The organism is Xanthomonas sp. NCPPB 1128 (genome assembly GCF_001043115.1).
In the GTDB taxonomy this organism is placed as follows: Bacteria; Pseudomonadota; Gammaproteobacteria; order Xanthomonadales; family Xanthomonadaceae; genus Xanthomonas_A.
On sequence record NZ_LFME01000018.1, the window covers coordinates 55,655 to 96,168 of the forward strand.

Annotated in this window: 38 protein-coding genes and 1 pseudogene (1 of these 39 cut by a window edge); 11 read left to right on the forward strand and 28 right to left on the reverse strand. The window is 69.2% G+C overall.

Features of this window, described 5'->3' with window-relative positions:
* The 20 genes and pseudogenes from ACP93_RS12390 to ACP93_RS12485 form a co-directional block, all read right to left on the reverse strand.
* On the reverse strand, window positions 1–167 hold the beginning of the coding sequence (locus ACP93_RS12390) for a DUF1295 domain-containing protein (protein ID WP_048490990.1). The gene continues 616 nt to the left of window position 1, outside the view; 167 of the gene's 783 nt are visible here — the first part of the coding sequence; its start codon is at window positions 165–167; its stop codon lies beyond the left edge, outside the window.
* Window positions 164–709 (reverse strand): DUF2878 domain-containing protein, encoded by a 546-nt coding sequence (locus tag ACP93_RS12395; protein ID WP_048490991.1) that lies wholly within the window; start codon window positions 707–709, stop codon window positions 164–166. Before ACP93_RS12395 ends, ACP93_RS12390 begins: the two co-directional genes overlap by 4 nt.
* On the reverse strand, window positions 706–2,019 hold the full coding sequence (locus tag ACP93_RS12400) for an SAM-dependent methyltransferase (protein WP_048490992.1): 1,314 nt from the start codon (window positions 2,017–2,019) through the stop codon (window positions 706–708). The genes ACP93_RS12395 and ACP93_RS12400 overlap by 4 nt, the downstream gene beginning before the upstream one ends.
* Window positions 2,016–2,795 (reverse strand): annotated as a pseudogene (locus tag ACP93_RS12405) (DUF1365 domain-containing protein); the annotation flags it as partial. The gene ACP93_RS12400 and the pseudogene ACP93_RS12405, both read right to left, overlap by 4 nt.
* A gap of 86 nt (window positions 2,796–2,881) precedes the next feature.
* A complete protein-coding gene (locus ACP93_RS12410; RefSeq protein ID WP_048490994.1) occupies window positions 2,882–4,135 on the reverse strand; it encodes an NAD(P)/FAD-dependent oxidoreductase in 1,254 nt (417 codons plus the stop codon).
* Entirely contained in the window at window positions 4,132–5,073 is a 942-nt protein-coding gene (locus tag ACP93_RS12415) for an acyl-CoA desaturase (protein WP_048490995.1), read from the reverse strand. The genes ACP93_RS12410 and ACP93_RS12415 overlap by 4 nt, the downstream gene beginning before the upstream one ends.
* Window positions 5,074–5,557: 484 nt before the next feature.
* A complete protein-coding gene (locus tag ACP93_RS12420) occupies window positions 5,558–6,346 on the reverse strand; it encodes an anti-sigma factor (protein ID WP_048490996.1) in 789 nt (262 codons plus the stop codon).
* Window positions 6,343–6,900 carry a sigma-70 family RNA polymerase sigma factor gene (locus tag ACP93_RS12425; protein ID WP_048490997.1) on the reverse strand — a complete coding sequence of 186 codons (558 nt, stop codon included), beginning with the start codon at window positions 6,898–6,900 and terminating at the stop codon, window positions 6,343–6,345. Before ACP93_RS12425 ends, ACP93_RS12420 begins: the two co-directional genes overlap by 4 nt.
* Window positions 6,901–6,958: 58 nt before the next feature.
* Window positions 6,959–7,330 (reverse strand): hypothetical protein, encoded by a 372-nt coding sequence (locus ACP93_RS12430; RefSeq protein ID WP_048490998.1) that lies wholly within the window; start codon window positions 7,328–7,330, stop codon window positions 6,959–6,961.
* A gap of 88 nt (window positions 7,331–7,418) precedes the next feature.
* Window positions 7,419–8,207 carry a hypothetical protein gene (locus ACP93_RS12435; protein ID WP_048490999.1) on the reverse strand — a complete coding sequence of 263 codons (789 nt, stop codon included), beginning with the start codon at window positions 8,205–8,207 and terminating at the stop codon, window positions 7,419–7,421.
* 90 nt (window positions 8,208–8,297) lie between these two features.
* The gene (rnfB, locus tag ACP93_RS12440; protein WP_082143449.1) at window positions 8,298–8,708 is read right to left on the reverse strand and encodes an Rnf electron transport complex subunit RnfB; all 411 of its coding nucleotides are present in this window, start codon (window positions 8,706–8,708) and stop codon (window positions 8,298–8,300) included.
* A 107-nt stretch (window positions 8,709–8,815) separates the two neighbouring features.
* Complete coding sequence (locus ACP93_RS12445) at window positions 8,816–9,109, reverse strand: HlyD family secretion protein (protein ID WP_131721623.1); 294 nt, start codon at window positions 9,107–9,109, stop codon at window positions 8,816–8,818.
* On the reverse strand, window positions 9,106–9,414 hold the full coding sequence (locus ACP93_RS12450; RefSeq protein WP_048491001.1) for a hypothetical protein: 309 nt from the start codon (window positions 9,412–9,414) through the stop codon (window positions 9,106–9,108). The genes ACP93_RS12445 and ACP93_RS12450 overlap by 4 nt, the downstream gene beginning before the upstream one ends.
* Before the next feature lie 4 nt (window positions 9,415–9,418).
* Window positions 9,419–10,009, reverse strand: coding sequence for an HAD family hydrolase (locus ACP93_RS12455; RefSeq protein WP_048491002.1), 591 nt, complete (start codon window positions 10,007–10,009; stop codon window positions 9,419–9,421).
* Between the two features lie 95 nt (window positions 10,010–10,104).
* On the reverse strand, window positions 10,105–12,171 hold the full coding sequence (gene metG, locus ACP93_RS12460; RefSeq protein WP_048491003.1) for a methionine--tRNA ligase: 2,067 nt from the start codon (window positions 12,169–12,171) through the stop codon (window positions 10,105–10,107).
* Window positions 12,172–12,376: 205 nt separating this feature from the next.
* Complete coding sequence (locus tag ACP93_RS12465; protein WP_017910211.1) at window positions 12,377–12,829, reverse strand: DUF2147 domain-containing protein; 453 nt, start codon at window positions 12,827–12,829, stop codon at window positions 12,377–12,379.
* Between the two features lie 151 nt (window positions 12,830–12,980).
* Window positions 12,981–16,583, reverse strand: coding sequence for a M1 family aminopeptidase (locus ACP93_RS12470; protein WP_048491004.1), 3,603 nt, complete (start codon window positions 16,581–16,583; stop codon window positions 12,981–12,983).
* Window positions 16,584–16,596: 13 nt separating this feature from the next.
* Window positions 16,597–17,490, reverse strand: a complete 894-nt coding sequence (locus ACP93_RS12475) for an ABC transporter ATP-binding protein (protein ID WP_048491005.1) — start codon at window positions 17,488–17,490, stop codon at window positions 16,597–16,599.
* Window positions 17,491–17,619: 129 nt separating this feature from the next.
* Entirely contained in the window at window positions 17,620–18,015 is a 396-nt protein-coding gene (locus tag ACP93_RS12480; RefSeq protein WP_048491006.1) for an SMU1112c/YaeR family gloxylase I-like metalloprotein, read from the reverse strand.
* Window positions 18,012–18,377 carry a VOC family protein gene (locus ACP93_RS12485; protein WP_048491007.1) on the reverse strand — a complete coding sequence of 122 codons (366 nt, stop codon included), beginning with the start codon at window positions 18,375–18,377 and terminating at the stop codon, window positions 18,012–18,014. Before ACP93_RS12485 ends, ACP93_RS12480 begins: the two co-directional genes overlap by 4 nt.
* Window positions 18,378–18,498: 121 nt before the next feature.
* On the opposite strand from ACP93_RS12485, the gene mmuM reads away from it, so the two are divergent.
* Window positions 18,499–19,437: a homocysteine S-methyltransferase gene (mmuM, locus tag ACP93_RS12490; protein WP_048491008.1), complete on the forward strand. Its 939-nt coding sequence runs from the start codon at window positions 18,499–18,501 to the stop codon at window positions 19,435–19,437.
* A 323-nt stretch (window positions 19,438–19,760) separates the two neighbouring features.
* On the opposite strand, the gene ACP93_RS12495 is transcribed toward mmuM, so the two are convergent.
* From ACP93_RS12495 to trxA, 5 genes are all read right to left on the reverse strand, one after another.
* Window positions 19,761–21,635, reverse strand: a complete 1,875-nt coding sequence (locus ACP93_RS12495; protein WP_048491009.1) for a DUF885 domain-containing protein — start codon at window positions 21,633–21,635, stop codon at window positions 19,761–19,763.
* A 199-nt stretch (window positions 21,636–21,834) separates the two neighbouring features.
* Window positions 21,835–22,617, reverse strand: coding sequence for a queuosine precursor transporter (locus ACP93_RS12500; RefSeq protein WP_204243685.1), 783 nt, complete (start codon window positions 22,615–22,617; stop codon window positions 21,835–21,837).
* A complete protein-coding gene (locus tag ACP93_RS12505) occupies window positions 22,614–23,291 on the reverse strand; it encodes a DUF502 domain-containing protein (RefSeq protein ID WP_048491010.1) in 678 nt (225 codons plus the stop codon). Before ACP93_RS12505 ends, ACP93_RS12500 begins: the two co-directional genes overlap by 4 nt.
* 213 nt (window positions 23,292–23,504) lie before the next feature.
* The gene (locus ACP93_RS12510; protein ID WP_048491011.1) at window positions 23,505–23,954 is read right to left on the reverse strand and encodes a DUF4442 domain-containing protein; all 450 of its coding nucleotides are present in this window, start codon (window positions 23,952–23,954) and stop codon (window positions 23,505–23,507) included.
* Window positions 23,955–24,178: 224 nt separating this feature from the next.
* Window positions 24,179–25,039, reverse strand: a complete 861-nt coding sequence (gene trxA, locus ACP93_RS12515; RefSeq protein WP_048491012.1) for a thioredoxin — start codon at window positions 25,037–25,039, stop codon at window positions 24,179–24,181.
* A gap of 154 nt (window positions 25,040–25,193) precedes the next feature.
* Here trxA and ACP93_RS12520 point away from each other — a divergent pair, with 154 nt between their 5' ends.
* The 8 genes from ACP93_RS12520 to rlmH all read left to right on the forward strand — a co-directional run bounded on the left by ACP93_RS12520 (window position 25,194) and on the right by rlmH (window position 33,443).
* A complete protein-coding gene (locus tag ACP93_RS12520) occupies window positions 25,194–25,817 on the forward strand; it encodes a DUF998 domain-containing protein (RefSeq protein ID WP_048491013.1) in 624 nt (207 codons plus the stop codon).
* A 222-nt stretch (window positions 25,818–26,039) separates the two neighbouring features.
* Complete coding sequence (gene leuS, locus ACP93_RS12525) at window positions 26,040–28,682, forward strand: leucine--tRNA ligase (RefSeq protein WP_048491014.1); 2,643 nt, start codon at window positions 26,040–26,042, stop codon at window positions 28,680–28,682.
* A 124-nt stretch (window positions 28,683–28,806) separates the two neighbouring features.
* Window positions 28,807–29,421, forward strand: a complete 615-nt coding sequence (gene lptE, locus ACP93_RS12530) for an LPS-assembly lipoprotein LptE (RefSeq protein ID WP_048491015.1) — start codon at window positions 28,807–28,809, stop codon at window positions 29,419–29,421.
* A gap of 101 nt (window positions 29,422–29,522) precedes the next feature.
* Window positions 29,523–30,557, forward strand: coding sequence for a DNA polymerase III subunit delta (gene holA, locus ACP93_RS12535; RefSeq protein WP_048491016.1), 1,035 nt, complete (start codon window positions 29,523–29,525; stop codon window positions 30,555–30,557).
* A complete protein-coding gene (gene nadD, locus ACP93_RS12540) occupies window positions 30,554–31,324 on the forward strand; it encodes a nicotinate-nucleotide adenylyltransferase (protein ID WP_228136027.1) in 771 nt (256 codons plus the stop codon). The genes holA and nadD overlap by 4 nt, the downstream gene beginning before the upstream one ends.
* A gap of 56 nt (window positions 31,325–31,380) precedes the next feature.
* On the forward strand, window positions 31,381–31,800 hold the full coding sequence (gene rsfS / locus ACP93_RS12545) for a ribosome silencing factor (RefSeq protein ID WP_048491017.1): 420 nt from the start codon (window positions 31,381–31,383) through the stop codon (window positions 31,798–31,800).
* A complete protein-coding gene (locus tag ACP93_RS12550; RefSeq protein ID WP_048491018.1) occupies window positions 31,793–32,950 on the forward strand; it encodes a J domain-containing protein in 1,158 nt (385 codons plus the stop codon). Before rsfS ends, ACP93_RS12550 begins: the two co-directional genes overlap by 8 nt.
* Before the next feature lie 22 nt (window positions 32,951–32,972).
* A complete protein-coding gene (gene rlmH, locus ACP93_RS12555; protein ID WP_048491019.1) occupies window positions 32,973–33,443 on the forward strand; it encodes a 23S rRNA (pseudouridine(1915)-N(3))-methyltransferase RlmH in 471 nt (156 codons plus the stop codon).
* 128 nt (window positions 33,444–33,571) lie between these two features.
* Here rlmH and ACP93_RS12560 read toward each other — a convergent pair whose 3' ends face one another.
* The 3 genes from ACP93_RS12560 to ACP93_RS12570 form a co-directional block, all read right to left on the reverse strand.
* Entirely contained in the window at window positions 33,572–36,337 is a 2,766-nt protein-coding gene (locus tag ACP93_RS12560) for a TonB-dependent receptor (protein ID WP_048491020.1), read from the reverse strand.
* 163 nt (window positions 36,338–36,500) lie between these two features.
* The gene (locus ACP93_RS12565) at window positions 36,501–37,172 is read right to left on the reverse strand and encodes an energy transducer TonB (RefSeq protein WP_048491021.1); all 672 of its coding nucleotides are present in this window, start codon (window positions 37,170–37,172) and stop codon (window positions 36,501–36,503) included.
* 262 nt (window positions 37,173–37,434) lie between these two features.
* Entirely contained in the window at window positions 37,435–38,175 is a 741-nt protein-coding gene (locus tag ACP93_RS12570; protein WP_048491022.1) for an SIMPL domain-containing protein, read from the reverse strand.
* 133 nt (window positions 38,176–38,308) lie between these two features.
* On the opposite strand from ACP93_RS12570, the gene ACP93_RS12575 reads away from it, so the two are divergent.
* Both ACP93_RS12575 and rng read left to right on the forward strand, forming a co-directional pair.
* Entirely contained in the window at window positions 38,309–38,875 is a 567-nt protein-coding gene (locus ACP93_RS12575) for a Maf family nucleotide pyrophosphatase (protein ID WP_048491023.1), read from the forward strand.
* Window positions 38,875–40,365, forward strand: coding sequence for a ribonuclease G (gene rng / locus ACP93_RS12580; RefSeq protein WP_048491024.1), 1,491 nt, complete (start codon window positions 38,875–38,877; stop codon window positions 40,363–40,365). The genes ACP93_RS12575 and rng overlap by 1 nt, the downstream gene beginning before the upstream one ends.
* Window positions 40,366–40,514 lie beyond the last annotated feature (149 nt).

Below are 40,514 nucleotides of genomic sequence, written 5' to 3' on the forward strand. Positions count from 1 at the left end.
AGCGCGCCGTCGGCGCGCCAGGCGCAGTACACCGCGGTCAGCGCCATGCACGCCGACCACAGCACATCGACCACGCCGGCATTGCGGGTCTGCCGCTGCCAGGCCCAGCCGGCGAGCATGACCAGCACGGTGAACACGCCCACGTGCAGCAGCGGCCAGGCGTTCATCGCGCTGCTCCGGTTGCGGGCAGTGCCGGCGTGGCGGCGATCACGCGGCGCGTCGCCAGGCTCAGCAGGGTCAGCGCCGCGGCCCAGCCGACGGCCAGCGCCAGCAGCGCCTGCGGCAAGGGCTGCGTCAGCGTCACCGCCTGCCAGCCGCGCGCGGCCAGCACATAGCCCAGCGGGCCGGCGGTGGCACCGAACAGCGCCGCACGCCAGGGATGGCGCATCACCCAGGCCAGCGAATGCTGGAAGGTCAGGGCGAAGCCGGCCCACAGCGCCAGGATCCACAACGGCGGCCACGGCGCCGGCGGCGCGGCGGCGTAGCGCACCCAGTCGCCGGCGCGCATGGCGGCATCCACGCCGGCGCCCAGTGGCAACGCCAGGGCGATCAGTGCGGCGTCGCCGCGGGCGCGGCGGCGCGGCCACAACTGGTACAGCGCGAACAGCGCCAGCGCCGCCGGGCCGGCCCAGGCCAGCCCGTGCGCGGCGCCGACCACCGCGGCCAGCCACAGCCCCTGCAGGGCCAGGTAGTTGATCAGGTTGCTCATGCGTCACCTGCCAGCGCCGGCGCGAACTGCGCCGGCCGTGCGCGCGGCTTGCTCAGCCACAGGTGCACGTCGCCGATCGAGCGCTCCAGGAAGCCGCCTTCGCAGTAGGCCAGGTAGAACTCCCACATGCGGATGAAGCGTTCGTCGTAGCCGAGCGCGCGCACCTGCGGCAGTTTGGCCATGAAGCGCTCGCGCCAGGCGCGCAGGGTCAGCGCGTAGCTGGGGCCGATGTCCTCCAGATTGAACAGGCGCAGGTCGCTGGCGCGGGCGATCGCCCCGGTCATCGCCGCCACCGAGGGGATGAAGCTGCCCGGGAAGATGTGGCGCTTGATGAAGTCCACCGACGTGAGCGCCTGCGCGTAGCGGTGATCCTCGATGGTGATGGCCTGGATCAGCGCCTGGCCGTCGTCCTTGAGCAGGCTGCCGACCTTGCCGAAGTAGGTATCCAGGTACTGGTGGCCGATCGCCTCGATCATCTCGATCGACACCAGGCGGTCGTAGCGGCCGTCGAGATCGCGGTAGTCGCGCAGCAGCACCTCGACCCGGTCCGACAGCCCGGCGGCGGCGATGCGCTGCCGCGCCAGTTCGTACTGCTCGCGCGAGATGGTGGTGGTGGTGACGCGGCAGCCGTGGTGCTTGGCGGCATACAGTGCGAAGCCGCCCCAGCCGGTGCCGATCTCGACCAGGTGATGGTGCGGCTGCAGGTCGAGCTTGGCGCAGATGCGCTGCAGCTTGCGTTCGGCGGCGCGTTCCAGCGCGGCCTCGCCCAACGCGGCGTCGGCATCGCGGAAGATCGCCGAGGAGTACATCAGGTTGCGATCCAGGAACAGTTCGAACAACTGGTTGCCCAGGTCGTAGTGCGCGGCGATGTTGCGGCGGCTGCCGGCGCGGGTATTGCGCGCGAACGCGTGCAGGCCGCGCATCGCCAGGCCGCCGAATCGGGCCAGGCCGGTCTCCATCGCGTCCAGGCGGTCGCGGTTGCGCACCAGCAGGCGCACCAGCGCGACCAGGTCGTCGCAGTCCCACAGCCCGTCCATGTACGCCTCGCCGACGCCGACGCTGCCGTTGAGCGCGGCCTGGCGATAGAAGCGCGGGTCGTGGATGCGCAGATGCGCCTGCAGCGTGTCGGCGCCAGCAGCGGCATCGCCCAGCGTGGTCAGCGTGCCGGCCTCCTCGATGCGCAACTGGCCCTCGCGCAGGCCGTCCAGCGTGGCGAGCAGGCGTTGCCGCAGCAGGCGGTCGAGCCCGCGCAGCGGCGGTGCGGCAGGGGTCAGCGCGGCGGCGGAAGAGGGCGCGTGCGGAGCGTTCATCGGCGTTCTCGCGGAAGGGAATGGTCGGGGTGGTCGTGCACCGGGTTGCCGCGCAGCCACAGCCGCAGGGCCTGCCAGTGGATCTTGGCCATGACCTGCAGGGTCATCGCCGGATAGCGCAGCAACGCCTGCGCCAGGCTGGCGCCGTCGAGGGCGCTGCGCTGCAGCACCAGGGTGGCGTCGAAGCGCCTCCGCGTGGCTGCGGGCGCGGGATCGAGCACGTCCATGTGCACGCGCAGGTGCGCGCCGGGTTCGCTGAAGCGCCAGGCGTAGGTGTGCGCCATCGCCATGAACGGCGACACATGGAAGCGCTTGGCGAAGCGCCATGCATGCGTGATGCCGTGGCTGCGCGCCTCCGCCATCGGCAGCACGTAGGCGTGGCGCTGCCGCCACGGCGTGTTGGTGATCTCGGCGACGATGCTGTGCAGGCGCTGCTGCGCGTCGTGGCAGTAGTAGAACGTGACCGGATTGAAGCAGTGGCCGAAGTAGCGCAGGTGGGTGAGCATGCGCACCGGGCCGAGCGGGCGCTCGCCGGTGTGCTGCTGCACGCGGTCGCGCACTGCCTCGTCCAGTGGTTGCGTAGGGTCGCCCAGGTAATCGCTGCGGCGGAACTCGGCCACGTTGCGCCGGTTCACCGACCACAGCCAGCGCCGCGCGAACACCTGCTCCAGCTCGCCCAGGTCCAGGTACAGCAGGAACAGCGGATAGCGGAACGCCAGCGCCTTGGGCGCGTAGCGGCGATGCCGCACCCAGCCGGTGTACATGGCGCTGTGCAGGCCATGCAAGGTCGTGCCCGCCGCCGCCGACGTTGTCGAGACGGCGCCAGCCGGCGGGGCGGGCACGGCAGCACGGTGCATCGAGGTCATGACCAGGGTACCCCCAGCGCGGCGGCCACGTCGACCGCGCTGCGCAGGCCGTCTTCGTGGAAGCCGAAGCCCCAGCCGGCACCGGCGAACCAGGTGTTGCGCTGGCCCTGGATCTCGTCCTTGCGCGCCTGTGCCGCCACCGACGCCTGGGTCTGCAGCGGATGCCGGTAGCGCATGCGCCGCAGCACCTTGGCCGGATCGATCGCATCGCTGCGGTTGAGGCTGACGATGAACGGCTGCGGCGCCTGCAGCGACTGCAGTGCGTTCATCCAGTAGCTGACCGTGCACGGCGCGTCCGGATCGGCCGGCACGTGCGCGTTCCACGCGGCCCAGGCGCGGCGGTCGCGCGGCAGCACGCGCGCGTCGGTGTGCAGTACGGTCTCGTTGTCCTGGTAGCCGATCGCGCCGAGGATCGCGGTTTCGGCGTCGCTGGGATCGGTCAGCAGGCGCAGCGCGTCATCGGCGTGGCAGGCCAGCACCGCATGGTCGTATTGCTGGGTGTCGGCATCGCAGGCGATCGCGACGCTGCCGTGCGCGGTGCGCTGCACCGCGCGCACCGGCGTGCCCAGCCGCTCGCGCACGCGCCAGCGGCTGCGCAGCGCGCGCACGTAGCTGTTGGAGCCGCCGCGCACCACCTGCCACTGCGGGCGGCCGCTGACCTGCAGCATGTGGTGGTTGGCCATGAAGCCGATCAACTGGCGCATCGGGAAGTCGAGGATCTGCCGCGAGGGCGAGGACCACAGCGCCGAGGCCATCGGCACCAGGTGCGCGTCGCGGAATACCTGGGAGTAGCGGTGGCGCTGCAGGAATTCGCCGAGGGTCAGTTGCGCCAGGGTGGCGTCGTGCAGCGCCTGTGGCGCCTCCCGGTAGAACCGCCGCAGGTCGCGCAGCATGCGCCAGAAGCGCGGTGACAGCAGGTTGCGGCGCTGGCAGAACAGGCCGTCTAGGGTGCCGGCGTTGTACTCCAGCCCGGTGCGTTCCTCATGCACCGAGAAGCTCATCGTGGTCGGCTGCGACTCGACCCCGAGCCGCGCGAACAACGCGCTCAGCAGCGGGTAGTGCTGCGGATTGAACACGATGAAGCCGCTGTCCACCGCGTATTCCACGCCCTCCAGTTCGATCGCATGGGTATGGGTATGGCCGCCGAGATAGTCGGCCGCTTCGTACAGCGTCACCTCGTGACGCTGCGACAGCAGCCACGCCGCGCCGAGGCCGGCGATCCCCGAGCCAACCACCGCGATCCGGCTCATCGGGCACGCGCCTGTGCACGTACCAGCCCGGCCGGCACCGGCTTGAGCTCACGGATCATGCGGGTCCACGACAGCGCCTTCAGTCCATACCAGGTCAGGTCCAGTTCCCACCAGCGGAAGCCCTGGCGCGCGGCGCCGGGGAAGAAATGGTGGTTGTTGTGCCAGCCTTCGCCGAAGGTCAGCAGCGCCAGCCACAGGTTGTTGCGGCTGTCGTCGCGGGTGTCGAAGCGGCGGCTGCCGAAGCGGTGCGCCAGCGAGTTGATGGTGAAGGTGGCATGGAACAGCGCCACGGTGGAGACGAAGAAACCCCACACCAGCAACTGCGGGCCATCGGTGCCGAGCTGCGGCACGTGCTGCTGCAGCCACTCGCCGAGCAGGAACAGCGCCAGCGCCAGCAGCACCGGCAGCAGCAGGTCGAAACGATCGAGGAAGCGCAGTTCGGGAAAGCGGCGCAGATCCGGGATCGCCTCCCAATCGGTGCGGAAGCCGCGCGGAGTCAGGAACCAGCCGCTATGGCTCCACCAGAAACCGTGCTGGCGCGGCGAATGCGGATCGGCCGGGGTGTCGGTGTGGCGATGATGGTTGCGGTGGTGCGCGGCCCACCACAGCGGCCCGCGCTGCACGCAGGTGGCGCCGATCGCGGCGAACAGGAACTGCACCGGGCGCGAGGTCTTGAATGCGCGGTGGGCGAAATAGCGGTGGTAGAAGCCGGTGAGCGCGAACATGCGCACCGCGTACATCGCCACGGCCATGCCAACGGCGAACCACGATACACCGACCCAGAACACGCCCAGGCAGGCCAGGTGCAGGCCGATGTAGGGCGCGGCGCGCAGCCAGTCGATGCGGTCGGCGCGTGCCGGATCGAGTTCGATCTCGGCGCTTGTGTCGAACCAGCGCCGCAGGGTGCGCAGGATGCGGCTGCGCTGCGCAGGCGGCATTGTGGAATGGGAGCGTTCCGGAACGGGACTCGGCACAAGCGCGTCTCATTGGGGGACTTGGGGAGCGATACGGGCGAAACCGGAAGACGGATGCACCCGCGTCGCATTTCCCCTGCACGGCTGCGGGCGCGGCATGGCGGCCACGACGGCGCAGCGCAGGCGTCGCACGAATCGGAAGATCTGGCTGTCGTGCGGATGCGCGATGGCGGCGGCGATGTTGCCTGCGCACGAGTGGTGGGCGGGTGAATGCGCGCCGGGTTCTTGCAGATGAGAGCGGCACAGCCTGCGTGCGGCACGTGCAAGGCACCTGGAGCGCCAGGCGTTATCGCCCCTCTCCCATCGGGAGAGGGGTTGGGGTGAGGGTACGGCGCGAAGCGCCTCGCGGAATCAGGTCCACGAGGCTTCGCCCGTACCCTCATCCGCCCCTGCGGGGCACCTTCCCCCGAAAAGGGGGCCATGGTCCGCATGGGAGAAGGGGAATTGTCTACGGCGCCAGTTGCAGCGTGCTGATGCCGCCCTTGGCCACGACCGGGCCGGTGGCGACGCCGCCGGGCGCGCCGCCGGGCGGTTCCATGGTCACCGCCAGCACCGCGCCGTCGCTGAGCAAGGGCATCAGCGCATCGGGGATGCGCGACACGCGCGCCTTGGCCTCGTCGAACACGCCCATCGAGCGCGCCTTGCCGTCGGCCGGGATTAGCCACAGTTCGGGCACGCGCGCGCTATCGCGATTGTCGCCCAGCGGGGTGAGGGTGATGCTGCGCTTGTCGGCATCCATCAGCGCCACGTAGCCGGGCTTGCCGTCGTCCTGCATCAGCGTGGAGGTCATCGCGATGCCGCTGGGCTTGGGCGTGGTGGTGGCCACCGGCGGCGGCTGCGCGGCCGGCGGCGGCACCGGCGCACGCGCCAGCAGCAGTGCCAGCAGGCAGGCGGTGGCGGTGGCGAAGCCGCCGGCGCTGAGCCAGCGCCAGGTCCGCACGCTGTCCCAGAATCCGGGCGCGGCGGGCCGCGCGCGCGGCGCCGGCGCATCCAGGCCCAGCGAGGCGCGGATGCGCACCCACACGCGCTCGGGCACCGCCACCGGGGCGATCTCGTCGGCCAGCGGCATCAGGTGCTGCTGCCACTGCAGCACCGCTGCGGCGAACTCGTGGTCGCTGTCGATGCGCGCCTCGGCAGCGCGGCGCTCCTGCGCGTCGAGCACGCCGAGCACGTATTCGCCGGCCAGCACGTCGCGCGGCGGCGGGGTTTCCTGCGGATCGGGCACGGAGGCGTTCATCGTTCCAGGCACGCTTTCAGTTTGGCCAGACCGCGGCGGATCCAGCTCTTGACCGTGCCCAGCGGCGTGCCGCTGCGGTGCGCCAGTTCCTCATAGGTGATGCCTTCGAAGAACGCGGTGCGGATCAGCTCGCCGCGCGGCGGCTCCAGTTCGCCCATGCACACGTCCAGGCGCCGGCCGGCCACCCGCCACTCGGTGTCGGCGAGCGGATCGCGGCCTTCGTCCTGCAGCTCGCCGGCGTCGTCCAGCGCCACCGATTGCCGCGCCGGGGCGCGTGCGCGCAGATGATCGATGGCCTTGTTGCGCGCGATCATGGTCAGCCAGGTCAGGCCGCGCGCGCGCTGCGGGTCGAACTGCCCGGCCTTGCGCCAGACCGACGAGAACACGTCCTGCAGCACGTCCTCGGCCTCGCCACGCTGCGGCACGATGCGCAGGCACACGCCGAACAGGCGCGAGGCGGTGGCGCGGTACAGGCGTTCGAACGCGGCGCTGTCGCCGGCGGCGGTGGCGACCAGCAATTGTCCTGCTTCGTCGTGATCGGGCGACTCGGTCATGCCGGGAGACGGTGGCGAAGGTCGGCGCGATGCTACAGGCTTTCGCCGCGGCCGTCGCTCAGGCGCGCTGGCGCCGCCACAGCACGAGGGCGATGAGCAGCAGGACGATCTCGAACGCGGCCAGGCCGCTCGTGCTCGGGCCCACCGGCCACAGCCGCAGCAGGCTGGCGCTGCGGTAGAGCACGATGGGCACGTAGAACGCCAGCGCCAGGAGCAGGCCGGTGCGCAGTTGCCCGGTGCGGGCGAAGTAGCCGAACAGGAAGGCCATGCCCAACTGCAGGCCGCCGTAGATGACCAGGTATTCGGACTGGCCGGAGCGGTCCAGGCCGACATAGCCCACCGCTGCGGCGGTCTGCGCCGGCAGCAGCGTGCACCAGACGGCCAGGAGCGCGTACAGCGCGGCGTTGAACCACAGGTAGGCCTTGGCCATGAGGTGTCCTCGTCGATGCGCGAGCGGTGCGCAGGCATGGTTGTAGCGGGTGCGGCGCAGGCCGGCGTGAATGCGCTGGCGGCGTGGCTCAGCGCGCGCTGCATTGCGCGACCAGCGGTTGCTGCAACGCCTGTTGCCAGGCGCCATCGTCGGCCTGGCCGCGCAAGCGTTCGGGAAACTCGATGCGCACGTTCGGGTAGCGGCCGCGCGCATCGCGGATATTGCCGACGCCGCGGAATTCGAGCAGACGCCGGTCCTTGCGTGCGTAGGCGACGCTGAGGTCGGGCAGCAGCGTGCCGTACCAGGCGGCCAGGCTCAGGGTGTAGCGCTGCACCTCGGCAGCGGCCGGGCCAGGGGTGATGCGAAAGTCGAGCGTGCGCAGTTCGCTGGGCAGTACGAAGGCGATCTGCTGCGGTGCGCCGTTGCCCAGGCTGTCCCAGCGCTGGCGCAGGTAGGCGTCGAAGCCGGCGTCGATCACCTGTGCCTCGGCGCTCTTCGGCAGCGGCGCGCGGCGTTCGGCCTGGCCCCTGGCCTGGCTGAACATCTCGCGCCCGCTGCCGTTGCGGCGCACGCCTTCGCGGTAGCCGCTGCGCGCATCGACCAGTTCGAAGGCCGGCGCGGCGCTGCCGTCGTCCACGCGCTTGCGCGCGAACGCGGCGCCATCGGCGCACTGGTACAGCACCAAGCGTGCGCCATCCTCGCGCACCCAGTGGCTTTCGCGGTACAGCACTTGCTTACTATCGGCGGCATAGGCGATGCCCTCGTAGTGCAGCATCGCCTTGGCCGGCGCGGCGGCGACGAGCGCGGCGGCGCCCAGAGCCAGGGCCAGCGGCAGGGACGGTCGGGTGAGCGGGAAGGCGGCGGTCGACGTCGGCATGCACGGCGCTCCGGTGGGATGACACCAGGACATACGCGGCCGGCGCCGATCCGGATGCGCCCGCGGTGGCGGCCGCGCTGCGCGGGCGTCTCAGCGCAGCACGATGCAGTCCACCGGGCAGGCCGGCAGGCACAGCGCGCAGCCGGTGCACAAGGGCGCCAGCACCGTGTGCATGTGCTTGGCGCCGCCGACGATGGCATCCACCGGGCAGGCCTGGATGCACTTGGTGCAGCCGATGCAGTCGGCCTCGACCACCCACGCCACCTGCGGTGGCGCGTGCGTGCCGCGGCTGCGGTCATAGGGCAGGACGGGGACCCCGAGTACCCGCGCCAGCGCGCGCGCACCGGCGTCGCCGCCGGGCGGGCAGCGATCCACCTGCGCGGTTCCTTGCGCCATCGCCTCGGCATAGGGGCGACAGCCGTCGAACCCGCATTGGCCGCACTGGGTCTGCGGCAGCAGGCGATCGAGGCGTTCGAGCAGGGTGTCGTGGGCGGGCGTCATGGCGGAGGCGGCGCGCGGCAGCGCGCGCGGTGCAACAGAGGCGGAGAAGCGGAAAGGCCGGTGTGGCCGGCCCGCACAGTGTAGCGTGGCCGCACCGTGGCCCGTCGCTAGCGCGCGCTGCGGGTGTCGATCTCGACCAGGACTGCGGTGCCCGGCACCAGTGTGATGGGTGCGGCCTGCGCACGGTCCAGCACGATCCGCACCGGCTGGCGCTGCACGCGCTGGACATGGTTGCCGGCCTGGGCGGTCGTGTCGCGCGTCGCCCCCGCCTCCTGCGCGGCGGCGCCGATCGCCTGCACGTGGCCGACCCAACCGATTCCCGCACCGCCGGCCACGCGCACCTGCGCGGCCTGGCCGACCCGGATCGCTGGCAGCGCGTCCTCGCGGAACCGGGCGATCACCACCGTCGCTCGTCCGTGGACGCATGCGTGGAGACGGCGGCCGGCGTGCCGGGCATGGCGCCACCGGGGCGCGAGGACGTCGGCGCCACCCAGGCGTCGTCGCTGCGCGCCGGGCCGTGGATGCTCCATCCCCATACGCTGATGGCGAATGCGATGCCGAGCGGGATCGCCAGCGCCACGATCGACAAGGCGATGACCGCGCTGCGGTCGCGCGGTGGCCGCGTCTCGGCGTCGCTGCGTGCCGCCGAGGCGGCCACGCGCTGCGCAGTGGACGGCAGCGGCGGCGGTGTCTGGCGCAGCGTCATCGGCTCAGGAGATCCGGCGCCCGCGGTACCAGCGCTCGTGCGCCAGCGCCAGCATCGGCCGATCCTCGCGGCTGTCGCCGTAGGCGTAGATGCGCTGATAGGCGCTCAGGTCGTACTGCATGCGGATCAGCGCGGCCTTGCGCGGCCCGCAGTCGCCGTGGCGATAGCGGCCGGTCAGGCGCCCGTCCTGCACTTCCAGGCGGTTGCAGATCATGCGCAGCCCATGCTGCGTGCACCAGGGCCGCAGATACAGGTCCAGCGAGCCGGAGACCAGCACCACGGTGTGGCCTTGCGCCTGGTGCCAGGCGATCCGCTGCATCATGTCCGGCCGCAGCAGCGGGGGCAGCGCGTCCTGCGCATAGTGTTCGGCCTGGCGGGCGATGTCGTCTGCATCGCGTCCGGCGAATACCAGCCGGGTGACCCGCGTGCGCAACGCCGCCGCCGACACCATGCCCAGCCGATAGCCGGCCAGCCAGGGCCCGACCGCCCAGCGCGCCCGCGCCTGCTGCGCCGGCGTGGCCACACGGCGCAGGAACCCCGAGTAGGTATCGGCGGTGGTGACCGTGTGGTCGAAGTCGAAGAGTGCCAAGTCCATGGGAATGGGGAATGGGGAAACGGGAATCGTAAAAGCGGGTCTGGCGGCGGGCTGCAGCTCTGCGATTCCCGATTCCCTATTCTCCTTTCCCGGCCTTACCGCACCGGCATGCCCGGCTGCGCGCCGCTGTCGGCGTCGAGCAGGGCCAGGGCGCCGCCGTCGAAGCCGGCCGACAGGATCATGCCCTCGCTGAGGCCGAAGCGCATCTTGCGCGGGGCGAGGTTGGCGATGAACACCACGTTGCGGCCGACCAGCTTGTCCGGCTCGCCATAGCTGCCGCGGATGCCGGAGAAGATCTGCCGCTTGCCCAGCTCGCCGGCATCCAGTTCGAAGCGCAGCAGCTTGTCCGAGCCTTCGACGAACTCGCAGACGAGCACCTTGCCGATGCGCAGGTCGAGCTTGGCGAAGTCGTCGATGCCGATGACGCTGGGAGTGGGGAGTGGGGATTCGGGATTCGCAGCGACCTTCGTTTCGGTCTTGGCCGGTGCCGGCTTGGTTGCGGCCGGGGCGGGGGCGAGGGTGTCCTTGGAGGCGTCGGTCATGGCGTCGAGCAGCTTGGGGTCGATACGGGTGAACAGGGGGGTGTAGGGCTGGATCACGTGCGCCAGCAGCGGGGCGTCGAGGTCTTCCCAGGCGGTGAGCGGTGCAGACAGGAACGCCTCGGCTTCGGCGCAGGTGCGCGGCAGCACCGGCTTCAGCGCGGCGGCCAGCACCCGGAACAGGTTCAGACCCTGCGTGCACACCGCCTGCAGTTGCGCCTCGGCGCCGTCCTGCTTGGCCAGCACCCACGGCTTGTGTTCGTCGATGTACTTGTTGGCCTCGTCGGCCAGAGCCATTGTCTGGCGGATCGCGCTGGCCGGGTCGTTGCGCTCGTAGGCCTCGCGGATCGGCGCCAGGGCGGCGACGAAACGCGCGTACTGCGCCGGGTGCGGCAGCGCGTCGGCGAGCGTGCCGCCGAAGCGCTTGTCGATGAAGCCGGCACAGCGGCTGGCCAGGTTGACGAACTTGCCGACCAGGTCCGCATTGACCCGCGCCACGAAGTCGCCCAGGTTCAGGTCGAGATCGTCGACGCCGCCGGAGGACTTGGCCGCGAAGTAGTAACGCAGCGCTTCCGGCTCCAGGCCCACGTCCAGGTAGGTGCGGGCCATGACGAAGGTGCCGCGCGACTTGGACATCTTGGCGCCGTCCACGGTCAGGTAGCCGTTGACGTGCAGCCGGGTCGGCGCGCGATGGCCGGTGCCGTGCAGCACCGCCGGCCAGAACAGGCCGTGGAAGTTGACGATGTCCTTGCCGATGAAGTGGTGCAGTTCGGTGGATGTGCCGGCGGCCAGGTGCGGCTCGAATGCTTCGCCCAGGCTCGCGCACAGGGTCTGGAAGCTGCTCAGGTAGCCGATCGGTGCGTCCAGCCACACGTAGAAATACTTGCCCGGCTGGCCGGGAATCTGGAAGCCGAAGTACGGCGCGTCGCGGGAGATGTCCCAGGCGCGCAGGCCGCCCTCGCTGTCCAGCCATTCCATCAGCTTGGCCTTGACCCCGGGCAGGGCCACGTCGCCGGCCAGCCACTGCCGCAGGAAGCCGTCGAAGCGGCCGACCTCGAAGAAGAAATGCTCCGAATCGCGCAACTCCGGCGTGGCGCCGGAGATGACCGACTTGGGCTCCTTCAGTTCGGTCGGGGAATAGGTGGCGCCGCAGACCTCGCAGTTGTCGCCGTATTGGTCGGCACTGCCGCAGTTCGGGCAGATGCCCTTGATGTAGCGATCGGGCAGGAACATGCCCTTGGCCGGGTCGTAGAACTGCGCCACCGAGCGCCGCGCGATGTGGCCGCCGGCGTCGAGCTTGGCGTAGAACGCCTCGGTCAGCGCGCGGTTGGCGGCCGAGTTGGTCGAGTCGTAGTGGTCGAAGGCCACGCCGAAGGCGGCGAAATCGCGCTCGTGGCTGGCCTGGATGGCGGCAATGAAGCTCTCGGGCGTGACTCCGGCCTTCTCCGCGGCCAGCATGATCGGCGTGCCATGGGTGTCGTCGGCGCACACGAACCAGGTGCGGTCGCCGCGCAGCCGCCGCGCGCGCACCCAGATGTCGGCCTGGATATAGCCGACCAGATGCCCCAGATGCAGCGGTCCGTTGGCATAGGGCAGGGCGGTGGTGACGAGTGCGGTGGTCATGGCGGCCGGCGATGCTGGGGGCCGGGGATTATTGCATGGAGCTGGGAATGGGGAGTCGGGAATGGGGAATCGCAAGAGCGGTGGTCCTCGACCCGATAGCCACGAAAAAGGCGCCTTTGCAGGCGCCTTGTCGGAATGGAGGGGCATCAGGCCAGCAGATGCAGCTTTTTACGATTCCCGATTCTCCACTCCCGATTCCCAGCTTCTACTCCCTGATCCAGGTCTGCGTCCGGCCCAGGGCCTCGATGCCGATGTAGCCGCGCATCTGCAGCTTCTTGCCGCCGTCGGTCAGGGTGACCTTGGCCTTGTAGGTCTTGCCCTTGGCCGGGTCCAGCACCGAGCCGCCGTCCCACACCGCCGTGCCGTCGGGCTTGAGGCCCCACAGGATGGTCATGCCCTTGATCGGCTTGCCCTTGCGCTCGCCGTCGCACTTGTCGCACATCGGGTTGGGGCCGTGGTTGGACTGCAGGATCTCGACCACCTTGCCGCTCAGCGTGCCGTTGGCGGCCTGTTCGATCTGCACGATCGACTTGGGCTTGCCGGTTTCGTCGTCGATGGTCTGCCAGCGGCCGACCGGCGAGGTGTCGGCGGCGTGCGCCATGAATGCCGCCGCGCTCAGCGGCAGGGCCAGCATCAGGGTCTTGAAGGTCGTGCGCATGTTCCCCTCCCGAGGGATGTCCGGTGCGGCCGGCGCGATGCCGGCCTGATCCGACTGTATACCCAAGCGTATGGTGCTGGGAATCCTTGCATGCCGGCTGGTTCAGGCATTCGCCGCCCCGCCTGCTTGCGGCGGACAAGGCGGCGTCAGGCTATTGCAGCGTCACCTGCTTGCGGTTGTCGTCAGAGACGCGATCGATCAGCTTGTTGTACGGATCGAAGCCGGCCTCGCTGGGCAGGCCGTTCACCGTCAGCGTGACCGTGGGCGTGGCCGTGGTCACGTGGATGCGCTGCAGCGCCAGCACTTTCTCGTCGCGTTCCTTGCCCGAGGGGCCTTTGGCGAACACGCCGACTTCGATCCAGTCGTTCAGCGCCGCGTCGCGCTCCTTGCCCTTGCCGTCGACGTAGTGTTTGGCCGCATGCAACGTCAAGGTCACATCGTAGCGACCGTCGGCACGCCTGTGCGCGGTCGCCGACTGTACCCGGTTGTCGTAGAACGTGATCTTCTCGAACAAATCGTCGATCAGCGTCTGCTGGTCGGGGCGCGCCTCCGCGCGGATGAACTGCAGCAGTTCGGCCGAGGTGGTGTACGGCGGTTGCTGGAACGCCTTGGCCTGCAGGAAGGCGTGCAGCGCCCGATTCAATGCCTGTTCGCCCATCTCCTCGCGCAGCCGGTAGAACACCAGCGAGCCCTTGCGGTAGTGGATGTATTGCTGGTTCTCCACCCGGTACAGCGGCAGCTCCTCCAGGCGCTCGCCACCACGCCCGCCCAGGTAGCGGTCCAGTTCGTATTTCAGGAAGCGGCGCATGTGCGCGCGTCCGTATTCCTGTTCCATCACCATCAACGCCGAGTACTGCGCCAGCGATTCGGACAGCATGGTCGCGCCCTGCACGTTGGCGCCGATCACCTGGTGCGCCCACCACTGGTGCGCCACTTCGTGTGCAGTGACGTAGAACACGTAGTCGATGTCGTCGGGGTCGCGCAGGTCGGCGATGAAGCCGATCGATTCGGAGTACGGGATGGTGTTGGCGAAGGACTGTGCGAAGTTCTGGTAACCCGGAAACTCGATGATGCGTACCTGGTGGTGCTGGTACGGGCTGAAGTTCTGTTCGTAGTAGGCCAGCGACTTCTGCGTGCTCTCGATCATGCGCTGCACGTTGTACGGATGCTTGGCGTCGTAGTAGATCTCGATCGGGATGTTCTTGTAGCGCGCCTTGCGGACCTGCCAGCGTGCCGACAAGTAGGCGTAGAAGTTCAGCATCGGCCTGTCCATGGCGTAGCTGAAGCAGCGCCGGCCCTGGCGGCGGAATTCCTTCTGCAGGTAGCCAGGCGCCAGCGCGATCTGGTCCGGCGCGGTACAGATGGTGGTGGAAAAATCGATCCAGTCGGCATCGTCGCTGATGTAGGTATTGGCACGCGCGGCCTGGTCCTCGAGCTTGGGCATGCGGGTGGGTTCGCCCAGCCCACGCTTGCGGCGCTCGTTGCGGTCCTGGATCTGCTGCTGCTCGTTGTAGCCGAAGCCCGGCAGCATGCTGCTGTTGAAGAAGCTGCCGTTCTCCACGATCTCGCTCTGCGCCTGCTGCACGATGAGACCATGCGGACGGCGTTCGATGCGGAAGCGGAAATCGCGCTGCTCGCCCGGCTGCAGCGGCGTGGCCAACCGGTAGATCCGATAGCCCAGTGCCATGTCGTGCTTGAGCAGGGTCTGCCCGCCCAGGTCCACCGACACCAGGCTGCGGTCGCCGTCCTCGCCGGACATGGCGATGTGCACCTCGCGGATCGGCGCGGCATGGGGATTGCGCACCGTCCATACCGCGTCCACCCGCACCGACTGCGTCTCGGGATGCAGATCCACCTGGTTGGCGACGGCGACGATGCGCGGCTGTGGCAGATCCTTGTACTTGCGGTACTCGCGTTCGTAGCGGGCCTGCAGATCCAGTTCCTGGTCCGGAGAACGGTAGGTGTTGTAGATGTTGCTGTTCCAGTAGATCCAGCCGCCGACCGCGGCGCAGGCCAACAGCGCCAGCGCGGTGGCGACGCCGTGCGCGCCGCGCAGCCGCTGCCCCGCCAGGCGCAGCCGCTGGCGTGCGCCGTTGCCGCCGCCACGCGGCCAGAACGCCGCCGCCAACAACAGCAGCGTCAGCAGGAACAACCCCCAATAGCCCTGCAGCCACAGCTGGCCGGGCAGGAAGTGGCCGTAGCCGTTCATGTCCGAGTACGGCGCATTGGGCCAACTGCCGAAGTTGTACAGGTTCTGCGTGTAGTCGAGCATGGACAGCGCCACCTGTCCGATCAGCAATAGCACCAGTAGCGCATAGCCGAGAAACTTGTTGTTGCTCAGCACCTGCAGGACCAGCGCCATGCCGCCCATCAGAACGTAGAACACCGAACCCAGCGCCAGGGTCTTCACGTACAACAGCGGTTCGACGTGGAAGTAGCCCTTGCATAGCTGGGCTGCGATCGCGGCCATCGCGCCGACCGCCTGGAACGCGGCGATCACGGCGATCAGGGTGAGCAGCTTGCCGAGCAGCGGTATCCAGTTCGGCACCGGCATCGCGTCGGTGATGCCGTCGATGCGCGCGCCGCGTTCCTTCCACACCAGTTCGCCGGCATAGAACAGCACGATGATCACCAGCAGGAAGCTGTAGCTGTTCTGCAGCGACTGCAGCATCACCGACGTCACCGGCCAGACGTCGGTCCCGTAGAGGCTGTTGCCATACACCGCCTGCGGTACGAAGTTGGCGATGCCCAGCAACAGCAGCACCAGGAACGGAGCACTGCGGAAAACGCCTGCCGTGTCGAAGCGCACTTGCCGCAGCAACTGCCGCCAGTGCGCGCCGGCCTGGGCAAACGGCGCAGTGGCCGGCACGCGCAGCGCGACCGCAGCCGTGGAGGGAACCGCTGCGGTCGCGGCGGCGGCTTGGCGGCGCCGCCGCCCGACGCGCCGGCCGGTGCCGCTGCGCTCGGTGCGGAACAGTGCGAAGGTGGCTGCGAACAACGCCACGCTCATGCCGAGCCACAGCAGCCGGTTGCCCAGCAGGTAGCCGCTGAGTTCGGGCAGGTTGTGGTTGAGCTCCTCGGCCGGCCAGTAGCGCATGGTCTGTGCCAGCGCGCGGATGCCGAGCGGGTCGGACAAGGTCGCGATCCACACGTTGTCCAAGTCGGCCAGCACCGCGCGGCTGACGCCGTACAGCACCAGGAACACGATGACGCCCACGTACACCCAGAGAATGCTGCGCGCGGTCACCGCCAACAGCGACAGCAAGGCGGTGGCGAACAGCACGTTCGGCAACACCATCACCGCCAGCGCCCACAGGTAAGCCGACGCCGAGGCCGGCCCCAGCTGTGCCGGATCGATCCACGGCATGAACTGGGCGACGAAGATGCCGAGCGCGATGATCAGGTACATCGTCACGCACGCCAGCAATGCCGCACCGATCCGCCCTGCCAGGTAGTCGCGACGCCGCACCGGCGCGGAGAACACCAGTTCCGCGGTGCCCAGCTCGAAATCGCGCAACAACGCGTTGCTCACGAACAGCGTCGCCACCAGCAGCGCGATCAGGGTGAACACGGTCATCATGGTGATCACGACCGAGGGGGCATTGCGATGGACGTTGCCAATGCCGCCGCCGATCTGCACCGCGTCGCTGGAGGTGGCGCCGAAGGCGAGCAGGGCGAGCAACGCGGCCAGCAGCCACAGCAGGGGAGAACGCAGCTGCTCGCGCAACTCGAAGCGCAGGAAGGCCAGGGTCATGGTCGGCGCTCCGTCAGGCGGCCCGCGCCTGCTGACGCAGGCACTGGAAATACACATCCTCCAGGTCGGGCGCGACCGGCTCGAACCCCGCTTCGGGACAGTCGGTGCTGAACACATGGATCACTGGGTTGCCGGCCACGAGCCGGGTCGACAGCACGGTGAAGCGCGCCTCATAGTCGGCCAACGCACTCTTGGGCACCTGTTTGCGCCACACCTGCGCGCTGAGCGTGGCGATGGCGTCGTTGGGGCGGCCGCTCAGCAGCACCTGGCCCTTGTTCATGATCGCCATCGACGGGCACAGGTCGGTGACGTCCTCGACGATATGGGTGGACAGGATCACCACCACGTTCTCGCCGATTTCGGCCAGGAGGTTGAGAAACCGGTTGCGCTCCTCGGGGTCCAGGCCTGCGGTGGGCTCGTCGACGATCACCAACTGCGGGTTGCCGAGCAGCGCTTGCGCGATGCCGAAGCGTTGCCGCATGCCGCCGGAATAGGTGCCGAGTTTGCGCTTGCGCGCGTCCCACAGGTTGACCTGCTGCAGCAGCGCTTCGACGACGTCCTTGCGTTGGCGGCGCTCGGTCAGGCCTTTCAGTACGGCGAAATGGTCGAGCAGGTCGAGCGCGCTGACTTTGGGATAGACGCCGAAATCCTGCGGCAGATAGCCCAGCCTGCGGCGCAGCGCATCCTTGTCGCGCAACACGTCGATGGCGTGGCCATCGGCGTCGCTGAGGGTGACGCTGCCGCTATCGGCCTCCTGCAGCGTGGCCAGGGTACGCATCAGCGACGACTTGCCCGCGCCGTTGGGGCCGAGCAGCCCGAACATGCCGCGCGGGATGTCCAGCGTGACGCCTTGCAGTGCATGGACGCCATTGGCGTAGGTCTTGGACAACGCGCGGATCTGCAGCATGCGGCACCTTCCCCCTGGTCTGGCTTCGATTGTTGGGGGTCGGCGACGCTGTCGCATGCGCCGGAAGTCATTGCTGCTTTGGTCGAGGCGCCCGTCGTTCGTCGGTGCGCTTGGCCCGGTCCAGCAGGCTCAGCCGATCTCGTACAGCTCCAGTGGCAGGTCGTCGGGGTCGACGAAGAAGGTGAAGCGGCGGCCGGTGTATTCGTCCACGCGGATCGGTTCGACCTCCACGCCGTGCGCTTGCAGGTGTGCGACGGCTGCGTCCAGGTCGCGCACGCGCAGCGCCAGGTGGCGCAGCCCGCAGGCTTCCGGGCGGCTGGGCCGCGGCGGTGGCGCGGGGAACGAGAACAGTTCGATCTGGCTGCCGTCGGGCAGGGCCAGGTCCAGCTTCCAGGAGTCGCGCGCGTCGCGGTAGACCTCGGCGATCACCGGCAGGCCCAGGATGCGGCTATAGAAGTCCTTGGAGCGCGCGTAGTTGGAGGCGATGATCGCCACGTGGTGCAGGCCGTCCAGGGTCAGGCTCATCGGCACAGCGCCTGGCCGAACTGCAGCAGATGGCCGTCCGGATCGCGGATCGCGAACTCGCGCATGCCGTAGGCGAAGTCTTGCAGCGGATAGACGGTGCGCCCATGCGGCTGCAGCCGCTGCCACCAGGCATCGACCTCGTCGGTGCGGAAGTACAGCGAGGAAGCAGCGCTGGCAGCGGTGGTATCGGCCTCGGTATGTTGCGCGGCCAGCATCAGTGTCAGCGGGCCGTGCCGCAGCGACACCCAGCCCGTCGCCACCGCACCACCGTCGAGGCGAAACGCCAGCGTATCGGTATAGAACGCCAGCGCCGTGGCCAGGTCGGCGCAGCGCAACATCGGGGTCAGTGCAATGAAGGTCATGGGTTGACCCGGCGCGAGCGAAATCGAGCGATCCATCTGCGGAGGATAGCGCAGCGTCGCGACTGCACCGGTGCGTGTGCCGTCTGCGACACTGCGCGTTCCGTCGCTGCGAGGCCGCGACATGCCGCACAACCCGCTCGCCGCGCTGTTGGCCGAGGACCGGTGCCTGGTGCTCGACGGCGCGCTGGCCACCGAACTGGAAAGGCGCGGGTGCGATCTGCGCGATCCGTTGTGGTCGGCGAAGATCCTGCTGGAACAGCCGGACCTGATCCGCCAGGTGCACCAGGACTATTTCGCCGCCGGCGCGCAGTGCGCGATCAGCGCCAGCTACCAGGCCACGCCGCAGGGCTTCGCCGCGCGCGGGATCGACCTCGCACACGCGCAACGCTTGATCGCGCGCAGCGTCGAACTGGCGCAGCAGGCACGGCAGGCGCATCTCGCGCGGCATCCGCACGCGGGACCCTTGCTGGTCGCCGGCTCGGTCGGTCCGTATGGCGCCTACCTGGCCAACGGTGCTGAGTATCGTGGCGACTACGTGCTGGCACCGGCACAGATGCGCGATTTCCATCGTCCGCGCAACGCCGCCCTGGTCGAGGCCGGCGTGGAGTTGCTTGCCTGCGAAACGCAACCGTCGCTGGCGGAAATGGCAGCGTTGCTGGACGTGCTTGAGGCGTTCCCGCGGACCGTCGCCTGGTTCGCCTGCACGCTGCGCGATGCCACGCACCTCAGCGACGGCGCGCCGTTGCGTGAGGTGGTGGCGTTGCTCGACGGCCACCTGCAGGTGGTCGCGCTCGGCGTCAACTGCGTTACGCCGTCGCTCGCCACCGCGGCGTTGCGCCATCTGGCGACACTGACGCGGTTGCCATTGGTGGTGTATCCGAACGCTGGCGAGCGCTACGACGCCGAGCGCAAATGCTGGCAGGCCGACAGCGCCGATGCCGGCACCCTGGTCGAGCACCTCGCTGCCTTGCGCGCGGCCGGCGCCCGCCTGATCGGCGGTTGCTGTCGCACCACGCCGCAGGACATCGCGCAACTGGCGAGGCGTCTGGCATCGCTGTAGCGGTGAGGCCGGTTATCTCGTACTCGACCGCACGATGTCTTCGCTGGTGGTGTTCCAGCGGTCGGGGCTGGTCAGCCGCCTCCGGCTCTTGTGGGAGGGACTTCAGTCCCGACGCCTTTCACTGCAACGCGTCGGGACTGAAGTCCCTCCCACAGTGGTACACCGGCGCGAGCTGCCTCCGTGGTGTGGCTACAGTTTTTTCGTAGGAGCGGCTTCAGCCGCGATGGGGCGTCACTAGGAATGCCTATCGCGGCTGAAGCCGCTCCTACAAGAATCTCGCGACGTGCCAGCCGCATGCGTAGCGGTGCGACACCTCGCCCCGCTCACCCCTTCTTGCTCGCCACCCAGCGCTCGATCTTTTCCTGCAACACGTTCAGCGGCACCGAGCCGTCCTTCAGCACTTCGGCATGGAATTCGCGGATGTCGAACTTGTCGCCGAGTTGCGTGCGGGCGTAGTCGCGCAGCTGCATGATCTTCATCTCGCCGATCTTGTAGGACAGCGCCTGGCCAGGGATGGCCATGTAGCGCTCGGCCTCGGCTTCGGCGTCGGTGCGGCTGGTGGCCGAGTTCTGCAGCATGTAGTCGATCACCTGCTCGCGGGTCCAGCCCTTGCTGTGCACACCGGTGTCCACCACCAGGCGGATCGCGCGCCACAGCTCGTTCTGCAGGTAGCCGAAATAGTTGTACGGGTCCTGGTACAGGCCCAGGTCCTTGCCCAGCGATTCGGCGTACAGGCCCCAGCCTTCGATGAAGGCGGTCTCGCCGCCGAAGCGGCGGAACTTGGGCAGGTTGGTCAGCTCCTGCTGCAGGCCGAGCTGGAAGTGGTGGCCGGGAATGGCCTCGTGCAGGTACAGGTCTTCCGCATCCCAGGTCTTGCGGCTGGGCAGGTCGTAGGTATTGACGTAGAAGATGCCGGGGCGGCCGTCCTCGCTGGGACGCATGTACGAGCCGCTGGCGGCCGACTGCGCGCGGTACGGTTCCACCGGGCGGATCTCGAACGCGGCCTTGGGCTTGAGCGAGAACATGCGTGGCACCGCCGCGTCGACCCGGCCTTCCAGGCCGCGGTAGTAGGTCAGCAGCTCGTCCTCGCTCTTGAAGCTGAAGCGCTTGTCGGTCTGCATGAACTTGAAGAACTTCTGCATCGAGCCGCGGAAGCGCACCTGCTTCATCACCGCCTGGATCTGGCCCTGGATGCGCGCCACCTCGTCCAGGCCGATCTGGTGGATCTGGGCGGGGGTCAGGTCGGTGGTGGTGCTCTGGCGCACGTTCCAGGCGTACCAGGCGTCGCCGCCGGGCAGGGCGCCGACGCCGGCGGTGGTGCGCGTGGCCGGCAGATACTCGGTGGCGATGAAGCCGCGCAGGGAGCGGTAGGCGGGCATGATCCGGTACTCGATCATGCGCTTGTACTCGGCGGTGATGCGCTGCTTCTCGGCCTCCGGAATGTCCGCCGGCAGGTTGCGCACCGGACCCCAGAACAGGCTCTCCTCGGCGGTGGGCTTGATGATCGCATCCAGCTGCGGCAGCACCTTCTCCATCAGCGCGCGCGGCTGCACCACGCCGGCCTTCATGCCCTCACGCATGTTGGCGATGGCCTGGTCGAACAGCGCCGGGATGCCGAGCGCGCGTCGCGACCAGTTGTCGTAGTCCTTGACGGTGCGGAACGGCTGCGCACCGGTGCCCGAGCCGAGCATCACCATGATGCTGCCGACGTTGTAGAACTGGTTCACCGGCTGCATCCAGCTCGGGTACTTCTCCGCCTCCAGCGCGTTGCGCGCGTCGCCGACGAAGATCTCGTAGCTGAGCAGATCCTGCCCGGTCAGGCCGTCCTTGCCGATCGCCTCGGCCTTGCCCAGCCACTCCACGGTGAAGTCGTGCGACTGCTGGCGGAACGCGGCCGAAAGGAAGTTCGGCAACTGGTCGTTGTAGCGGCTGTCGCCCTGGAAGGTGGCCTGCAGCGGATTGAGCTTGAGCGAGGCTTCCCAGTAGTCGTCGTACAGCCGGTTCAGCTGTTGCGCCTTGGTCAGCACCACCGGGGCCGGCGCCGGCCGCGCCTTGCGCGCCTTGTTGGCCTTGGCGCGGGTCTGCGCGGTGGTCTGCTTGGTGGTCTTCTTCTTGGCCGCGTCCGCCGGCGCCGCCAGCGACAGGCTCAGGGCGGTGGCGATGGCCAGGGACAGCAGACGGGAAAAGCGGGGCGGCATTGCGGGCTCCAACGACAAGCGAGCGGGGAGCTTGCCCGATCCGCACCGCCGAGGCCACCCATGGTCGCTCCCCGCGGGCGGCTGCTGCCCTGCCGCCGGCAGGCGCCCGGCCGTGGTGGGCCAGGCGGCACCGACGTCTGCGGCGCTGCACGACGGCCGCGCGCAAGCGCGTGCGGCGCGCTCGCACGTGTGCCGGCGTTCAGTCGGCGGCGGCTTCCTCGCGCAGTTGTTCGGCGCGTTCGGGGGTCAGGTAATCGGTGATCAGCCGCCGCATCAGGTACAGCAACGGGATCAGCAGCACCGCCAGCAGCATCTTGCAGATGTAGTTCAGCGTGCTCACCGCCAGGAACAGCTGCATCGACCAGTGCTGCGGGCCGAGCACGAAGGCGATGTAGATCACCACGAAGCTGTCGATCAACTGCGAGACCGCGGTGGAGCCGGTGGCGCGCAGCCACACGTGCTTCTCGCCGGTCACGCTGCGGATGCGGTGGAACACCGCCACGTCGATCAGCTGGCCGGCCATGAACGCGACCAGCGAGCCGGCGATGGTCCACATGCCCTGGCCGAACACCGCGGCGAACGCGGCCTGGTAGTCGGGCACGCCCTGGTTCTGCGCCGCGGTGACCCAGAAGCCGGCCGGGGCCAGTGCGATCGCGGCGAACGCGAACAGGAAGCCGTAGCCGATCAGCGCCACCGCCAGCCAGGAGATGAAGCGCACGCCGCGGCGGCCAAAGAACTCGTTGATGGTGTCGGTGAGGATGAACACCAGCGGCCACAGCAGGGTGCCTGCGGTGAAGTTCATCGAACCGGTCTGCCCGAACAGGTTCCAGTTCAGCGGCGCGATGCCCAGGGTGTCTTCCAGGGCGAAGATCTTGACCCCGATGAACTCGGCCAGCGCGGCGTTGACGCAGAAGAACGCCGCCAGGGCGATGAACAGCCGGACCGCGCGATCGTCTAGCGTGCCGCGGCGCATCGGCGTCAGCGGTCCACGGTCCGGGTGAACGGCACGCTCTCCGGCGCCACCGCGCCGCCGGAGATGATGAAGCTCATGGCCTGGTCCACGCTCCAGTCGGTCGGCGTGAGCAGCTCCACCGGCACGATCTCCAGGTAGCCGGAGGTCGGGTTGGGCGTGGTCGGCACGTACACCGCGGCCAGCTCGCGGCCTGTGCCGTGTTCCTTGATCACCCGCGTCACCAGGCCCACCGACTTCATGTCGCGGTGCGGGAAGTCGATCAGCACCACGCGCTGTGTACTGCCGGGCTGGGTCTGCAGGATGTCCACCAGCTTGCGCACGCTGTCGTAGACCACGCTGGCCAGCGGGATGCGCCGCATCACCGCCTCGAACCAGCGCAGCAGACGCTGGCCGATCATGCGCCGGCTGAGGATGCCGACCAGCAGGATCACCGCCAGGGTGGCGATCAGGGCGATGGTGTTCTGCACCCATTGCGCGGTGGCCCAGCCCAGTTCGCGCGGGAACGAGGCGGCGATGCGCACCGACAGCGGCACCACCCAGGGACTGCTGATGCCCGAGAGCAGCACGAACACGAACTTGACCACGACCCAGGTCAGCCAGATCGGCAGCAGGGTCAGCAGGCCGGTGAAGAACAGCCGTTGCAGGGACGGGCGGGGAGCGGGAGCGGAGAGATCGGGCGACATCCGCCTAGTGTAGCGGCGCGTGATGGCCGTTGGTGCGGCGCCGCATGGTGTCGTGGCACGGCCGTGCAGCTGCGATTGGGTTGGAGCGTGCGTACGCTGCCCGAGCCGGCGCGCCGCGCATGCTGACGGCTTGCGCGCCTTCGTAGGCGGTGTGTATGTCCGCCTGTGCGGATGCAGGGCTGGCCTTGGCGAACCCGCTGGCCGCAAGGCGCGCTAGCGCGGCGGCTTGCGCTTGACGTACACCTGCTTGCGCGTCCGCGCCACCACCTCGCCCTGTGCGTCGACGACGTCGGTCTCGAACCAGCGCAGATGCTTGTCGCCACCGGCGGTGGCCGCGCGCAGGTCGTCCAGCAGCGCCTGGTCCAGATCGAACTGTGCGCTGACCGTGCCGCGGCCCGGGCGCACGAACTCGATGCTGCCGGCCTTGTCCCACACGTAGTAGTCGCGCCCCAGGTTGTGCATGGTCAGCAGCATCCAGAACGGGTCGATCATGGCGAACAGGCTGCCGCCGAAGTGGGTGCCGACATAGTTGCGGTTCCACGGGCGCATGCGCAGTTCGACCCGCGCGTGGCGGTAGTCGGGGCTCAGTTCGGTGACGTGGATGCCGGCGAACAGGAACGGCGGCCACAGGTTCAGGCCCAGGCGGAACAGCGATGGCTTCATTGCGCGGCAGTGGCGGGAGCAGGGAATCGGAGGTTACCAGACGCATGCGTATGGTGGCTCCGGCGGCGCGCACGTGCTGTCGGCGCTGGCGCGCCTGATCGGCGGCTGCAGCGGCCGCCGCCCGCCAGCGAGGGCGATGCTCCCGCGCCTCTTTACATGTCGGATCGAGGGCCAAGCCCGCGTTGGCGATGCAAGCGACCGCCAACGCCAGCGCCGCGGCTGCCTCAGAACAGCAGCGCGGACATCTTGCGGCGGTACTGTCCCACCAGATCCTCGTCCTCGATGACCCGGAACGCGTCGATCAGCGCCTTCTTCGGCAGGCCGTCCTCGAACGTGCGGTCCTGGCGCAGCATCTCCAGGAACTGCTCCAGCGCGGCCGCGTCGTCGCCGCCGACCAGGTGGCGCACGCCCAGCAGGTAGCGTGCCTTCAGATCGCTCGGATCCTGTGCCAGCGTGGCCTGCAGCGTTTCCAGCGGCGGCGCGGCCTGCAGCGCGCCGACGAAGCCCAGTCGCGCCCGTGCCCGCACCGCGCGCTCGTCGGTGGCCAGGTTGGCCGGCAGCGCGTCGATCAGCGTTTCGGCCTCGGCGGCGGCGCCGACCTTGACCAAGGCCAGGGCCAGATCCAGCTTCAGTTCGTCCTTGTCCGGCTCGGCCGCCACCGCCTCGCGCAGGCGCTGCACCTCGGCCTGCGGATCCAGCGGCGCCGCCGGCACCTCCTCGGCCGGTTCCTGCGCCGCCAGTGGCGTGATCCCATGCTGGGTCAGGAACTCGCGCAACTGGCCTTCGGGCAGCGCGCCGGGGAAGCCATCGACCAGCTGCCCGCCCTGGACCAGGAACACCGTCGGCACCGAGCGGATCTGGAACGCCGCGGCGATCTGCTGCTCCTGGTCCACGTCGACCTTGGCCAGCACGAAGCCGCCGTTGTACTCGGCCGCCAGCTTTTCCAGGATCGGGCTCAGGGTCTTGCAGGGGCCGCACCAGGGCGCCCAGAAGTCCACCAGCACCGGCGTCTGCAGCGAGCGCTGCAGCACATCGGCTTCGAAGGTCTCGGTCTTGGCGTCGAAAACGTGGGGCGTGTCGGACATGGGCAGTGTCATCGCAGGCGAGAGGACGCTCTGTATGGAGGCGCGGCGGCGCCGATGCAAGGGCGGGGGCGCCGTGCCACGGGTGCCGGCCGCGGCTGCAGCGGCGACAATGCCTGGTTTCAGGCGCCATGACGGCGCGAAAGGACGGTAGCGGATGGGCGAGGTGAGCGAACGGGTGGTGCGCTGGATCGGGCCGCTGCTGGCGGTGGCCGCGGTGGCCGCGATGCTGGGCTTCGGCGCGGTCCTGCCCGGCTATCTGCCGTGGTCGCATCCGCTGGCCCTGCTCGGTGCGCGCGGCATTCCGCATGCCTGGGCCTTCAATCTGCTGGCGTTCGTGCTGCCCGGCTGTCTGGCCATGGGGCTGGCGCTGCGGCTGCTGCGTCGCGCCGGCCGCCAGGCGCCCTGGTCGTTGCGCGTGGGTGGGCAGTTGCTGCTGTTGGCCGGCCTGGCCTTCGCCGGCATAGGCCTGCTGCCGCTGGACCCGACCGACCTAGACGCGCGCGCGACGCAGTTGCATGCCAGCGCCTGGTTGCTGTGGGTGGTGGCGCTGGTGGCGGCCGCGGCCCTGCTGGGGCTGGGCGCGCGCCGCGATCCCGCCGCGCGCGGCTGGGCCGCGCTGGCGCTGACGATCGCGCTGCTGGTGGCGCTGGGCGCGTTCGCGCTGGACCGGCTGCTGTCGCCAGCGCTGGCGCAGCGCCTGGTGTTCCTGCTGTGGTGGGGCTGGCTGGCGGTGCTGGCCTGCTGGCCGGGGCCGCAGGCGGGCCCGCACCGCGGCTGACCCTGCCGGGCTTGCGCAATCGGCCATTGCGGCGGGCTGCGGCAGGACCGATGCCGGGCGTGCGCGTGCGCGCCGCCAATCGTGCTGCGGCCGCGGTTCCGGCGCCTGCTGCTGGTCACCACGACGCCCCGCGCCGCTGCCGTCCGTCGCCGGGATTGGAGCGGCTTGCCGCGCTACGGTACCCTTGGCCGCTTTGTTGCCGCCTGGCCCTTGCCCGTTTCCATGTCCGCCGTCGAGCCCACCGCCTACGACCCGCAGCAGGTCGAATCGTCCGCCCAGCAGTTCTGGGACGCCACCCGCGCCTTCGAGGTCGACGAGACCTCCGACAAGCCCAAGTTCTACTGCCTGTCGATGCTGCCGTACCCGTCCGGGGCGCTGCACATGGGCCACGTGCGCAACTACACCATCGGCGACGTGATCAGCCGCTACCAGCGCATGATCGGCAAGAACGTGCTGCAGCCGATGGGCTGGGACGCGTTCGGCCTGCCGGCCGAGAACGCGGCGATCAAGAACAAGACCGCGCCGGCGAAGTGGACCTACGCCAACATCGAGCACATGCGCAGCCAGCTCAAGTCGCTGGGCTACGCCATCGACTGGTCGCGCGAGTTCGCCACCTGCCGGCCCGAGTACTACGTGCACGAGCAACGCATGTTCACCCGGCTGATGCGCAAGGGCCTGGCCTACCGCCGCAACGCGGTGGTGAACTGGGACCCGATCGACCAGACCGTGCTGGCCAACGAGCAGGTCATCGACGGCCGCGGCTGGCGCTCCGGCGCGCTGGTGGAGAAGCGCGAGATCCCGCAGTGGTTCCTGCGCATCACCGATTACGCGCAGGAGCTGCTGGACGGCCTGGACCAGCTGCCGGGCTGGCCGGAGTCGGTCAAGACCATGCAGCGCAACTGGATCGGCCGCTCCGAGGGCCTGGAGATCCAGTTCGACGTGCGCGACGCCGACGGCAGCGCGCTGGACCCGCTGCGCGTGTTCACCACGCGCCCGGACACGCTGATGGGCGTGACCTTCGTGTCCATCGCCAGCGAACATCCGCTGGCGCTGCATGCGGCCAAGTCCAATCCCCAGCTGGCCGCGCTGCTGGCCGAGTTGAAGCAGGGCGGCGTCTCCGAGGCCGAGCTGGAAACCCAGGAAAAGCGCGGCATGGCCACCGGCCTGACCGCGGTGCACCCGATCAGCGGCGAGCAGGTGCCGGTGTGGGTCGCCAACTTCGTGCTGATGGGCTACGGCACCGGCGCGGTGATGGCGGTGCCCGGCCACGACCAGCGCGATTTCGAATTCGCCAACAAGTACGCGCTGCCGATCCGTCAGGTGATCACGCTGAAGGCGCCGAAGAACGATGAGGAGCGCACCTGGGAGCCGAACGTCTGGCGCGACTGGTACACCGACAAGACCCGCGAGTTCGAACTGGTCAACTCGGCCGAGTTCGACGGCCTGGACTACCAAGGCGCGTTCGAGGCGCTGGCCGAGCGCTTCGAGCGCAAGGGCCAGGGCCAGCGTCGCATCAACTACCGCCTGCGCGACTGGGGCGTCAGCCGCCAGCGCTACTGGGGCTGCCCGATCCCGGTGATCTACTGCCAGAGCTGCGGCGCCGTTCCGGTGCCGGAAGACCAGTTGCCGGTGCTGCTGCCGGAGAACGTGGCCCTGAGCGGCACCGGCTCGCCGCTGAAGACCGATCCGGAATGGCGCAAGACCACCTGCCCGCAGTGCGGCGCGGCGGCCGAGCGCGAGACCGACACCTTCGACACCTTCATGGAGTCGAGCTGGTACTACGCGCGCTACACCTCGCCCGGCGCCAAGGACATGGTCGACAAGCGCGGCAACTACTGGCTGCCGGTGGACCAGTACATCGGCGGCATCGAGCACGCGATCCTGCACCTGATGTACTTCCGCTTCTTCCACAAGCTGCTGCGCGATGCGCGTCTGGTGGACAGCGACGAGCCGGCGACCAACCTGCTGACCCAGGGCATGGTGATCGCCGAGACCTTCTACCGGCAGAACCCGGACGGCTCCAAGGACTGGATCAATCCGGCCGACGTGGACGTGCAGCGCGACGACAAGGCGCGGGTGATCGGCGCGGTTCATCGCGGCGATGGCCAGCCGGTGCTGATCGGCGGCACCGAGAAGATGTCCAAGTCCAAGAACAACGGCGTCGATCCACAGGCCATGGTCGGCAAGTATGGCGCCGACACGGTGCGCTTGTTCTCGATGTTCGCCGCGCCGCCGGAACAGTCGCTGGAGTGGAACGAGGCCGGCGTGGACGGCATGGCGCGGTTCCTGCGCCGGCTGTGGGCGCAGGTGCACAAGCATGTCGCCGACGGTGCCGCCCCGGCGCTGGACCCGGCCGCGCTGGACGCCGAGCACAAGGCGCTGCGGCGCAAGACCCACGAGACCATCGGCAAGGTCGCCGACGACTACGGCCGCCGCCACAGCTTCAACACCGCTATCGCCGCGGTGATGGAGCTGACCAACGCGCTGGCCAAGTTCGACGACGCCAGCGCGCAGGGCCGCGCGGTGCGCCAGGAAGCGCTGGAGGCGGCGGTGCTGCTGCTCAACCCGATCACCCCGCATGCCAGCCACGCGCTGTGGCAGGCGCTGGGCCATGCGCCGACGTTGCTGGAGGACGTGCCGTTCCCGCAGCCGGACCCGGCCGCGCTGGTGCGCGATGCGGTCACCCTGGCGGTGCAGGTCAACGGCAAGCTGCGCGGCACCATCGAGGTCGGCGCCGACACCCCGCGCGAGCAGATCGAGGCGCTGGCCCAGGCCGAGCCGAATGCGGCCAAGTTCCTGGAAGGGCTGAGCATCCGCAAGATCATCATCGTCCCCGGCAAGATCGTGAACCTGGTGGCGGCGTGAGCCGGCGCGCCGCTGCGGCCGCAGCGCGGCCGCGCGGTGCGCCAGGTCTCAACCCGCGTTCACGCGACGTGCGGCAGGCTAGCGGCCTGTTGCCGCGCCCAGCCGGCTCCTCCAGACTGTGTCCATGACCCGACTCCTGCTCGCTCTCGTCTTCGCGGCGTCCCTGACCGCCTGCGGTTTCCACCTGCGCAACAAGCTGACCCTGCCGGCCGACACGCCGTCGGTGAAGGTGGTGTCCTCGGCGCCGTACAGCGAGCTGGCCAAGCTGCTCGAGCGCGGCCTGCGCGCGGCCGGTGCGGAAATCGCCCCCAAGGACGTCAACACCGGCGTGGCCCGCCTGGAAGTGCTGTCCGAGCGCTGGGGCGACCTGCCGATCGCACTCGACGCCGAAGGCCGTGCCCAGGAATACAGCCTGCGCTATGCGGCGATCTTCGTGTTCCGCCGCGCCGACGGCAGCGTGCTGGTGCCGCAGCAGGTGATCGAGCTGTCGCGCGACTACGTGTCGCCGCCGACCGACGCCACCGGTACCTCCACCGAGCGCGAGATCCTGGCCGACGAACTGCGCCGCGACATGTCGGCGTCGATGCTGCGCCGGATCGACAGCGTGGTGCGCGCGCAGGTGCGCGACGGCAAGAACGTCAATGCCGCACCGCCTTCCACCGACGGCACGCCGGTGGAAGGCAAGCCGGCCGACGGCACGCCGCCCGCAGGCGAGCCGGCGACCACGCCGCAGCCTTGAGCCTGGTACTGCAGCCTTTGCCGCCGCACGCGGCGGCCGCGCGGTTCGCCGCAGGCGCGCGGCGATCGCCGCATCCGTCTGCCGCAGCGTAGGCTGTCCTCATGGAACTGCGTCCCGAACAACTCGCCACCCAGCCGGCAGCGCAGCCGCTGCAGCCGGTCTACCTGATCGCCGGCCCGGAAACCTTGCGCGTGCTCGAGGCGGCCGATGCGGTGCGCGCCCGCGCGCGCGCCGCCGGCATCGGCGAGCGCGAGGTGTTCGATGCCGACGGCCGCGATTTCGACTGGGGCCAGCTGTACTCCAGTTTCAACGCGCCCAGCCTGTTCAGCGCGCAACGGCTGATCGGACTGCGCCTGCCCAGCGGCAAGCCCGGCAAGGAGGGCGGCGAGGTCATCACTGCGTTCTGCGCCGACCCGCCGCCGGACGTGGTGCTGCTGATCACCTGCAACGAATGGAGCAAGGCCCACCAGGGCAAGTGGGCCGACGCGGTCGCGCGCATCGGCACCATCGCCGTGGCCTGGGCGATCAAGCCGCACGAACTGGGCGACTGGATCGAGCGGCGCCTGCGCAGCAAGGGCCTGCGCGCCGACGCCGGCGCGGTGCAGCGCCTGGCCGAGCGGGTGGAAGGCAACCTGCTGGCGGCCGCGCAGGAGATCGACAAGCTGGCCCTGCTCGCCGACGGCCAGGGTCTGGACGTGGCGGCGATGGAATCGCTGGTCGCCGACGCCGCGCGCTACGACGTATTCCGCCTGGCCGAGGCCACGCTCGGCGGGCAGGCGCCGGCGGTGCGGCGCATGCTCGCCGGCCTGCGCGCCGAAGGCGAGGCGGTGGCCGCGCTGCTGCCGATCCTGATCAAGGAACTGCTGCGTACCGCCGCGCTGGCCAAGGTGCAGGCCGCCGGCGGCAACCTAGCGGCCGAGATGAAGGGGCAGGGCATCTGGGAATCGCGGCAGGCCCCGTTCAAGCGCGCCTTGCAGCGCCACGCCGAACCGCGCCGCTGGGAACGCTTTGCCGCCGAGGCCGGCCGCATCGACCGCATCGCCAAGGGCCGCGCCGACGGCGACGCCTGGATCGCCCTGGAGCGCCTGCTGCTGGCGATCGCCGAGGCGCGGGCGGTGCGGTTGTTGGTGGTATGAACGCGGGGATTGGGGAGTCGGGATTGGGGATTGGCAACAGCGGCGATCCCGCGCAGGCGGCTGATTCATCCCGAATCCCGAATCCCGAATCCCGGCCTCTCGCCCTCGTCTACGGCGGCACCTTCGATCCCATCCACAACGGTCACCTGGCGATCGCGCGGGCGGCGTGGGAGGCGTTCGGGGTGCCGGTGCGGCTGATGCCGGCGGCCGATCCGCCGCATCGGCCGGCGCCGGGTGCCGATGCGCAGCAGCGCTGCGCGATGCTGGCGCTGGCCATCGCCGACACGCCCGGGCTGGTGCTGGACCTGCACGAAGTGCGGCGCGCGCAGGCCCGGCCGGGTGTGGCGTCGTACAGCATCGACACGGTGCGCGAGCTGCGCGGCGAGCTCGGCGCCGACGCGCCGCTGGCGCTGCTGATCGGCAGCGACAGCTTCGTCGGCTTCAACGGCTGGCGCGAGTGGCGGGCGCTGCTCGAGGCGGCGCACCTGATCGTCGCCGACCGCGCCGGCAGCGGCTGGGAGCGGGCGGTGCCGGCGGAGCTGGCGCAGGCGGTGGCCGGGCGCTGGGCTGACACGCCGCAGGCGCTGACCCGTGCGCCGGGCGGCCGGCTATGGTGCCTGCGGCAGCCGCTGCGCAGCGAATCGGCCAGCCTGGTGCGCGCGCGCATCGCCGCCGGCGAGGACTGGGCGGCCTTGCTGCCGGCGCCGGTGGCCGCCTACATCCGCGATCATGGCCTGTATGCGTCCAGCGCCGGCGCCGCTGGCTGAATACGCGCTTTGCCGGGGTCGCCTATAATTCGCCCCATTCCATCGAGTTCGCCGCTTTGTCCAGTCAAGCCCACGTCATCAAGACCCAAGTCCCCAATCCGCCGCCGCCGCTGCCGGTCCTGCTCGCCCACGTCCGCGAGGCAGTCGAGGAACTCAAGGCCAAGGACGTGGCGGAAATCGACGTGCGCGGCAAGTCCAGCGTCACCGACTACCTGGTCATCGTCTCCGGTACCTCCACCCGTCACGTCAAGTCGATCGCCGACGAAGTGATCAAGTACGCCAAGCGCCTGGACGTGATGCCGCTGGGCGTGGAAGGCGAGCGCGAGGCCGAGTGGGTGCTGGTCGACCTCGGCGACGTGGTGGTGCACGTGATGCTGCCGCGGGTGCGCGAGTTCTATGCGCTGGAGCGGCTGTGGACGGTCGGCGACCAGCCGCCGAGCGACGACGACGGCGACGACACGGCACGCGATGCCTAAGCGGCGCGATCCCGCGCGCAGCGTCGGCAGCGAGGCGTTGCCGGTCGGCCTGCGTGCCGGTGAGACCGTGTCGACGCCCGCGACACCGGCGCGCAATCGTTTCGACTCCCTGGTCAAGCGCCTGGAACGCGCCCGTGCCCAGTTGCATGCGTGGCAGGAAGCGCTGCCGCGCTGGGAGCAGCGTTTCCACGAACAGATCGATCCCTTGCTGCAGGAGCGCGACGCGGCGCAGGTACAGTTCCTGCGGGAGCTGGACACGGCGCACGCCACCTGCAAGCTGAGCAAGCGCGATCGCTCCGATCTGTCCGAGATCATTTGCGAGTTGGCTGCCGTGTTGATTCAGGACGGCGACAACGACGGGCTGAAGGAAATCTACGACCGCCATAGCCCGCTCGGCTTCGATCAGGGCCTGGCCGAATCCGAGGCATTGCTGACGTCGGTGATCGGCGAGGAATTCGGCCTGACCGAAGAAGAGCTGGCGCATATCCAGTCCCCCGAAGCGCTGTATGCGCAGGTCCAGGAGCGGCTGCACGCGCAGCAGGCGCATGCAGCCGGGCGCGCCCAGCAGCGCGACAAGCGTCGCCGTGCCGGTGCCGGCAAGACCGCGCAGGTCGCCGCCGATCCGCAACAGGCGCGTCGTGCGCTGTACCGCAACCTGGTCGCTGCACTGCATCCGGACCGTGAACCCGATCCGCAGCAGCGCGAGCGCAAGACCGCCTTGATGCAGCGCCTCAATCAGGCGTATCAGAACGACGATCTGCTGGCACTGCTGGAGCTGCAACTGGAGATCGGCCAGTTGGACCAGGCCGGCATCGCGGGCATGGCGGAGGAGCGCATCCGCGATTACAACAGCCTGTTCGCTGCGCAGTTGCAGCAGGTCGAGCAGAGCTTGGCTGTACTGGTCGATGATTTCACTGCGCGTTACGGCTTTTACGACGGTCGCGCCCCGCAGCCGCAGCGTCTGGATACGCTGCTGGCGCAGATCAAGCGGCAGGTGCAGGAGGAGATCCGCTCCTGTGCCGACGATCGCGCCGCCGTACGGAGTGGCGATACGCTCAAGCAATGGCTGAGGCGCGAGCGTGCGCGGCTGGCCGAACAGGAACTGGACGACCAGTTGTACGACGCCATGTTGCTGGACGAGCGCTGGTGATGCGTCCTGCGTGCGCGCAGCGATGAAAGCGCGCCTCATCGCCACCGGCGAGCGCGCCCCGACCTGGGTGGCGCAGGGTTTCGCCGAGTACCGCAAGCGGCTCTCGCACTGGCTGCCGCTGGACCTGGTCGAGATCGAGCCCGGCCTGCGCGGCAAGGGCCGCGATGCGCAACGCGCGATCGAGGACGAGGGCCGCCGCGTGCTCACCGCGCTGCCGAAGAACGCGCTGGTGGTGGCGCTCGACGTGCCCGGCAAGCAGCACAGCTCCGAGCAACTGGCGCAGCGCATGGAACACTGGCGTGGTCAGGGGCGCGACCTGGCCTTCCTGATCGGCGGGCCCGAGGGTCATTCGCCGGAGGTGCTGGCGGTCGCCAGCGAATCCTGGTCGCTGGGGCCGCTGACCCTGCCGCATATGCTGGTGCGATTGGTGGTGGCCGAGCAGTTGTATCGCGCCGCGGCGATGCTGGCCAATCATCCCTATCATCGCGCGTGATCGCGGATCGCGGATCGCGGATCGCGGCGGCAATGCGGCCTGAATGTCGATGCTTGTGAGCCGATCCCCACAGCAAAAAGCCCGGGCTCTCGCCCGGGCTTTCCGTCACTGCATTGCGGCATTGGCCATCAGTTGAACGTGTACTTCGCGCCCACCGTGAAATAGCGGCCGATCGCACCGCTGACGTGCAGCGGGTTGTAGTTGACCGCGCCGTAGGTGGTCGGATCCAGCGGCGCGATCCGGTCGAACACGTTCTCCACCGACGCGCTCAGTTCGAACGCCTCGGTGATGTTCCAGCGGCCTGACAGATCGAAGGTCGTGAACGAGGCGATCTTCTTCACCGGCGTGCCGTCGGCGTAGAACGCCTGGTATTCGCCGCCGCGGCTGTCCTTGTTCTCGATGCTCGAGATGTAGTTGACCACGCCGCTCACGCTCCAGGCGTCCTGCTTCCAGGTGGTGCCGACGTTGATGCGGTCCTGCGGCGTGCCGATGCAGTTGGTCACGTCGCAGTTGCCGTGCGTGCCCACGTAGTCGACGGTGCTGCCGCCTTCGGTGCGCTCGAACTTGAGCAGGTGGCTCCACTGCGCGTCCAGCTCCAACTGGCCCGGACCGATCGCGAAGGTCTGGCGGATGTCGGTGTCGATGCCGCGCACGCGCGAGGAGTTCGCGTTCACGTAGCCGGTGTTGACCGCCAGGATGGTGCCGCTGTTGGCGACGCCGCCGATGTTGTTGCTGTCGCGCAGCACGTTGCCGGCAAGAATCGCATCGCGCGTGCTGCTCGGGGCGATCTCGTTGCTGCGCTTGATCTCCCAGCCATCCACGGTCAGCGACGTGGTCGAGGTCGGCTGCAGCACGAAGCCCACCGAGTAGCTCTTGGATTCCTCGGGCTTCAGCGCCGGGTTGGGGCGGGTGATGATCGCCACCGAACGCGTCCCGCACTCGCTGGCACTGATCGCGCAGCGCACCGGATCGGCCGCATTGGAGAACGCGGCCAGGCCGCCGTTGCCGTTTTCGGCCGGGTTCGGCGCACGGAAGCCTTCGGCGTAGCTGGCGCGCAGCGCGATCCACTCGGCCGGCGTCCACTTCACCCCCAGCTTCGGCGTGGCCTTGCCGTCGCCGCCGTCGTACTTGTCGTAGCGCAGCGCCGCCGACAGTTCCAGTTGCTCCAGCACCGGCGCCGACAGCTCGACGTAGCCGGCATACACGTTCTGGGTACCGTCGTAGGCCGAATAGCCCAGACCGATGATGTCGCCGATGTCGGTGTAGGTCTGCGGGGTCAGGCTGTTGCTGGTCTTGCGCCATTCCGCGCCCAGCGCCAGGCCCAGCGGGCCGCCCTTGAGGTCGGCCAGGCTGCGCGAGACGGTGAAGTCGAACATGTCCAGCTCGGACTTGGCGCGCGCGCTGATGGTCGGCGAGATGTAGTCGTACAACGCCTGCGAATTGAGGTTGGCGTTGTCGCCAATGCGCCAGGTGCCGGCCGGGCAGGCCGGGTTGCCCAGCACGCACTGTACCGCGCTGTAGCGCAGGAAGCCGGTACGCTTGCTGCTCAGGTCGGTGCCGGAGTGCAGGTAGCCGGTGTCGTAGCTCCAGTCGCCCCAGTTGCCCTTCACGCCGACCAGGAAGCGGTTGAACTCGTTGGTGTTGTCGGTGACGCGCGGGCCCACGTCCCAGGCGCTGTAGCGCACACGCGCCGCGTAGGGCAGCGGGTTGTCCGGATGACCGGCATACAGCACGGTGGCGCCGGCGCCGCTGTTGGCGTTGACCGGGCCGCCCGGGTAGCCCCAGCCGCCAGAGACGTTGGACGGGGTATTGGAAAAGACCGTGTTCTTCTTCGAGTAGCCGATCTCGGTGTAGATCTCGCCGCCCTCGCCGAAGGCAAAGCTGGCGCGGCCGAACACGTTGACGTACTTCTCTTCGGGCGACAGGTCGCGAAACTGCTGCACCGGATCCCACAGGCAGCCCTGCGCCTGCGAGGTGGCTTCGCTCTGACCCGGGATGGTGGTCAGGCCGGCGCAGCCGGGGAGCGCGACCAACTGACCGCTGGTGTCGAACACCGAACCGTTCGGCCCGTTCAGGCTGCCGATGTTGGTGCCGCCGCTGCGGTAGGCGCCGCCGAGAAACTGCGCGTCCTGCGCCGCGTAGCCCCAGCGGCGGATGTCGCCGGTACCGATCCACTTGCGATCCTTGCGGTCGCCGATCTTGATCGCGTCGGTCTTGCCCACGTCGAGGCTGAAGAACGCGTTCCAGCCGTCGCTGGAGAGGTCGCCGGTACCGGCAGTGAGGGTCGCCTTGCGCGCATCGCCATCGCCGTCGCCGGAGATGCCATAGGAGCCGCGCAGGATCGCGCCCTGGAAATCGCTGCGCAGGATGATGTTGACTACGCCGGCGATGGCGTCGGAGCCGTAGATCGCCGAGGCGCCGTCCTTCAGCACTTCGACCCGCTCGACCGCGTCCAGCGGAATGGTGCTCAGGTCGGTGAAGACCTTCTGGCCGTCGTCGGCCAGGCCATAGGTGGCCATGCGTCGGCCGTTCAGCAGCACCAGGGTGGAACCGGCGCCCAGGCCGCGCAGCGAGATCCCGGAGCCACCGCCGGCGAAACCTTGGCCGAAGCTCTTCGGCACCGCGCCGGCGCCATTGGCGGTCAGGGTCTGCAGGTATTCGCCCAGCGAGGTCTTGCCGCTGCGGTCGATTTCCTGGCGGCTCACCACCTGCACCGGCGCCGGGGCGTCGGTGTTGGTGCGCGGGATGTTCGAGCCGGTGACGGTGATGCGGTCGAGGTTGGTGGCCGCTTCCTGAGCCAGCGCGGCGGGTCCTGCGAGGGCGGCGACAACGCCGGCGACGGAGGCGCACAAGAGGGTACGGCGGGTTGCACGCCGTTGGGTCGAGATGTTCACAGTTTCTCTCCTAACTGGAAACGCAGGTTGTGACTTTCTGAACGAAAGTGCCGACGTTTTGACGGTCGGCTGGTTTCCATCTAGGTGTATCTATCGTGAACAAATGGTGAATTTTTGCCGAATGCGCACGGCCGGGGCGGCCCGGCCGTGCGCATCGATGCGCTCAGCGATCGAGCGAAAAATCGATCGGCACCAGCCCGTACGCCTGCACCGGCGTGCCGTTCTGCAGCGCCGGCTTGAATGCCCAGCGCTTGAGCACCTGGTCGCGTGCGGCCTGGTCCAGCACCCGGTGGCCGCTGCTCTTCTCGACGCTGACCTGCAGCGGCTGCCCGTCGGTGCCGACCAGCACCCGCAGCAGCACGCTGCCCTGCAGGCGATCGCGCAGCGCGTCGCGTGGATCCGGCGGTGCCGGCGCACGCAGGTACTGCAACTGCATGCCTTCCACCGGTGCGCTCACGCTGGCCGGCGGCAGGCTCGGCGCGGCGATGCTGGGCGTGGGGTCGACACTGGGCGCGCTGTCCAGGACCACCGGGCTGCTGTCGACCACTGACGCCGGCGTCGGGGTCGGCACCGGCACGACGGTGGGCGTGCGCGGCTGTGTCGGCAGTTGTTTTTCGACGGTGGGGATGGTCGGCGGCGTCGGCGTGACCGGAATCACCAGGGGTTGCTGCCAGGGCGGCTGCACCTGCGCAGGCTCCGGTGGCGCGGTCACGTGCGAGAGCGGAAGCAGCAGCAACAGGGCGGCCAGCAGGTGCAGGGCGATCGCAGTGCTGTAGGCCAGGACCCGGGACAGGTCGATGCGGAAGGACGGGGCGGGGAGTTGCGTGCGAACCATGGATCCACCTCTGCGATAGGAGTGTCGTGGACTGCGGTACCGGAAAACGCACGGGAGCGACGGATGGGGTCATCGCGCCCGTCCGCGTTTCGACAGTGCGCCGACCGCGGGCGCTTTGGCAAGAGGGGCGCAGACCAAGGCCGACAGTGAGGGGGAACTGCTGCCGAATCCGGAAACGACGACGGCGCCCGCAGGCGCCGTCGCAAGGTGCGGCCCGGCCCCTGTCGGAGGGGCCGGCGCCGCAGCGGTATTGCCGGGCGCGCTACTTGCCCAGTTCGAACACCACGTCCAGGTTGACCGAGACGCTGCTCTCGCCCGGCGCCACCGGGGTGCTGTCCATCTCCGCCTTCATCGCCATCGCACGCATCATCGGCATCGGCGGACGCACGCCGCCGCTGCTGCCTTCGGAGATGCTGACGATGCGCCGCACGTGCAGGCCCAGCGCCTTGGCGTAGGTCTGCGCGCGCGCCTGCGCCTTCTTCAAGGCATCGACCCGGGCCTGGTCGTACAGCGGTTCCGGATCGTCGATCTCGAAGGTGGGGCCGTTGATCTGGTTGGCGCCCTGCGCGGCCAGTGCGTCGAGCACCTTGCCGAGCTTGGCGATGTCGCGCACCTTGAGGTTCACCGAGTTGTTGGCCTGGTAGCCGGTGATCTGCGGGGCCTGGTTCTCGACATACTTGTATTGCGGGTTGAGGCTGACGCCGCTGGTCTGTACGTCCTTGTCGGCGATGCCGGCGGCGCCGATCGCGGCCAGCACCTTGGTCATCTGCTCGGCGTTCTGGCGCATCGCCGCGGCGCTGTCGGTGGCCTGGGTGACCACGCCGGCGGAGATGGCGGCCACGTCGGGCGCGCGCTTGGCCTCGGCCTGCGCGGCGATGTTGAGCAGGGTGCCGTCGGCGGGCACGGCGTAGCCGGGCGCGGCGGATTGGGCGTGGGCGGTCATCGTGCCTCCTAGGGCGAGGGACAGGGCCAGCAGCAGCGGGCGGACGGACAATGCGCGCATCGATGTTCTCCTTGTGAAGATTGGGCGAGGGTGTTGCCGCGACGATGAACGCGTCGTGATCTTCGCCGGGGTCGAGGCGATCGTCCCGCACTTGGCGATCGTTCAGTCAGTCCGCTCGGGTTATCCTTCGGCCATGCTGTATCTCGCGTCCCGTTCCCCTCGCAGAAACGAACTGCTGACCCGCCTCGGCGTGCCGTTCCGGATCCTCGATCTCGAGGTGCCGGAAGTGCGCGCGGCCGACGAGTCGGCACAGGCCTACGTGCGCCGCGTGGCGCTGGACAAGGCCCGCGCCGGGTTGGCGCAACTGGCCGATGCCGCCGACGCGGTGGTGCTCGGTGCCGACACCGAAGTGGTGCTGGACGAGCGCGTGTTCGGCAAGCCGGCCGACGCCGAGGATGCCGCGGCGATGCTGGCGGCCCTGTCCGGACGCACCCACCAGGCGATGACCGCGGTGGCGCTGGTCGCCACCGGCCGCGAGGATGTGGTGCTGGTGCCGACGTCGGTGACCTTCGCCGATGTGTCCGCGCGCGATATCGCCGACTACGTGGCCAGCGGCGAGCCGATGGGGCGGGCCGGTGCGTATGCGATCCAGGGCGGCGCCGAGCGTTTCGTCAGCCGTCTCGACGGCAGCTATTCCGGGGTGATGGGCCTGCCCCTGCACCAGACCCACCACCTGCTGCGCACCTTCGGAGTGCTGTGATGTCGCAAGAGATCCTGGTCAACGTCACACCACGCGAGACCCGGGTGGCCGTCATCGAGAACGGCATGCTGCAGGAGCTGCACATCGAGCGCGGCTGGCGCCGCGGCGTGGTCGGCAATATCTACAAGGGCCGGGTGCAGCGGGTGATGCCGGGCATGCAGGCGGCCTTCGTCGAGGTCGGGCTGGAGCGCGCCGCGTTCCTGCACGCCAACGACGTGGTGCGGCCGGCGCCGGTGGGCAACGGCGACACCGAGGAAGCGACGCCGCTGCCGGTCTCGGCCGCGGTGCCGATCGTGGAGTTGCTGCGCGACGGCCAGGACATCGTGGTGCAGGTGGTCAAGGACCCGATCGGCAGCAAGGGCGCGCGGTTGACCACGCAGATCAGCATTCCCTCGCGCTACCTGGTGCTGCTGCAGCAGTCGCGGGTGATCGGGGTGTCGGCGCGGATCGAGGACGAGGCCGAACGGCAGCGCCTGAAGACCCTGGTCGCCGACCTGGCCGCCAGCCACGGCGGTTTCGGCTACATCATCCGCACCAATGCCGAGGGCCAGCCGGCCGAGGCCCTGGCCGAGGACATCGCCTACCTGTCGCGGGTCTGGAACGTGGTGGAGCGGCGTGGCCGCGACGGCGCTCCGGCCAGCATCATCTACGAGGACCTGAGCCTGCCGCTGCGCGCGGTGCGCGACCTGATCCGCAAGGACGTGGAGAAGGTCAAGGTCGATTCGCACGAGACCTTCGAACGGCTGCAGGCCTTCGTCGCCAAGTACATGCCGGTGCTGGCCGAGCGCCTGGAGCTGTACACCGGCGACCGCCCGATCTTCGACCTGTACGGGGTCGAGGACGAGATCGCCCGCGCGCTGGACAAGCAGGTGCCACTCAAGTCCGGCGGCTACCTGGTCATCGACCAGACCGAGGCGATGACCACCATCGACGTCAACACCGGCTCGTTCCTGGGCCAGCGCAACCTCGAGGAGACGGTGTTCCGCACCAACCTGGAGGCGGCGCAGGCGGTGGCGCGGCAGCTGCGGCTGCGCAACCTCGGCGGCATCATCATCATCGACTTCATCGACATGGACGACGCCGAGCATCGCCGCCAGGTGCTGCGCACGCTGGAGAAGGCGCTCTCGCGCGACCACGCCAAGACCACGGTGTACGAGTTCTCGCCGCTGGGCCTGGTGGAGATGACCCGCAAGCGCACCGTGGAGAGCCTGGAACGGCAACTGTCCGAACCGTGCCCGGAATGCAGCGGACGCGGCTCGATCAAGACCGCCGAGACCGTGACCTACGAGATCTTCCGCGAGATCACCCGCGCGGTGCGGCAGTTCGACGCCGCGCGGCTGCTGGTGATCGCCTCGACCAAGGTGGTTGCGCGCATCACCGACGAGGAATCGGCGGCGGTGGCCGAACTGGAGGAATTCCTCGGCAAGACCATCCGTTTCCAGGCCGACGAACAATACCTGCAGGAGCAGTTCGACGTGGTGTTGTTGTGAGGCTGGGATTGGGGATTGGGGATTGGGGATTGTTGGAAAAGCGCGCTGTCGGCGCTGACCCGTCCTGGGATTTCCTGGCTGCATTTCACGTGGTAGCAGGTGGTTCGCGATCTGCTGTTGCGAATCCCCAATCCCCAATCCCCAATCCC

Coding starts and splice junctions, on each gene's coding strand:
- nadD (WP_228136027.1), top strand. CDS start 30,554: ATGAACGCGGGGATTGGGGAGTCGGGATTGGGGATTGGCAACAGCGGC.
- leuS (WP_048491014.1), top strand. CDS start 26,040: ATGTCCGCCGTCGAGCCCACCGCCTACGACCCGCAGCAGGTCGAATCG.
- ACP93_RS12480 (WP_048491006.1), bottom strand. CDS start 18,015: ATGAGCCTGACCCTGGACGGCCTGCACCACGTGGCGATCATCGCCTCC.
- ACP93_RS12425 (WP_048490997.1), bottom strand. CDS start 6,900: ATGACCGAGTCGCCCGATCACGACGAAGCAGGACAATTGCTGGTCGCC.
- ACP93_RS12400 (WP_048490992.1), bottom strand. CDS start 2,019: ATGAACGCTCCGCACGCGCCCTCTTCCGCCGCCGCGCTGACCCCTGCC.
- ACP93_RS12455 (WP_048491002.1), bottom strand. CDS start 10,009: ATGGACTTGGCACTCTTCGACTTCGACCACACGGTCACCACCGCCGAT.
- lptE (WP_048491015.1), top strand. CDS start 28,807: ATGACCCGACTCCTGCTCGCTCTCGTCTTCGCGGCGTCCCTGACCGCC.
- ACP93_RS12575 (WP_048491023.1), top strand. CDS start 38,309: ATGCTGTATCTCGCGTCCCGTTCCCCTCGCAGAAACGAACTGCTGACC.
- ACP93_RS12485 (WP_048491007.1), bottom strand. CDS start 18,377: ATGACCTTCATTGCACTGACCCCGATGTTGCGCTGCGCCGACCTGGCC.
- trxA (WP_048491012.1), bottom strand. CDS start 25,039: ATGTCCGACACGCCCCACGTTTTCGACGCCAAGACCGAGACCTTCGAA.
- ACP93_RS12495 (WP_048491009.1), bottom strand. CDS start 21,635: ATGCCGCCCCGCTTTTCCCGTCTGCTGTCCCTGGCCATCGCCACCGCC.
- ACP93_RS12550 (WP_048491018.1), top strand. CDS start 31,793: ATGCCTAAGCGGCGCGATCCCGCGCGCAGCGTCGGCAGCGAGGCGTTG.
- metG (WP_048491003.1), bottom strand. CDS start 12,171: ATGACCACCGCACTCGTCACCACCGCCCTGCCCTATGCCAACGGACCG.
- ACP93_RS12510 (WP_048491011.1), bottom strand. CDS start 23,954: ATGAAGCCATCGCTGTTCCGCCTGGGCCTGAACCTGTGGCCGCCGTTC.
- ACP93_RS12395 (WP_048490991.1), bottom strand. CDS start 709: ATGAGCAACCTGATCAACTACCTGGCCCTGCAGGGGCTGTGGCTGGCC.
- ACP93_RS12415 (WP_048490995.1), bottom strand. CDS start 5,073: ATGCCGCCTGCGCAGCGCAGCCGCATCCTGCGCACCCTGCGGCGCTGG.
- ACP93_RS12470 (WP_048491004.1), bottom strand. CDS start 16,583: ATGACCCTGGCCTTCCTGCGCTTCGAGTTGCGCGAGCAGCTGCGTTCT.
- ACP93_RS12505 (WP_048491010.1), bottom strand. CDS start 23,291: ATGTCGCCCGATCTCTCCGCTCCCGCTCCCCGCCCGTCCCTGCAACGG.
- ACP93_RS12465 (WP_017910211.1), bottom strand. CDS start 12,829: ATGCGCACGACCTTCAAGACCCTGATGCTGGCCCTGCCGCTGAGCGCG.
- ACP93_RS12430 (WP_048490998.1), bottom strand. CDS start 7,330: ATGGCCAAGGCCTACCTGTGGTTCAACGCCGCGCTGTACGCGCTCCTG.
- ACP93_RS12570 (WP_048491022.1), bottom strand. CDS start 38,175: ATGCGCGCATTGTCCGTCCGCCCGCTGCTGCTGGCCCTGTCCCTCGCC.
- mmuM (WP_048491008.1), top strand. CDS start 18,499: ATGCCGCACAACCCGCTCGCCGCGCTGTTGGCCGAGGACCGGTGCCTG.
- ACP93_RS12565 (WP_048491021.1), bottom strand. CDS start 37,172: ATGGTTCGCACGCAACTCCCCGCCCCGTCCTTCCGCATCGACCTGTCC.
- ACP93_RS12410 (WP_048490994.1), bottom strand. CDS start 4,135: ATGAGCCGGATCGCGGTGGTTGGCTCGGGGATCGCCGGCCTCGGCGCG.
- ACP93_RS12520 (WP_048491013.1), top strand. CDS start 25,194: ATGGGCGAGGTGAGCGAACGGGTGGTGCGCTGGATCGGGCCGCTGCTG.
- ACP93_RS12435 (WP_048490999.1), bottom strand. CDS start 8,207: ATGCCGACGTCGACCGCCGCCTTCCCGCTCACCCGACCGTCCCTGCCG.
- ACP93_RS12450 (WP_048491001.1), bottom strand. CDS start 9,414: ATGACGCTGCGCCAGACACCGCCGCCGCTGCCGTCCACTGCGCAGCGC.
- ACP93_RS12475 (WP_048491005.1), bottom strand. CDS start 17,490: ATGCTGCAGATCCGCGCGTTGTCCAAGACCTACGCCAATGGCGTCCAT.
- ACP93_RS12420 (WP_048490996.1), bottom strand. CDS start 6,346: ATGAACGCCTCCGTGCCCGATCCGCAGGAAACCCCGCCGCCGCGCGAC.
- rlmH (WP_048491019.1), top strand. CDS start 32,973: ATGAAAGCGCGCCTCATCGCCACCGGCGAGCGCGCCCCGACCTGGGTG.
- rnfB (WP_082143449.1), bottom strand. CDS start 8,708: ATGACGCCCGCCCACGACACCCTGCTCGAACGCCTCGATCGCCTGCTG.
- rng (WP_048491024.1), top strand. CDS start 38,875: ATGTCGCAAGAGATCCTGGTCAACGTCACACCACGCGAGACCCGGGTG.
- holA (WP_048491016.1), top strand. CDS start 29,523: ATGGAACTGCGTCCCGAACAACTCGCCACCCAGCCGGCAGCGCAGCCG.